A 55,846-nucleotide genomic window follows, 5' to 3' on the forward strand; every position below is an offset into this window, starting at 1 on the left:
CGGAGTCCCGGTTTGACACGGTGGTCAGCACTCTCCCGGGCCTGTCGGAAGAGAGTTACAACTTCACCCTGTACTATGAGACTGACCGCTATGGTATCCGTGGCTCCATCAACGGTCGGGACGACTACATTACCGACCCGACCGGCAGCAACGGCAACGCTCAGCACGCCACCACCGGTCCGACCCGTCTGGACATGTCGGCGTTCTACAACATCACCGATGACCTGAAGGTGACGTTGGAAGGCATCAACATGACCAACGAGACCGAGCGGCTGTACACCACCGGTCCGTTGGGCGACATGAACCTGGTGCGTGAGTACAACACCACCGGCCGAGAGGTTTACCTCGGCCTGCGTTACAGCTACTGACCCTCGACGGCTCGCCCTGGCGAGCCGGGCTGAAGCTGATGGGCGCCACCCACTGGGGTGGCGCTTTTTTTTCGCCTATACTCCCGGTATCGGCACTGCGAACCTGGCCCCTGAATGATTACAAACCGTACTACGACAACTGTGGCAACGCTCGGGCCGCGGGCGCTTCTGTTGTGGCTTGTCCTGCTGTTGGTCAGCACGGCGACCCACGCTCGGGAGCCTGTGATTGAGCTTGAGGGGCTGACTCAACAGTCTCTGGTGGAACAGGTCGAATTTCGGCCTGCTGCACCTGATGTGCCCCTTGAGGAGGTTCGAACCGATAAGGGTTTTCGGCCGTTGCATAGGGCCGACATCAATCAGGGTATATCGGGTCAGGCCTACTGGTTACGCACCCGGTTGGTTAACACTCACAATAAACCGGTTTCCTGGATACTGGTCCATAAAACATCCTATCTCGATCACATCGAGCTTTATACCCGTGATGCTACCGCCTCAAAGTTTGAACGAGCGCACCTGTCCGACCGGGTCCCCTTCCATGAACGCCCGATTGATTACCGCACCCTGGCATTTCCAGGTCAAACAGGAGGCGATAGTTACACGGATATATATCTGAAGGTCTACTACGACAAGCCGGACTCGGTCAGTCTTCAGTTTACCCTGTATTCTCCGGAAGCATTCACTCAGGCGGTACAGTACGAAAACCTGTGGTTTGGTGCCTATTACGGCGCCCTGGCCGTGATGTTGTTTCTTGCGTTGATCATTGGAACTCTGCTGCGTCGCCCCAGCGTTTTCATCTATGCGGCATTGCTACTGGCCACGGGCTGGAAGTGGACGCTGTTGAACGGATTCGGCTATCAATACCTCTGGCCTGACAGTATTTATGGGCACAACGAAGGCTTCCATATCGCGTTCTTATTGTTCGCACTCTGCGCCACACAGTTCTCCAAGTCATTCCTGAATACCCGCGTTCATTTCCCGCTGGGCCATCGTCTGTTGCAGGTGATCCAGTTTGTGGCACTGGCGGGCATTGCTGTGCGCCTGATGGGCGCCTACGAGCCGGCGTTACACATCGCGTTTATCACCCTGGCGGTGATTGCATTCTTGCTGCCAGTCATCGGTGCTCACGCCTGGTATAGCGGCCTGCGGTACGCGCGCTGGTATTTTCTCGCCTGGCTGTTGTATTGCGTCAGCTTGCTCCTGACGCTGGCCAGTGCTTACCTGAGCATTGTTCCCAATGGTATGTACGCACTGATACTGTTGCAGGTCGGAAGCCTGCTTGAGGCGGTATTTCTGACCGTCGCATTAACAGAGCGTCTCCTGAATCTCGAAACTGAACGGCGCAAGGCGTTGGCGCTGGCCAATCAGGACCCACTGACTGGTCTGGGTAACCGACGGCTGTTGCAGAGTGAGTACGAAGGCTTTATCGAGAGCGGTTCCGCCCACCGAAAACCCATGTACCTGATCATGATCGACCTGGATTATTTCAAACAGATCAATGATCAATACGGCCACGATGCTGGAGACCAGGTGCTGAGAGAAGTGGCCCGATTACTTAGGGCGCATTGCCGGGACACCGATGTCTGCATCCGCTACGGTGGTGAGGAGTTCGCCTTGTTGGTGCGAACCGACGGAGTACAGTCGGCACGCGCTATTGCCGAGCGAATCCGCGAAGAGTTTGCCCGAACGCCGACGCTCTACGAAGGACACTCCATCGCACACACACTCAGTTGCGGTGTGACCCCGGTGCAACGTCACGGCCAGGCGCTGAGCGTCAATGAAATGATGAAACACGCCGATCAGGCGCTGTATGAAGGCAAAGCGGCAGGACGCAATTGCACGGTCATCTATCGTGACAGCCTGTCGAATCCCTCATTACAGACTATTCAATGAGACCCTGAGCCATGACTGACTATCTGCGGAAAACCCCTACGGAGGTTCTTAGTGAGTGATACCGATCTGCGCGACCACCTTGCGGTTGAGCGCACCCACCTGGCCAACGAGCGTACCCTGCTGTCCTACATACGCACGGCGCTGTCCGTCATCATCGGTGGCGGTGTGGTGCTGCAGTTTCTACCGGAGCAACCGGTTCTGAAAGTGCTGGCCTGGGTCGCCATTTTTGGTGGATTGGTCATGGCAGGGATTGGCGTTTACCGCTTTCTCAAGGTCCGCCGGGAAATCCCCCGGGTACAATCCTGAGGTTGCCGCTTATCCTCCGTTTGTTGGGATATGCAGGACAGGCGGCTAGTCAATATCGGATTTATCGATAACCAAATTCATGCAGCTCGACCAAATCAGAGTAAGTGCAATAACCCGCTGACAGTGATCAAAAAGCAATAGAGTCGCACATTCAGGTTCTGATCGAGTGTTGGGATTACTGTTTTAATACATCAAAAATGATTAGGTTGGCTGGCCTAATAAATGGCCAGATAGCGAAAAATGACTGGCGCATAGAACCACACTTCATTAAAAAGGTACTGTTAGTAATACTTGGCTCTTTAGCCAAAAATCACCCCAGTTGGCCTTGAATTGTGCCACTCCCTGTGCAAAGATCTTTAGGTAACGCTCAAAAAAAGTCTGTAAAACCTACCACCATCAACCATATAAACAGACGAATTGAGCGCGAGAGAAATCCGATAAAGCAGTTCCAATAAAGCAGTACAGGACAATCCGTACAGACACGTACACTAAAAATATCAATCGGATTCTAAAGCGGCATAAGTCCGTCTGAATCTCAGAAAAAGTTTCAACCTAAATAAATTAATAAAGTAGTAGTCGAGGGAGACAAAATGTTTCATAAACGTATGCTGTCACTGGCGGTTTCGCTGGTGGCTGGTGGTTCCCTGCCCCTTATTGCCCATGCTCAGGACGATCAGGCTGCCGAGCCCATGCTGGAAGAAATTCTTGTCCAGGGTGTTCGAGCTGCAGAGCTGAACGCTCGAGAAATTGAGCGTAACCGGGACATCTTCAGCTCCGTCATCTCTCAGGATGACGCAGGTAATTTTGCTGATCAGAACGTCGCTGAAGCGCTTCAGCGCCTTCCGGGTGTTACTATTCAGAAGAGTGACGGCCAGGGTGAATTTGTGAACGTCCGGGGTCTGGGTCCGAATTTCGTTGGCGTAAGCCTGAACAATTCTGAACTAGCCTCTTCAAGCACCGATAACCGTTCTGTCGCACTTAATTCGATTCCTGCTGACTTGATGGGGTCCATTGAAGTTTTCAAATCATTGACGCCGGATATGGACCTGAACTCGATTGGTGGCCGCGTCAACGTGAACTCAGTGACCGCGTTCTCCCGCGGTGAGGATAGCCTCAGATTAAGCCTTCAAGGGGCTATGCATGAGCAGCGTGGAGAATTTTCGCCGAAAGCGACTATCCAGGCTACTAAACTTCTCGCTGATGAAACGATTGGTATTGCGGTTTCCCTGTCTCACGAAGAGCGCGCTACCGAAGTTAATCAGATATTTCACGATACCAGCAACGACCTTCGATTCTTGCGCGTTTCTCGGCCACAGCTCGGTGATGACAGCAACAATCGTGAAAACAACGCCAGAAGCTCTCTGGAGTACCTGCAGGAAGGTGTAGTCGATCCTTATATCGATGAGCCGAGAATCCTGGCTCCCTGGGAGTTCGAGGTCCGTCAAGATGAGAGCGTACGCACTACTACGGCGGGTACCTTTAACGTGGAGTGGCGGCCAACCGACAATAGCGAGTACTTTGTTCGCTATGACCACTCAACCTTTACCGATGAAGAGCTGACCCTGCGGGAGTACTTCCGTTTTGGGCAGGGTGATGCACGGTACGTGTCCTATGTGAACCCTGAAAATAACAGCTTTGCCGTATCTGATACAGATTTGCAGCAGCACGTTTTCATCCAGGAGGCTGAAGATAAGACAACCACCTTCGCTCTGGGTGGCGAAAACAATATTGATCTGTGGACGGTGGACTACGAGTACCATAATTCAGTGGGCGAGCAAACCAATCCGGATGACAGAAGGGTACAGTTCCGAATTCAGTCGCTCCCAATGTACGCGCGGTCTTTCCAGGACGATATCGAAGCTCAGGTACTTTCGCGCACACAGATTCGCGCCTTGGCTGAACAGTCCGGTGCTGTAATTCCAACCTCCGGTGTTCCCGGAACGGGTGGCTATGCAGGTTTCCCTGGTTACGAGCTTGGAGAGCGTCGACAGGAAGCCTTTGTGTACGACGGGATATATCTGGAGGACGGCTTCCGCGAAGACGACGTGGAGCAGTTCAAACTGAATATCCGTCGTGATTTTGAAGGCGGCTTTGTCAACTACTTCAAGGCTGGTGTTCTCGCCAAAGAGCGTACCCGTAGCCGGGATCGCGCTCGTTGGAGTGTAAACCCGAGTGACTACCCCTTTGCTTGTGAAGGTGACGAAGAATGTCTTACCTGGGCAAACACGGGTATTGGTCGCGGCGATTTCGAAACCTATACACCTAGAAACCCTCGCTTCGATCACGATTTCATAACAACGGCTGATGCCGAAAATCTTCTCGATATTACGCGCCAAATCCCCTTGAACTTGGACCCGAATAGAAGTGGCCAAGCGAGCAAGAGCGATAACTACGCAATCTATGAAGAGAGCAATGAAGCTTATCTGATGGGTGAATTCAACCTGACAGATAACATGTGGTTGATTGCTGGTGCACGGTATGTAGAAACCGAGTTTGGTTCTACAGGTTGGTTCACTTTGCGTCACGATCGCTTCCAGCAGGAAGATGGCGTTGTTCGGGATATCGTAATGCCCCTCGGAGACCCAACAACCGGCGGTTTTGTCGTCAATCAGTACGATGGTGTATATCCCGGTCTGCATTTGCGTTGGGAGCCAAGAGACGACCTGTTGGTGAGAAGTTCCCTTTGGACCAACTACAATCGTCCTGACTACGATGACGCTAGTGCAGACGCCGGATTTGACGGTCGGGTTTTCCTGAGCGCAGCGGACCCGATTGAAGGCCGCGATAATTGCAGTGATAACCTTCAGGACGATTTGGGTGCGCCTAACGATGGTTATGTCGAGTTCATTTCGCAGAACTTCACCCTTTGTGAAGGAAACGCCTTAGAACTGGGCAATACTGATCTGAAAGCCATGGAAGCCACTAACTTCGATGCGTCGGTCAGTTGGTATGGGCCCAACGGCCACTTCGCCGAACTGGCCGTTTTCTATAAGCAAATCGATGACTTTATTGTTGAAGTAAGGGGTATTGATGTTGCGAGAAACGATCTTCCAGGTTCAGTTAAAGTGGCTTTGGATCGTATCGATTCGTCGAATGGCGGTGATCCGTCCATTACCGAGAACGTGTTCCGCATCGACCAGGACCATGTCTTCCAGGATGTAAATACCACGCTCAATGGGGATACGTCGTCAGTGTATGGTGCAGAAATCAGTTACTCCCGTTACTTTGATAACAATTTCTTTATTAACGGTAATATGACATTGCTTAGCAGTACCGCAGACGCAGGGGAGACGGTCCGTGCAGACGATATCAGGCTGCCAAATCAGGCTGACTTGACCGCAAACCTGACCTTGGGTTGGGAAAACGAGATGTTTTCTGCGCGTTTGATTCAAAATTATCGTAGTGAGGTTCTCAAGCAGATTGGTTCCTGCTCTGCCGCAGACATCCAGACTGACCGGGAGTGGGCGGCGCTGAATGATGCCAGTAATCCCGATGCGCTCGAAGGTGCAACGGGTTCAGGCGTTGTTTACCCGGAAAATTGTCGACGCTGGGCAGATGTGTTCCACGATGAAATCTTTGGCCTGGACTTCAAGGCCACTTACAACCTGAACGAAGACATTAAGTTCTACTTCGATGTCCTGAATGTGACAGAGGATGTAGATGTCTTCTATTTCCGTGGTAACGATTACTCCAACGGACCGGTGATGTATGAATCGGAAGGTTTGGGTCGCACCTTTCAGGTGGGGGCTACCATACGCTTCTGGTAAAAGAACTCATGGTTGATTGCTCTGCTATTGCGTAGAGCAATTAACTGGGGTGTAGAGAGATATCATTAGATAAAAACGTAGGAGATCAACCGATATGAAACTTAAATTATTAGCAGCATTAATGCTGGGCAGCACCCTGGTCGCTTGCGGTGGTAGTAGCGGCGGCGGTGGTGGCGGGGGCGGTAATGACGACCCCGATGACATCCCACAAGATGATCCGCCCGAGGAAGGTACTCAGATTGAAATTCAAGCTGAAACCTTGCCTCTGGTAGAGAACTTCGAAGCGACCAGTACGCTTGACTTCTTCAGTGACTCCTACAAAGCACTGAATACTCCAGCATCCAACACTATCGTGGATGAGGATGGCAATGAATCCACGCTGACCGATCCACATCCTTCGTTCTATTACCCGACCTGTTGCTTGTGGGCTGAAGACCCCGACACCGGGGAAGTGTCCATCGGCGAAGTTGATCCTGAGTCTACCAGTTGGATGGCGGGTAACGGCTATCTCGCATTGATTGACAGTGCTCGCATGAGCATCGGTCAGATTCTGTCCGATTTGACGGACGAAAATGCCAACGATAGAAAGAGCGATACCAGCGATGGTGCCGAAGGTGCTACCGCTGAGCTGGGCAGCTGGGGTGAGTTGGATCTGAGCGAACCCTACCGCGTTTCTTTCTGCCTGAACGACAACGGCCCTTGGGGCTCTGGTTTCAGTAATCTGGAGCTTTACGTCGACAACAACAGTGGTGGTCGCCAAGCTGACTCACTCTGGAGCACTGCTTCGTTACTGTTGCGAGAAGAAATCGGTACTTTCCAGGCCGGTAATCGCGTAGTCGTTGATGTTCCTGGTGATGCCTACATGATGGATAACGAAGGCAACCGTGTCGGAGACACCATCGCTGTTATCCCGGCACTGGATGGCGATAGCATGCCTGTGGGTACTTCTACCTCTTACTTGCAGCTGCGGGTGAGCAGCGGCGGTTACGCAGTGATCAGTAACCTGGTGGTAGAACATCAGGCTGGTGATGCCGTGGAATACGCCACCTGTGAAGTCAACGAAGAGTATGTGCAGCCTCCGCAGTTCGAAGGTGTTGCATTCGAAGGTCTGCCGCTGAGCGTTAACCTCGACATGACATTCGAAGAGTTCTTCGGTGAGGAAAACGAAATCTTTCTGGCTTTCCCGGATGATTTGACCAAGCCGTTCTACAACCCGCGCGCTGGTTCTTCCCGCATGTATGTTGCGAATAACGCGATTACCTGGGGCGATGGTCGGTTCTACGTTGGTCATGATGAAGGCACCGGTCTGGAGGCCGTCGGCGGAATCGACTTGAGCCAGCCATATACCGTCAGCTTCACCGTCAACAAGGCTAACGACGCTGGTGGCAATTTCATGATCTACGTGAACAACACTGAATCTGGCACCGGTAGTGCAGAAGATGGTTGGAACTCAGTGCATGAAGACGCTACTACTATTTACTCCGCAACACTGGACACCCTCACAGATGGTCAGGAAGTAGTTATCGAGTCCGATGTGGGCACTGCTACTTCTTTCTTCCAGTTCCGCTGTGATTCAGGCTGTGGTCAGCCTGAGGGTCCGGATTCTGAGCTGGGCATCACGCTGAGCGATATTGTAATCCAGTATCAGGACTCTAATGGTGGAGACGCAGGGCTGATCAATGAAGCTTTTGAGGGCATTACATCAGAAGACTTCTACAGCACTGAATATCGCCATGTGTCCACTGACGCCAGTACCTCCTTCTATTATGAGACCGGTGGTACAACTGCTGTAGTGGATGGTGTTCTGAGCTTTGATTCTTCTCGTATCACAGCAGGTGACCGGACTCGGGCCGCCACTACGTCCGAAACCACTGAACCCCAAGGTGACATGGATCTGAGTCAGCCGTTCCGCATTCAGTTCGATGTCGTTGCGGTAAACACTGTTCCAGTGGAAGAAGACGCAACAGCCAACTTCTTCGTATATCTGGATAATAATACGACCAGTTCTTCGAACTCTCTGCATGATTTCGACTCTCGCATCGTGAATGTAGATTCCCGTACCTATGAAGCTGGGCAAACCTACGTTTACGAGATTACTGAAAATCTCGGTACTACAGAGTCGTTCCTGCAGTTCCGCTGCGAGTCCGGCTGCGCCATCGACATCGATAACTTGATTGTTGAGCCGATGTAATAAGGGCGACCCAAGAAAAAGGATTTTCTTGTTACCCTAAACAAAAGAAGCCCCGCGTATGCGGGGCTTCTTTTGTTCGGACAGCCGTTTAAGGTCAGCCTTTGATCGACCGCAACAAATCCCGCGTCAGAATAATCCCTTCCGCTTCCGAGTGCCTATCGCCCTCGTACTCAACGCCCACCCAGCCGCTGTAACCCACGGCCATGACGATATCCATCATCCGGTGAAAGTCGATGCTGGTTTCATTGCCCTGAGCATCAAAGGCATAGCTCTTCGCGCTCACCGCTTGGGCATAGGGCATCAGCTCGCGCACGCCCTGATACTTGTCGTAGCTCTCGCCGGTCTCGCGATTGATGGTGAAGTTGCCGAAATCCGGTAGGGTGCCCACTCGTGGGTGGTTGGCGGTTTCCATCACCTGGCTCAGCCAACGGGCGTTGGAGGACAGGCCGCCGTGGTTTTCCACCAGCACATTCAGGCCCAGGGGTTCGCAGTACTCCGCCAGCTTGACCAGACCATCGGCCGCGCGCTCGCGCTGTTCGTCGTAACTGCCCTGGCTCTGGGCGTTTACCCGGATGGAATGGCAGCCCAGGGCGTGGGCGGCGTCGGCCCATTTTTTGTGGTTGTCCACAGTCTGTTTCCGATCGGCTTCGGTGGGGGCACCCAGGGCGCCTTCGCCGTCGATCATAATCAGCAGACTGCGCACGCCCTCATTGTCCGCTCGCTGGCGCAGGTCCTGGACCAGGGCGTCGGAGAGGTTGTCCTTGTAGAACTGATTGACGTACTCGACACCGCCGATCTCGAATTCCTGGCGGGTGATGGCCGCGAAGTCCATGGGGCTGGCGTCTCCGCTGAAGAAGCGGCGGTGCAGGGACCACTGCGCCAGGGAAATATCGAAGGTATTGCGCTTGCCGATCAGGCTGCCACATCCGGGCAGAGTAGAGGCCGCCGCCACGGCGGCACCGAGGGTCGCGGCGCCTTTCAGGAAATGGCGTCGTCCTAGCGGTATCCGGTCCATAAGTCCTCACTTTATTGTCGATTTTGAATGGTTGGGTCAGTCTAGCGAGCATTTTTTGACCGTGCAACCGGTTTCATTTGTCGCACAGGTGGGTAATAATGGCTCGCCAGTGGGGGCAGTGTACCCCGAAATTGATCAATAACGATAAGGTGTGGTTATGGCGACAACCAAGGTCAGCGCGACCATTCTGGGAGCGGGCAAGCAATCGCATACCTACGATGCCATCGTCATCGGCTCCGGTATTTCCGGGGGCTGGGCGGCCAAGGAGCTGTGTGAGCAGGGCCTGCAGACGCTGGTATTGGAGCGGGGCGGGCACATCGAGCACATTGAAGATTACCCCACCGCCCACAAAGAGGCCTGGGATCTGCCCCTGTTCGGGGAGATGTCCGCGGAGTTCAGAGCCGCCAACCCGGTGCTGTCGCGCTGCTACGCGGTCAATCAGGCTACCGCCCATCACTTTGTGAAAGACGCCGAGCACCCCTACCAACAGAGCAAACCCTTTGATTGGATTCGCGGTTATCAGGTCGGCGGCAAGTCATTGATGTGGGCGCGCTGGGTGCAGCGCTGGAGCGATTTCGACTTTGAGAGCAACGCCCGCAACGGCGTCGGTGTGGACTGGCCCATCCGCTATCAGGACCTTGCCCCCTGGTACAGCCACGTGGAAAAGTTTGCCGGTATCAGTGGCAACCGCGACGGTCTGCCGCAGATTCCGGATGGGGAATTTCTGCCACCGATGGAAATGAATGCGGTGGAGAAACACTTCAAGCAGTCCATCGAAAGCCAGTTCCCCAACCGTCATCTGGTGATGTCCCGCACCGCCAACCTGTCGCAACATCACAATGGACGCGGGCCCTGCATGTACCGGGCCCGTTGCGCCCGGGGCTGCCCGTTTACCGGTTATTTCAGCAGCAACGGGGTAACCCTGCCGGCCGCCGCGGCCACCGGCAACCTGACCATGCGTCCACACTCGGTGGTGCACTCCATCATCTACGACGAGCAGAAACAGCGCGCCACTGGCGTCAGGGTGATCGACGCCGAAACCAAGGCGGTGACAGAGTATTTCGCACGCATCATTTTCGTCAACGCCAGTACGCTGAACACCACCCTGATTCTGAAGAACTCCACCTCCGAGCGTTTCCCCAATGGCCTGGGCAACGACAGTGGGGTGCTCGGGCACTACCTGATGGATCACAACTACCGCACCCGGGCGAGTGCCGAGGTGGAGAGGCTGGAAGACCGTTACTATTACGGTCGTCGTCCCACCGGCACTTATCTGCCCCGGTTTCGCAATATTTTTGATGATAAGCAGGACCATTACATTGGCGGTTTCTCATACTCCGTGGGCGCCTACCGGGCGCAGGGTAATGTCCAGGAGGGTGACGCTCCCTTCGGCGCCGAGTTCAAACACAAGATGAGTGAAGTGGGCCCCTGGCGGATCAATATGACCGGCATGGGGGAGTTTCTGCCGCGCTTTGACAACAAAGTGACCCTGAGCAAGGACCAGACCGATGCTTGGGGCATGCCACTGCTGAATATGGACTGCGATTATTCGGACAACGAGCACCATATGACCCGGGACATCCGCGACAGCGCCGCCGAAATGCTGGAAAAAGCCGGCTACAAAAACATCCAGACCGTTGACAGCGAGCAGGCCCCGGGGCTCGCCATTCATGAAATGGGCACCGCCCGCATGGGGTTGGATCCGAAAACCTCCATGCTCAATGGCCATAACCAGCTGCATGCGGTGCCCAACGTGTTTGTGACCGACGGCGCCTGCATGACCTCGTCCGCCTGCCAGAATCCGTCCCTGACCTATATGGCATTGACGGCCCGGGCCGCGCATTACGCGGTGGATCAACTCAATAAACGCAATCTGTAAGGGGGCGAGATGAATCGCAGACAGGCATTACACACGATGATGGGTGCGCTGGGTCTGGTATCGGCCACCCAGGTATTCGGTGCGTCCGCCTTTTTAAGCGGCGCATTGCCCACGGCCGTTCAACCCGTGCTGGCCGAACCGGAGGTGGCACTGCTCAGTGACCTTGGTGAGACCATTCTGCCCAGCACCGAGGATTCACCCGGTGCCAAAGCCGCCGGTATCGGCGCTTTTATGCAGGCGATGGTCAGCGGTTATTACACGCCGGAGGAGCAACAGGTCTTTCTGCGGGGTCTGGCCGACCTGCAGCAGCGCAGCCAGGCTCAGTTCAACACCGATGCCGGCTCGCTGACACCGGACCAGCGAGCGCAATTGCTTTTGGCTTTGGAGCAAGACAGTGACGCGGACTACTACCGAATGATCAAGCAACTGACCCTCTGGGGCTACTTCGCCTCGGAAGTGGGTGCCAAGCAAGCCTTGCGCTTCGCCCCCATTCCTGGCCGTCATGAGGGCGATGTGAAAATTGATCCCGGCACCAAGGCCTGGGCGAACTTACTCCCCTGAGGGTTCGTCCGCCCGGGAATGCCCCAACAACCAGCGGTACAGGTCTTCGCTGCGGTACACCCGGGTCCAGGCATCGTGGCCCATGTCCTCGTGGTTGGTAAAGCGCACTGCCGGGTGTCCGAGCTTTTCCAGCTCGTTCAGCCCGGGGTAAAAATGCTCAATGGTGACGACCGGATCGCGCCCGGCGGCGAACGCCCACAGGGGTAGCTGGTGTTCCGCAATGGGCGCCATCAGATCCGGGTGACCCCAGCCCACCACTGGACTGATGGCCGCAAAGCGCTCCGGGTGCTGGCTGGCCATATACCAGGTACCGAAGCCACCGTAGCTCAGGCCACTGAGATAGACCCGTTGTTGATCCACCCGGTAGTTGGCCTCGATCCGGTCGAGCATCATGGTCAGGTCGTCTTCAATTCGGTCCCAACCGTTGGGCAGGGTGGGGGGAATGTCGTCCATGGACGCGGGCGCGGGCACGCCATTCATGGGGTCGGGCGTCGGGAAATACGCCGGGCGGGGAGGAACCCCATCGGCCAATCGTTGGGGTATTTGAGACGGGTCCCGGTTGCGCAGGTAATCCGCGTGCTCATCCATCCCGAACATGGGGAGCTGGGGCACAATCATGATGAACGGCAGGTCCCGTTTCTGGATCCAGGCTTCGTACAGCGGCCCATGGGCCAGTACATAGTCCAGCTCGTCCCGGCCATTGCCCCGCTCACCGTTGCCGTGCAGAAACATCAACACCGGCCAGTCTTTCCCGGCTTGAGTTTCATAGCCTCTGGGCAAATACACGAAAAACTGCCGTTCGCTGCCATCCAGAGCGCTGGTAAAGTCCAGGCGCCCCAACTGCGGTTCGGAGCCTTCGGATTGGCCCTGGGGTTGGAGGCTGCAGGCCGTCAGCAGCCAAAAACAGAAAGACAGAGTTATGAGTCGCATGGTATGACCTCGTTTATGGTTATAACTACCGGCTAACCATAGCAGAATAATCTGATAAATGGCCCAGCCAGTCGCCCAAAGAAGTAGGTTGCTTGCTACAATTGGCGCAATATTCAACAAAAACGGCGCCGCCATGTCTCCCAGTCGCTCCTTGTATTTCTTGCTGGTGGCCATTGCCATTACTTTACTGGCTGTGGCAGCACACCCGCTGATTCCCGAGCGGCAGCACTCATTGGTACCCCACGCGGACAGCATGGTGATTCTCGCACCCTACGGCGACGCCATGCAGGGCGGGCCGAGTCATTCGGAGTGGGTCGGGCCGGAGGAGGATTACCACTGGCGCTGCCGGGTTGAGCCCGAGGGCGATTACGTGTTCTGCGGCATCAATCTCTTGTTGTCCGAAGATAATCTGCACGGGTTGGATCTCACCGACTTTGAGGCCTTTGAGCTGCAGCTGGAAACCCCGGGCCACAATCAGGATGTCCAGTTCTTTATGCGCCATTACGATGAGCGCTACTCCAGCCCGGACGACAATAACAGTGCCCAATTCAACAAGTTTGATATCAAGGCCGGAGAGTTGGGGGGAACCCTGAGAATCGGTTTTGATGAGCTGTCTCTGGCAGATTGGTGGAGCAGTGCTCGAGACCTGCCGCGAGAGCTAAGGCGTCCCGCGTTTCACAATGTGATCGCCATCGGTATCGGCTATGCGCAGGCGCTGGAGCCGGGACACTACGATGTGATCATCAAAGAGGCGAGTTTTGTCGGTGAGTGGATCTCGGCCGCCACCTGGTACCTGAGTACTCTGCTGATCTGGCTGGTGGGGCTGAGTGCCTGGGGCATCCATCGGTTGGTCCTCCTGTCCCGGATTACCCGGCGCCACCGTCGGCAACTGGATATCCTCTCCAATCGCAATGCGCAGTTGAAAGAGGAAACCGACCGTTACAAGCAACTGTCCACCCGCGACCCGCTTACTGGGGCCTACAATCGTTACGGTTTTGAACAGCGTCTGTCCCAGATGATTCACCAGAACGAGTTCCAGCCCATCTCATTGATTCTGCTGGATGTGGACCACTTCAAAACCTTCAACGATACCTACGGTCATGATGCCGGGGACAAGGTCCTGCGCCAGTTAGTGAACCTGCTCGATCAGTACACCCGCAAGCAGGATGTGCTCTGTCGCTGGGGTGGTGAAGAGTTTCTGCTTTTGTGCCCCAATACGGATGCCACCAGTGCAGTGGTTCTGGCGGAAAAAATCCGGCAGCTGGTCTCCGACGCCCGCATCGAAATGGATGAAAAAGTACGCCTGACCGCCAGTTTCGGAGTCTGTCAGATTCGGGCGGGTGAGCCCTATATCGATGCCTTTGTCCGCACCGATCGGGCGCTGTATCAGGCCAAGGACCAGGGGCGTAACCGGGTGATGTTGTGCCCGGAAGCTATGCTGACTGATACTCGCTGAATCCAACACAGATGTAAACGGTTACGCACAAAATACATAGCCTTTTCCGGGTGCCAGAATTCAGTGTCTGATAGTACGGCATGCTCCATGAGAATCGGTTACATCCATTGAAATGGCACCACCCACGCGCTTGACGTCCCCCGCTCCGCGTTTCATATTGATCCTATCAGCCCGTATTTCAACAAACGTAAAGCCACTGTAAACCCGCGTTGTTTTGGTGGTATGCTCAAAAAATAGGCGATTGGTGAGAAGGTCGCCGGATACGTATTTTCAATAATTATTAAACGCAGTAACCGAAGTGAGAGTAATCAACCATGACTATCAACAAGCTTGCCCTTGTTGCGGCCATCAGTGCGCTGCTGTCCGCCTGTGGGGGCTCCGGCTCCGACAATCCCCCTGCTTCCAGCTCATCCTCAAGCTCAAGTAGCAGTTCCAGTTCCAGTTCCAGTTCGTCTTCGTCCGCTAGTGGACCCAATGAGTACGACGGTGAATGGGCCTCTTGCGAACGTTTCAATACTCCCCAGGGCTTTGCAACCCTGGGCGATGGCGTAACCGGTGGTGCCGATGTGGGTGCGGGTAACCATGAAGTTGGCGTGGTCACCGGCGCTCAGTTGCAGAATGTTCTGACTGACGAGCAGTACGCCGATCTGCCGCTGACGATTTATATTGATGATCTGATCACTTGGGACAATTCCAACGGCGGCATTAAAGTACGCCGTGAGGATGTGACCATTGTCGGTCGCACCGAAAGTGCCGGTTTTGAAGGCGTAGGCCTGGAGCTGAGCCACGGGGCCAGCAACATCATCATTCGCAACCTGGAAATGCGCTACGTTCCGCAGGCGAATGGCACCGGTGACCTGATCAATCTGGATGGCCGCGATGGCGCGGTAACCAATGTCTGGATTGATCACAATGAGCTGTATAACAGTCGCCAGGCACCGGAGGACTCAGGCTGTGGTCTGGATGAAGATTGCAATAAGGATTACTACGATGAGCTGGTCAGTGGCCGCGGTGCGGTGCAAAATGTGACCATCTCCTATAACTACATGCACGATAGCTGGAAAACCTCGCTCTGGGGTTCCTCCGACAGTGCGGAAGAAGACGCCGGTCGCACCATCACCTTCCACCACAACTACTGGCACAACGTGAACTCGCGCTTGCCGCTGTTTCGCTATGGTAACGCCCACGTGTTTAACAACTACTATCACGACGTGGACGGTTCGGCGATCAACTCGCGCATGGGCGCGGAAATTCGCGTTGATGGCAACGTCTTTGAGAATGTAAGCCATCCCATTACCTCCCAGTTCAGTGAAGAGCGCGGTTTCTGGGATGTCGATGACAATATTTTCGAAAATATTTCAGCGAGTGGAAGTTGTCCTACGACGGGAAGCGAATGCCGCGGTGCACATGAGGAATCCACCACCTCGTACATTCCCGGTTACCTGTACGACATCATGCCGGCGTCAGACGTCCGTGACTATGTACTTGAGTACGCCGGACTTGGCGTAATCGACGAGTGTCTTGACCTGCCCGAACCCGATGGCGGCAATGACGCCCCAGCGTTCAATACCGACCCCCAAGATCCTCCGGGCGCCTGGAGCGTATTTGATGGTGAGCTGGCCCCGGATGCCGATGGTTCCATCGCGCTGGAAGCGGGCGGCAACGCCAGCTTCGAACTGGGTGGTGATACCGACATGGATTACTTCACCGTCAACGGCGATGGGACCATCGATATCGACACCACCAGTGATGTCAATCTGCGTCATCATGCAACACTGCGCGGCGTTCTGCCGGAAGGGTATCCCAAGTACCTGACCGTCGTCGCCCGAGTGCAGGGTTATAATGAAGAGAGCCGGCTGCTCGAAATCGAAACCGCCTTTGCCGATGAAGGCGAAGCGGGCAGCCGTTTGAAAACCCTGCTTCGAAATCAGGAAGGCGCGGTGGGTATCCAACTTGAAGATGCTGATCCGGTCAACGACAACTCACCGGATTATTACGATCAGTTGGATATGACGGAGTACCACACTTACCAGATTAGCGTGACCATGAACAGTGCAACCCACGGTAACGTCCGTATCTTCGTGGATGGTAACGACGAGCCGGTTATCAGCCTGTTGGATGTTCAGATGCGGGCGGCCAGCAGTGCCGGCGACAACTTTGTGCGCATTGGCGATGGCGGTGGTCATCCCTACAAGAGCAAGATTGATTGGCTGGTTTGGACCACCGAATCTGATTACTTGCCCAGTGACCTGAAAGGCGCTCTGCCTGAAGGGTTGGGAGACATTACCGGCTACGAAGCCGAATAACCTTTACCGAATATGTTTCGGGCAGGCCGTTGCCCGAGACCACAACAGGAACCCCGCTGTACGAGTGTCTGGCACTGCGACAGTGGGGTTTTTTTATGGCAACAATAAAATAAAAGTGAGAGAACCATGAAAACAACCCATCCATTACTTTATCTGCTGTTGGCACTGACGTTATCCGCCTGCGGCGGCTCGGGCAGCGACGAAGGCGGCAGAAATCCATCGAGCAGCTCGGCATCGTCGAGTAGCGAGGACAACAATAGCGGTAGTAGCGAGAGCAGCATGCAAAGCTCCAGCACTCTGAGTTCCTCCAGCTCCTCCAGTGCCCGCTCTGATGATGGCCTGCCCGATGCCGGACGGCTGTCCTGTGAGCAGGCCAATCAGGTCCAGGGTTTTGCGTCGCTGGGTGAAAGCACCACGGGCGGTGCCGGCGGCGATGAAGTGACGGTAAGCACCGGCGTCGAGTTAGCTTCGGCGCTGGACAACAAGGGCAACCAACCGTTGATCATCTATGTGGACGGCACCATCACGCCGGAGAATTCTCCGGACGATAAATTCAGCATCAAGGATATGAACGATGTGTCGATTATTGGCGTGGGCAGCAATGCGCTGTTTGATGGTATTGGTATCAAAATCTGGCGGGCGAACAATATTATTGTGCGCAACCTGACCATGCGTTACGTCAGTATCGGTGACAAAGACCACATCAGCCTGGAAGGGCCGGCCAGTCATGTCTGGATAGACCACAATACCTTTTACAATGACCTGGATACGGACAAGGATTTTTACGACGAGCTGGTCAGTGGTAAAAAGAACGTGGACAACGTGACGATTTCCTACAACGTTCTACGGGACAGCTGGAAAACCTCGCTGTGGGGCAGCAGCGATTCGGACAGTGCGCACCGGCGGGTAACCTTCCATGGTAACCATTGGCTCAATGCCAATTCCCGTTTACCGTTGTTCCGGTTTGGTGAAGGCCATATTTTCAACAATCATTATGAAGGCGTGATCAATACCGGCATCAATTCGCGAATGGGTGCAACCATCAAGATCGATGGCAATCTATTTGAAGATTCGAAGAACCCGATCGGTTCCTGGTTCAGCGATGAGATAGGTTATTGGGATCTGGGTGAAAACCAGTTTGTGAATGTCGAGTGGGTTGCCGCGACGGATGGTGATGTGACGGCCGGGCCGGATCCGGAGTCCACGGTCAGTTACGAGCCGCCTTACGATTACACCCTGGTCCCACTGGAAACGGTGGCGGATCATGTGGCGGTCAACGCCGGTGCCGGAGTCATCGCCGACTGTCTATAATTTCACTGTGCGTTCAAGGCTGAGCGGGCCGAGTCCCGCTCAACTCATCGGCGCCAGAACATCGGGCTGAACAGCACCAGCAGAGTGAAGACTTCCAGGCGCCCCAAGAGCATGGCAAACGTCAGAATCCACTTGGCCGGGTCGCTGATCGCGCCGTAGTTACTGGCCACGTCCCCCATGCCGGGACCCAGGTTGGTGATGCAGGCGCCCACCGCCGAAAAAGCGGTTTCCAAGTCCAGCCCGGTCATCAACAGTGCCAGAAACATGACGATGTAAGTCACCACATACATCGCAAAGAATCCCCACACCGCTTCAATGACCCGATCGGGCACACTGATCTTTCCGACCTTGACCGGAATGACGGCGTTGGGGTGAATCAGTCGGTTGACCTCCCGTACGCCCTGTTTGTACAGCAACAGTACCCGAATCATTTTCATGCCGCCGCCGGTAGAGCTGGCGCAGCCACCGAGGAAGGCGAGCAGAAACAGCATGTAGGGCAGAAAGGATGGCCACAGGTTGAAGTCCGACGCGAATCCTGCGGTGGTCAGCGTCGATGCCAGGTTGTAAATCCCCAGCACCAGGCTGTCGGTGAAGGCGAGGGTCTCTGACGCATACAGGTAGGATACCGTAACGACGCTGCCGAACACGATCCAGCCGAAGTAAAAGCGGAACTCCGCGTCCTGCATGTAGTGCCATAGGCTCTTGTCGCGCCAGGCAATAAAGTGCAGCGCGAAGTTGGCACCGGCCAGCACCATGAACACCGAACAGATCAACAGGATGGCCGGGCTGTCGTAGTAGCGCAGGCTCTCATCGTGACTGGAAAAGCCACCGTTGGCCACGGTGGAAAAACTGTGTCCCAGGGCTTCGAACCAGCTCATACCCGCCAGCTTGTAGGCAATAAAGCAAGTGACCGTAAAGCCCAGATAAATCAGGAACAGCGCCTTGGCCGTTTCAGTGATGCGGGGGGTGAGCTTGTTGTCCTTGACCGGACCGGGCGCCTCGGCCCGGTACAGCTGCATACCCCCAATGCCCAACAGCGGCAGAATCGCCACCGCGATCACAATAATCCCGATGCCGCCCAACCACTGCAGTTGATGCCGATAAAACAGAATGGACGGGGGCAGGGCGTCCAGCCCACTGATGACTGTCGCCCCGGTGGTGGTCAGCCCTGAAAGGGATTCGAAAATCGCATCGGTAAACGACAGATCCAGTCCCATGGAAAAGTACAGGGGAATGGCACCGAAGGCGCCGAGAACAAACCAGAACAAGGCGGTAATCAGAAAGCCATCGCGAGTGCGCAGCTCCTGGCGGCGTCCGCGCACCGGCAACCAAGTGGCAGCACCGGCGCCAAAGGTGATGACAAAGCCGATCAGGAAGGTCAGATAATTCTGATCGTGGAACCAGAGCGAGACGCTGATGGGCACCAACAGCGTCAGGCTGAACAGCATCAGCAGTACGCCCAGAACCCGTGCGATGGTGGCAAATTGCATGGCCGTCCCGACGCTAGAAGAAAGTAAAACCGACCTGGAAGAGCTTTTCCAGGTCGCGAATATGCTGCTTGTGCAGCAGGAACACAATTACATGATCGCCCGGCTCCACCACCAGGTGGTCGTGGGCAATCAGTACTTCACTGGTTTCATCGTCTTTCTCCCGCACGATGGCCCCGATGTTGGCCCCTTCGGGCAGGTCGATGTCTTCCAGTGCCCGACCCACCACTTTGGACGACTGACTGTCGCCGTGAGCGATCAGCTCAATGGCTTCCGCCGCGCCACGGCGCAGGGAGTGCACGTTGACCATGTCGCCCCGGCGCACGTGAGTGAGCAGGCTCCCGATGGTGGTGGTCTGGGGCGAGATGGCGATATCAATTTCCCCGCCCTGGACCAGGTCCACGTAGGCGGGGTTATTGATCAACGCCATGACCTTACGGGCACCGAGGCGTTTGGCCAGCATGGAGGACATGATGTTGGCTTCATCGTCGTTGGTCAGGGCCAGAAACACATCGGTATCTTCAATGTTTTCATCGAGCAGCAGGTCCTGATCCGAGGCGTTGCCCTGGAGCACGATGCTGCGTTCAAGCTGCTCGGAAAGCTGGCGGCAGCGCCGCTCATTGTGCTCCACCACCCGAACGCTATAGCGGCCCTCGAGTTTTTTGGCCAGCCGCAAACCGATGTTGCCGCCGCCGGCGATCATCACGCGCTTATAGGCGGTTTCCAGCCGGCGCAGTTCACTCATCACCGAGCGAATGTCGTTTTTCCCGGCGATGAAAAAGACTTCATCGTCCGCCTCGATGACGGTGGAACCGTGGGGCACAATCGCGCGATTGCGCCGATAGATGGCCGCCACCCGGGTATCCACGTTGGGCATATGCTGACGCAGAAAGCGCAGCTCCTGACCGACCAGGGGCCCGCCGTGATACGCCTTGACCGCCACCAACTGGGCCTTGCCGTTGGCAAAGTCGAGCACTTGCAAGGCGCCGGGCTGTTCGATCAGCCGGAAGATGTAATCCGAGACCAGTTGTTCCGGGCTGATCAGCACATCGATGGGGATGGCGGTGTCGGTAAAGAGTTTGTCGTAAGTCAGGTAGGCGTTGGAGCGCACCCGGGCAATTTTGGTGGGCGTGCGGAACAGACTGTGCGCCACCTGGCAGGCGACCATATTGATTTCATCATTACTGGTGACCGCCACCAGCAGGTCGGCATCTTCGATACCCGCCTGCACCAGCACGTCCGGGTGAGAGCCTTCACCGGTCACCACGCCGATATCGATCCGGTCGCGCAATTCGCGCAAGCGCACGTCGTTGGTGTCGATCACCGTGATGTCGTTGGCTTCGCTGGCGAGGTGTTCTGCCAGGCTGCCGCCGACCTGTCCGGCGCCGAGAATAATGATTTTCATAGGCTAGCTTGAGTCCCCTGGCGTCGCGCGTCGTGATTCGGCGCGATCACGCGTTCAGGCAGTGTGACCGAAAGCCGTATTCTGCCTTAAACGCTGTGGTTTTTCTCCCCGATCTTGCGCAGTCGGGCGTAATAGAAACCGTCGTGGCCATTGTCCTGTGGTAAAAGCTGGCGACCGCAGGGTTGTGTGAGCCCCCAGTCCACCTCGAGCGTATCGCACCGGGCGTCCGGATGTTGCTGTACAAACGCCTCCACGACCCGGGTGTTTTCCTCCGGCAGAATCGAACAGGTGGCATAGACCAGCACGCCGCCGGGCTTCAGGGTGGACCATAGCGCGTTAAGAAGGCGCCCCTGCAAAGCACTCAGTCGGTCGATGTCGGCGGCCGAGCGCAGCACTTTAATATCCGGCTGACGCCGGATGATGCCGGTGGCCGAGCAGGGGGCATCGAGCAGAATGCGGTCGAAGGCGGTGCCGTCCCACCATTGGTCCGGTTGGCCGGCATCGCCGCAGCGCAGGGTGGCCTGCTTGCGGAGGCGGTCGAGATTCTCCTGCACCCGGTTCAACCGGCGCGCGTCGCTGTCCAGGGCGACCACCTCGGCCAGGCCCGGTTCGGTTTCCAGTATGTGTCCGGTTTTCCCGCCGGGGGCGCTGCAGGCGTCCAGCACCCGCTGTCCGGGTGCCAGTTCCAGCAGTTCGGCACTGAGCTGGGCCGCTTCGTCCTGGACGCTGACGCCACCGTCCTCAAAACCGGGTAAGGCCGTTACCTGACAGGGCGTTTGAAGGGTGATCCCGACCGGGCTGAAGGGGGTGAGGCTGGCCTCGATGTCCTGTTCGCGCAACTGCGCCAGGTAATCTTCACGGGCGGCGTAGGCCGGGTTCACCCGAAGGGTCAGGGGAGGGTGACCGTTATCGGCCGCAACCACAGCCTCCGCCTGCTCGGGCCAGTGATGGCGCAGGCGTTTCAGCAGCCAGTTGGGATGGGCGGTGATAAAGCGGTCATCGTTCGCGAGCGCGCCATCCAGTGCTTCTCGCTCGCGCTGAAAACGCCGCAGGACGCCATTGACTAGGCCCTTGGCCCAGGGCTTTTTCAGTTCTCGGGTGCTTTCCACAGTGGCACCGATCGCCGCATGATCGGGGATACGGGTGTACAACTGTTGGTAGAGTCCGAGCAGCAGCAGCGCCTGAACATCCCCGTCTTTGGGTTTGAGTGGCTTGTCCAGCAACTGGCCCAGATAGGCCGTCAGGCGCGGATACCAGCGGCAGGTCCCGTAAGTGAGTTCCTGTAACAGCGGGGCGTCGCGCTCCGGCACCCGGCTCTGGTAATCGGGCAGAAGGCTCGCCAGGGAGCCCTGCTGGCGCAACAGGTCGGCCAGTAACTTGGCGGCCGCCGTGCGCACCTTCATACGCCGGGCTCCGGTCGGGCAAGTACTTCGCCGGGGGTAAACAGATCGGCCCGGCCGCGCAGCAGTTCGGCCACTGGCAGGGCTTTTTTCCCGGGTAATTGCAGGCGGGTCAGCTGCAGTTGGCCTTCCCCGCAGGCCACGCCGATACCGGCTTCGCCTACAGACAACACGGTACCGGGGGCTTCCGGGCCGTCGTGAGCGAGTGCCCTGGCTTCCCAGACCCGAAAGCTGTCGGTCGATTCGGCGCGGCGGGTATGGCAGATCGGGAAGGGATTGAAGGCGCGCACCTGTCGGGCCAGCTCGGTGGCTGGGCGTGCCCAGTCCAGCGCCGCTTCGGCCTTGGTGATTTTGGGGGCGTAGGTGCTTTGGGCGTCATCCTGTGCCTCTGGTTGGGCACAGCCCTGGGCTAACTGTTCCAGAGCTGTCATCAGCGCGGGGCCGCCGAGCTCGGCCAGCCGGTCGTGCAGTGCCCCGGCGGTGTCATCGGGACCGATGGGGCAGTGGGCTTTGACCAGCATGTCGCCGGTGTCCAGGCCCACATCCATCTGCATGATGGTGACGCCGGATTCGGCATCGCCGGCCTCAATAGCGCGCTGAATGGGCGCCGCACCCCGCCAGCGGGGCAACAGCGAGGCGTGCACATTGATACAACCCAGACGCGGCGTGTCGAGCACGGCTTTCGGCAGCAGCAGGCCGTAGGCCACTACCACCATGATGTCCGCGTTCAGGGCGGCCAGCTCGGCCTGGGCCGGCTCGGATTTCAGGGTTTCCGGCTGGAATACCGGTAAGTGGTGCTCCAGGGCCAGGGCTTTGACCGGGCTGGCCTGCAACTTCTTGCCTCGCCCGGCGGGTCGGTCGGGCTGTGTGTAAACACCCACTAACTGGTGTGGCCCCGCCAGCAGGGTGCGCAGGTGATGAGCGGCAAAATCGGGGGTGCCTGCGAAGACAATCCGCAGGCCGCCGGGGGAATCAGAGTCGGACATGAGGCTCGATGAGGTTGGGGCGGACCGCAATCAGGCCCGCAGACGGTGTTGTTTTTCCAGCTTCTTGCGAATGCGCTGACGCTTGACCGGGGAGATGTAGTCCACGAACAGCTTGCCGTTCAGGTGGTCCAGCTCGTGCTGAATGCACACCGCCAGCAGGCCATCAGGCTCCAGCTCAAACGGCTTGCCATCACGATCGAGCGCGTTGACACGCACTTTTTCCGGGCGCTCCACGGTCTCGTAAAAGCCGGGGATGGACAGGCAGCCCTCGTCATAGGGGCGCAGGGTCCCTTCATCCAACACCGTGACTTCCGGGTTGATGAACACCATCGGCTGGCTCTGATCTTCGCTCACATCGATGACCACGACCCGTTCGTGCACATTCACCTGAGAAGCGGCCAGACCCACGCCGGGCGCGGCATACATGGTCTCGAACATGTCGTCCACCAACTGGCGGGTGCGGTCGTCCACCTGGGCGACCGGCTTGGCCACGGTGCGCAGACGAGGATCGGGAAATTCCAGAATCTCGAGTTTCGCCATAATCTTTGTGACAAACCTCTAGTAAAAGAAGAAAAAGCGTTGCTAACATGATGATCGCACAGCGTTTACTTGCTATGCTTCGGGTAGCGCGCGGGTTTGCGCCGCCAATAATGACGACAGCCGCTACGCGTGTTGTCAGCTCTGTGTCAGGATTATAACCGGTATGGGCCTTTTTACCCTAATTCAATAGGTACCAATACGCCTCGAGGGTCCCCAGGGGATCATTGAAGCGGGCTGAAGGGTTCCAATGCACTCCCGGGCCTAACAATACAGGATCGGTTTCTATGAAAAAGTTGATGCTGGGGCTCCTGCTGGTCCCGCTGTTCGCCATGTTGAGTTGGGCGGACGAGGCCGCGTTCCGGAGTGACCATCCGGACGAATACATTGTCCAGAAGGGCGATACGCTCTGGGATATTTCCAACCGATTCCTCCAGACCCCCTGGTTATGGCCGGAAATCTGGCACGTAAACCAGCAAATTCAGAACCCTCACCTGATCTACCCGGGCGATGTCATCTCTCTGGTATACATCGATGGCGAGCCCCGACTGACCGTGGATCGCCCGGTGAAGCTGGCTCCGGGCGAGACCAAGCTCAGTCCGAGTGTCCGGGTGCTGCCCCGCGACGAGGCCATCAGCACCATCCCCCTCGACCGGATCAACAGCTTCCTCTCGCGCAGCCGGATTGTCTCGGAAGAGGAGCTTGAGGCGGCGCCCTACATGGTGGCGGGCCCCGAGAAGCGGATTATTGTGGGCGAGGGTGATTACGCCTACGGGCGTGGCGACTTCGAAACGGACATGACCAATTATGGGGTGTACCGCAAAGAGGAGCACTTCCGCGACCCGATCACTGGCGAATATCTGGGCACTCACGCGCAGAACATCGGTACGGTTCGCGTGGGGAATACCGACGAGGACATTACCCGTGTCCAGGTGCTGACCTCTCGGGAAGAAATCCGTATGGGAGATCGGTTGTTGCCCAGTGAAGAGCGCACAATCGAATCCAATTTCTATCCCAGTGCTCCGGATGATGAGATCAATGCCCTAATTCTTGCCGTTGAAGGCGGCCTTAGCCAGGTTGGCAAACTGGACGTGGTCATGGTGAACAAGGGCGATCGCGAAGGGCTGCTGGTGGGTAACGTGCTGGCGGTGTACAAGCGCGGCGAAGTCACCCGCGACCCCGTGACCGGGGAGCGGATTACCCTGCCGGACGAGCGTGCCGGCCTGGTGATGATTTTCCGCACCTTTGAAAAAATGAGCCTGGCTCTGGTACTGGAAGCCGAGCGTCCGCTGGCCGTAAACGACAAACTGCTCAACCCCTGATTTAACCCCTGGCTCAATCAGATCTGGGATTGTTAGACCGCGCGGCCCACCTCCCGGGCCGCGCCTCATGGATGACACGAGGACCTCATGGAAGAACATCATTTTTCCCATCTTTTATTGCAACGACTACCCGGCGCTGGCGCCGCCAAGCGCGCTCGCCTGCTGGAGCACTTCGGCTCCGCCGGAGCGGTCATTGAAGCCTCCCCCGACGTGCTCAAAGGCTGGCTGGACCCGGAAGCTTGCGCGGCGCTGGGCGATTACCAGCGAAACCCCAGTGGTTGTGCTCTGGCACGAAGTGCGCGAAAGGATCTGGATTGGCTCGCCGAGCATCCCGAAGTCCAGGTGCTCAGCCTGGAGGATGAAGATTACCCACCGCTGCTTCGGGAAATTCGCCGGGCACCCCCGCTGCTGTTTGTCCGCGGTTCCGTGACCGCCCTGAGCATGCCGCAGATCGCCATGGTGGGGAGCCGGAATCCATCCACAGGTGGGCGCGATAATGCCCGCCAGTTCGCCGCCTTTCTGGCGGGGCGGGGCTTTGCCATCACCAGCGGCCTGGCCATGGGGGTTGATGGCTTCGCCCATGCCGGCGCCCTGGATGTGGAGGGCGTTACCATCGGTGTGGTCGGCACGGGAATTGATCGCGTCTACCCGGCCCGGCACCGTCAATTGGCGGAAGATATTGTCGCCAACGGCGGTGCCGTCGTATCGGAATTCCCCCTGCGGGCCAGTCCCCAGCCTTCGAACTTTCCCCAGCGCAACCGGATCATCAGCGGCCTGAGTGGTGGCACTCTGGTGGTGGAGGCCGCCCTCAAAAGCGGCTCCCTGATCACCGCCCGCTACGCCCTGCAACAGAACCGGGAAGTCTTCGCTATCCCCGGCTCCATCCATAACCCCCTGGCCCGGGGCTGTCACCGCCTGATCCGCGAGGGCGCAACCCTGGTGGAAACCGCGCGGGATATTGTCGAGCAGCTTGGCGGTTACCTGGGGTATCAGAGCGATCTTTTCAGCGCCTCGTCGGAAGCATCTCTGGAGCTGACAGACAAAGAACAACGGGTGCTCGAAGCGCTGGGTCACGATCCTAGAGATCTTGATTCACTGGCGGACGACAGTGACTTGGAGGTGGGGGAGCTGTCGGCACTGCTGATTGGTTTGCAACTGAAGGGCGCGATCACCGAAACCGCGGCGGGTTTTGAGCGTACGGCCTTGGCAAATCTGTGCGATTAGGCGCCTTTTCAGTAAACTACGTCCTTTTATGTCCCCGTTGAGAGGATTCGCCCCCGATGAGTACCACTTTTCCCTGGAGCACTAACCCCCGCATTCAGCGTGCCGCCCAGCGCATGCGCGCTGGTGGCGTGGTCGCCTATCCCACCGAGGCGGTCTGGGGCTTGGGTTGTGATCCCAACAATGCCGAGGCGGTGGCGCGGCTATTGGCCCTGAAGAGCCGCCCCTGGGAAAAGGGTCTGATTCTGGTTGCGGCCCGCATCGAACAGTTCGCGCCCCTGGTCGAGCGCCTAGATAGAGGAATGCAACAACAGTTGCAGGAAACCTGGCCGGGGCCCGTGACCTGGCTGGTGCCCACCGCCGGCCTGGTGCCCGAGTGGATCAGCGGACGCTTCGATTCGGTGGCGCTGCGGGTTACCGACCATCCGGTGGCCGCGGGCTTAAGCCTCGCCTTCGGCGGCCCGATCGTCTCCACCTCCGCCAACCCGGCCGGCAAACCCTCCGCCCGTAACGCCCTGGAGGTCCGCCGATACTTCAAAGACCGGCTGGACGATGTGACTCCCGGGCGTGTCGGTAACCGAACTCAACCCTCCCAGATTCGCGACTTGATCACCGGGGACATTCTTCGCTGAAATCTATGCAGGCTATCTAGGGTGGCAGTGCGGGAAGTATCGGCTTTCAAGACACGCCGTGAATACATCCCTGTAGGCTCGAATCGCGAATCCCGCGCTCCACGGTCTTGAAAGCCGATACTTCCCGCACTGCCATGCACGCTGTAGGAAGTGCCATGCATACGTATTCAATCGATTGCAAAAGGTGTATTGTGGTGTTTTCGGCCACTTTCCCCGAACTCGGCCCGCTCCCTCCGGGCGTCGCCGATCGATCGAATAACGTAAACGGAGCGCCCCATGAAACGCCCTTATACCCTCCATCGCACCGCATTGCTGGCCACGGCCCTGGGCAGCCTGCTGCTCACCCAGGCCTGCCAGAAAACTGAACCGGCGCCTGAATTCCAGGCCGCCAGCCCGGCGACGCTGGAGGGCGACATGATTGCCTTTCGCTCCACGCTGGATAACCGGGCTCGCATGCTGACCGTGCGTCAGCCCGATGACATCAAGCTGGCGTACGACGTGGAAACCGGCAACCTGCACCAGGCCTGGCGGGGCACGGTGCACTTTACCGGCGCGGTCTTCGATACCCGACACGGCCCCCAGCCCGTCTCCGAGGGCGACCTCTACCTGACCCAGGATGCCCGGTGGCAGACCGAAGGGGCCAGCGTTCAGTATGGCGGTCATCGTTATTCCGGCGATCAGCTGGCACTGCGTTACGACGTTGAAGCGGATGGCTGGAAGGCGACGGTCTGGGAAAAGCCCAGCGCCCGGCTGGAGGAGCAGAGCCTGATCATCACCCGTGAGTTCGCGGTCAATGGTCTGCCCAAAGGGCTGGGCTTGACCCTGACCGGCCTGGCCGAGGCGGCGGACCAGTCATTGGTCGGCAGCGGTGAATGGCAGGGCAGTCAGACCCTGCGGCTGAAAAACGGCGTGACCCGGGTACAGCGCACCTTTACCGACCCGACCCGGGTTGAGCGACCGGATGAGGCGGGCGAGGGCGATCACCCCGGCCAGACACTGGTCGAAGGCAGTGATTGCGCTGCCTGTCACAATCCGGAAATCAAGACGGTCGGCCCCTCTTACCAGTCCATTGCCGAACGCTATGACAATACCCCGGACAACCGGACCATGCTGGCTAAAAAGATCATTCTCGGGGGCGCCGGCAACTGGGGCGAGGTGCCCATGAGTCCGCACCCGGACCTCAGCCGGGAAGATGCTGAGCAGATGGTCGACTACATCTTCTCCCTGCAGGAAGAAACGGAGGGAGAAACCCGCTGGAATCTCGACCAGCCGGCCACCGACACACTGGAGTTGGTGGCTGAGACCCCGGCCGAGGCCACGGGAGATGGTGCGCTGGTATACCGCCACCTTTTCAGTGGCGATCAACCCAATATTGAAAGCCTGCGTGGCATGGCCCCATCCGAAGTGGCCCGGGTGTCGCGCATTCACTTCCCGGACAAGGCCTCGTTCAAGCCTCTGGATCTGCGCTTCGCCCTGCAGGTAAAAACCCACCTGAAAGTGGACGAGACGCTGGAGACCGAGCTGCGCCTGATCAGTGATGATGGCGCGGTGGTGTACCTGAACGACGAGCTGCTGATCGACAGCTGGGGCTTCCATGGTCCCGAGCCGGAAGATGCCAGCGTTACCCTTGAACCTGGGCTCCACGCACTGGAGGTGATCCACTTCCAGAGTCACGGCGGTGCGACCCTGTCGATGCAGTGGCGCAACCCCGAAACCGGCGAGTTTGAAATTATTCCGGCGGAGATGTTGCAGATCCAGGCCGCTGATCGCCGGGACGTGGTGCCGGTGATTACCGACCCGGAGCGGGTCAAAACCATTCCCGGTGACCAGACCAAAGTCGCTGGTGTACATCCGGCCTTCGATCGCTTCCAGGCCCGTCCGGACGAGTTTGAACCCATGGTCGGGGGCATTGATTTTCTGCCCGATGGCCGGATGGTCATCACCACCTGGGATCCGGAAGGCTCGGTGTATATCGTCAGCGACTACGACCAGGGCCCGGAACAGGCCAGCGTCAAACGTATCGCCCGGGGTCTGGCCGAACCGCTCGGCGTGAAGGTGGTGGACGGCGATATCTACGTACTGCAGAAACAGGAACTGACCCGTCTTGAAGATGTGAATGGCGATGAGATCATCGACGTTTATCACTCGGTATCGGCGGACTGGTCCGTGACCGACAATTTCCACGAGTTTGCCTTTGGCCTGGAATACCAGGACGGCCACTTCTACGGCACTCTGGCCACGGCGATTCTCTCTGGCGGTGCCAGCGCCGACCCCCAGGCGCCGGATCGTGGCAAGGCCATCAAAATCCGTAAAACCGACGGGCAGGTGGAGTTCGTTGCCCAGGGCCTGCGCACGCCGAACGGCATTGGCTTTGGTGTGGACGGCGAGCTGTTTATCGCCGATAACCAGGGCGATTGGTTGCCTTCCAGCAAAATCGTCGAACTGACGCCAGGGGCCTGGTACGGCTCGCGCTCGGTGGACTTCGAGGGCACCGCCGACCTGACCGAAACCAAACCGGTGGTCTGGCTGCCCCAGGACGAAATCGGCAATTCCCCCAGTGAGCCGGCGCCGCTGAACGTCGGCCCCTACCAGAACCAGATGATCCACGGCGAAGTGACCCACGGCGGCATCAAACGGGTGTACGCCGAGCGGGTGAACGGCCGTCTGCAGGGCGCCGTGTTCCGCTTTATCCAGGGGCTGGAAGCCGGCGTCAACCGCCTCGACTGGGCGCCGGATGGTTCACTGATCGTCGGTGGTGTCGGCAACCCGGGCAACTGGGCCGATGGTGAAAAACAGTGGTACGGACTGGAACGTCTGGTCTACAACGGCGAGACCGCCTTTGAGATGCTCAGCGTCAGCGCCCGCTCCGACGGCTTTGTGATCGAGTTTACCGAGCCGGTGAAGGTGGGCCAGAATATCAGCCCCGAAGATTTTGAGATTCTTCAGTGGTATTACGAGCCCACCGCCGAGTATGGCGGTCCGAAAAAGAACGTCACCGAGTTGCCGGTGGAGGGCTTTGCCCTGTCGGAGGACCGCAAGCGGGTGAGCTTCAAGCTCGGCGGACTCAAGCCCGACCATGTGGTGTATTTCCGCATCGCCCGGCCCTTTGTCAGTGAGACCGACAACAGCCTGTGGACCACGGAAGCCTGGTACACCCTCAACGCCATTCCGGAAGACCAACCGGTGGCGCTCGAGGGTCGTCAGCCCGAGCACAATCAACTGACCGAGATCGAGCAGGCCGAAGGCTGGAAGCTGCTCTTTGATGGCAAAACCCTCAACGGCTTGCGCAACTACAACGCCGATACCCTGGGGGAGCGCTGGGTCATAGACGATGGTGCCTTGCATATGCAGGCCAACGATGGTCGCTCCGGTGGGGATCTGGTGATCACCGACGAACCGCTGACCAGCTTCGAGCTGTACTTGGAGTGGAAGCTGGCGCGCAACGGCAACAGCGGCATCATCTACAGCGTGGATGAGTCGCCGGAGCTGGAGGCGCCCTATATGAGTGGCCCGGAGTATCAACTACTGGATAATATCGGCCACCCGGACAGTGAGATCTACACCCATCGGGCCGCCGATCTTTATGACCTGATTGCCGCCACGCCGGTCACCGTGAATCCGGCCGGCGAGTGGAACCGCACCCGTCTGGTGGTGGATAACGGGCGGATCGAGCACTGGCTCAATGGCTTTAAAGTGGTGGAAGCCGAGATGGGCACTCCGGAATGGGAGGCGATGATCGCCGAGAGCAAGTTTGCAGACTGGGAGGCCTTTGCGACGACCCCGGAGGGGCATGTGGTTCTCCAGGATCACGATGACCCGGTGTGGTTCCGTAATATCAAGTTGCGGGAGTTGCCGTAAACATTTGGGTGATGGCGGGTGCGGCCGTTGGCCTTACCCGCCCTACGCGGCCTGTTGTGCCAACGAAACGGACCCGCCGTCACCCAATCCATTCACCTAATCGCTACAACTCAATCCGCTTACCATCCTCCCGGGCGGACTTGAAAATCGCCTGGACAATGCGAATATCCCGCAAGCCCTCCTCGCCGGGCACCATGACCGGCATATCCTGCAAAATGGCCCTGGCATCGTCGTCCATCTGTGCGGCTTGTTGATTGGCGATGGGTTTGTCCAGCTTCCTACCATCGCTGGTCGCTCCCTGCACACCGTTGTAATTGGACATGGGCCGCAGGTAATAGGAACCCTCCGCGCAGGTCACCTCCAGCTTATTACCTGGCTTCACAAAACTGGTCATACACTCGGCCACCGCGCCGCCCGGAAACTCCAGGGTAAAGTGCGTCGTGGAATCCACCTCGGTAAACACCTCCGGGTGGGTAATCTCATGGCGGCCGGATACCGCAATGGGCTCTACCCCCGCCGCGTAACGCGACCCGTTAAGCGGGTAGACGCCCATATCGTACATGGCCCCACCGCCCATATCGGCGCGCATCCGCCAGTTGTCCGGCGAGCGATTTTCGCCACCGGAATAAGCCGCCACAGCTTCAATGCGCTCGATCGCCCCGTAGGGTTTGTCCTTGGCAAACTGCATCACCGTCTGGGTATTCGGCTCATGCTGCATCCGGTAGCCGATGCTCAGCTTCACATTGTTTTCACGGCAGGCATCAATAATCTCCTGACACTCCGCCTCATCCATCGCCATCGGCTTCTCGCACCACACATGCTTCCCCGCATTGGCGCCGATCACCGAAAACTTCCTATGCAGACTCGTGGGCGTCACCACGTAAATCACATCAATATCCGGGTTATCGGCGATGGCGTGCATGTTCTCGTAGTTGTACACATTGGCGTCCTTGATACCGTATTTTTCCTGCCATACCGGAATCTTCTCCGGGCTACCGGTGACAATCCCGCGCAACTCACAGTGCTGGGTCAGTTGCAGTGCCGGCGCGAGCTGGTTGGTGCTGTAGCCACCGAGACCGACCAGGGCGACGCCCAGCTTGCGGGAGGGATTGCCCAGTAGGTGGGGGGACCAGCCGGACGAGAGCAGGGCGGTTGAGGCGCCGAGGCCTTGCAGGAAGCGGCGGCGGTTGAAGTTGGGGTGGGGCATGATTTTACCTCCAAGTTACCGAGTTTTAGTCGCGTTGGGAGGAGCATATGGTTTGGGTAACGGCGGGTGCGCTCCGCTTACCCGCCCTACGCAGACCACGTACAGTACGCAGAATGTGGCACGGAGGGTTTGCGTGGAATTACCGGTTGGAGACTCTCGGAGGCAGGGAGCCGACGAGAAGCCTCCAGGGATGGATTCACGGCGGGTCTCCAACCGGTAATTCCACGCAAACCCGGTGGTGAACGTTTTAGTGCTTAGTTACGAATGGTTCGACCATAACCCAGTTTAGATCACTCTGGCCATGAGTTTCGCCTCCTTGGGCCTGGACGCGTACAATAGCGCTCTTCATTAGCACCACGAGACGCCCCCATGCCCACAGATACCGCCCCCGACAAACAGGCCGTCAAAGACTACCTGCTCGGACTCCAGGACCGCATCTGCGCCGAACTGGAAACCGAAGACGGCGGTGCCCGGTTCATACAGGACCAATGGCAGCGCGAACAGGGCGGCGGTGGCCGCTCCCGGGTGCTGACCGAAGGCAACGCCATCGAAAAAGGCGGCGTCAACTTCTCCCACGTCTTTGGCGACCAGATGCCCGCCTCGGCGACCGCCCACCGGCCCGAACTGGCCGGGCGCTCCTTCGAAGCCATGGGCGTATCCCTGGTCATCCACCCCAACAACCCTTACGCCCCCACCAGCCACGCCAACGTGCGCTTCTTTATCGCCGAAAAACCCGGCGCCGAACCCGTCTGGTGGTTCGGGGGCGGTTACGACCTGACCCCCTACTACGGCAACGACAACGACTGCCGTCACTGGCACCGCACCGCCAAAGAGGCTCTGGACCCCCACGGCGACAACCTCTACCCGTTTTTCAAGAAATGGTGCGATGACTACTTTTTCCTGAAACATCGCGACGAACCCCGGGGTGTTGGCGGCCTGTTCTTCGACGACTTCAATGAACTGGGCTTCGAGCGCAGCTTCGCGGTGATGCGCGCCGTGGGCGACAGCTACCTGCCCGCCTACCGCCCGATCCTCGCCCGGCGCAAGGACACCGAATACGGCGAACGCGAGCGCAACTTCCAGCTTTACCGGCGAGGGCGTTATGTGGAATTCAATTTGGTGTATGATCGCGGCACTCTCTTTGGTCTGCAGACCGGGGGGCGCACGGAGTCGATACTGATGTCTCTGCCGCCCCTGGTGCGCTGGGATTACGACTGGCAGCCGGAGCCGGGCAGCGCCGAAGCGGCGCTCACAGAGCACTATCTGCAGGCCAGAGACTGGATCGAATAACAATAGCTGGAAGGTTGTATGACAGACGCTTACGCCGTATTCGGCGATCCCATCGCCCAGAGTAAGTCCCCCTATATCCACCGTCAGTTTGCCGAGCAGACCGGGGAAGATATCGCCTACACCAAACAACAGGTGGCCGAAAAAGACTTCGAGCAGGCCGCCGATGCGTTTTTCGCCAGTGGCGGCAAAGGCCTGAACATCACCGCCCCGGACAAACTGGCCGCCTATGGTTATGCGGCCCGCCTGACACCGCGTGCCCGCCGCGCCGGTGCGGTGAACACCCTGGTAAAGCGAGCGGACGGTACCCTGCTGGGCGACACCACCGATGGGATCGGCATGGTAAACGACATGCACAACCTCGGCTGGGAGATAGCTGGCAAGCGGGTGCTGATCCTGGGTGCCGGGGGGGCGGTGCGCGGCGTACTTCAACCGCTGATGGAGCAGGAACCCGGCTCACTGACCATCGCCAACCGCACCGTGCACAAGGCCGAGCAACTGGCCAAAGGGTTTGCCGACCTGGGCGTGATTGAACCGTTGGGGTACGAGGCCTTGAGCGGACGTCAGTTTGACCTGGTGATCAATGGCACCTCCGCCGGCTTCGGCGGCGAACTGCCGCCCCTGCCCGAGGAGCTGCTGGCCGAGGGTGCTGCCTGTTACGACATGATGTACGCCGCCGAACCGACACTGTTTCTGCAGTGGGCCGAAGCCCACGGCGCTGCCCGACTGACCGATGGCCTGGGCATGCTGGTGGGACAGGCGGCGGAGTCCTTCTATCTCTGGCGCCAGGTGCGCCCGGAAGTGGTCCCGGTGATTACCGCGCTGCGCCGGAGCCTGTCTGCCAAAAAAGGGGCGTAAGCCCTGTCGGCTTTGCTGTAAGATAAATAGCATTTATGGTCGGTAAGGCGCGTCGGCGCGTATATCCGGCTTTCCAACCACAGCGAGCAAGGTAATGAGCAGACTAGAGGGCGGCCGCAACCTGACCCATCAGGTGACCTACCAACTGGGCGCAGCCATTGTGCGCGGGGAGTACAGTGTCAATGATCCCCTGCCCACCGAGGCGGACTTGTGCGAGCAGTTTGATATCAGTCGCAGCGTAGTGCGTGAAGCGGTGAAAATGCTCACCGCCAAGGGGCTGATTTCCTCCCGGCCCCGCCAGGGCATTCGGGTGCAACCCAACCATCGCTGGAACATGTTTGACGAGGACGTTCTGGAGTGGACCCTGAGCAGCCGCCCCTCCCTGTCGCTGCTGCGCGAGTTCACCGAGCTGCGCATCGGCATCGAGCCCGAAGCGGCCATTCTCGCCGCCCGGAAGCAGAACCGGGAGCGGATTGCCGATATCGAAAAAGCGCTCTTGCGCATGGAAGCCGCCGAACGGGGCAACGATGACCCCCTGGAGGCGGACATTGCCTTCCACTCGGCTATTCTTTTGGCCAGCGAAAACCGCTTCTTCATTCAGCTGCGCAATTTCATTCAGACCGCGCTGCGCGTCAGTATCGCCTCCACCAATCAGATGAAAGGCGTTACCGTGGCCAGCGAAGCCGACCATCGGACGGTGTACGAGGCGATTGCGCGCGGTGATGTGGAGGGCGCGGGCAAGGCTGCTGTTGCCCTGTTGGAGGAAGCGCTCCACCTGATCGACGCCGCGATTGCGGCTCGCCGCACCGAAACCGCCTGATTTTCATGTCTGCAGGAACCCTCCCCCATGTCTGATTCCGACACGCCGGGCAAGCCCCGGCGCAGCACACAGAGCTACGGCAAACTGGATAAGGACGGTTTTATCCATCGCTCCTGGATGAAAAATCAGGGGCTGCCGGATCATGTGTTCGACGGTCGGCCGGTGATCGGCATCTGCAATACCTGGTCGGAGCTCACCCCCTGTAACAGTGGTCTGCGGGAGCTGGCCGAGTACGTCAAACGCGGCGTCTGGGAAGCCGGCGGGTTGCCCCTGGAGTTTCCCGCCATGAGCCTGGGGGAAACCCAGATGCGCCCGACCGCCATGCTGTTTCGCAATCTGCTGGCCATGGAAGTGGAAGAGTCCATTCGCGGCAACCCGATTGATGGGGTGGTGCTGCTTGGGGGCTGTGACAAAACCACCCCGGCCCAGATCATGGGCGCCGCCAGCGTCAATCTCCCGACCATGGTGGTGTCCTCCGGCCCCATGCTCAACGGCAAATTCCGCGGCCAGGACATTGGCTCGGGCACGGATGTCTGGAAGTACTCCGAGGCGGTACGCGCCGGGCTGATGAGCATTGATGATTTCATCGCCGCCGAAAGCGGCATGTCCCGCAGCCGGGGCGTATGCATGACCATGGGCACCGCCTCCACCGTGTCCAGCCTGACCGAGGCCATGGGGCTGAGCCTGCCCTTGAACGGTACGCTCCCCGCTGTGGATGCCCGCCGTCAGGCGCTGGCGCACCTCACCGGGCGGCGCATTGTCGAGCTGGTGAAGCAGGATGTCCGCCTCGCCGACATCCTGACCCGGGAAGCGCTGGAAAACGCGATTGTGGTCAATGCCGCCATTGGCGGGTCCACCAACGCGGTGGTGCACCTGCTGGCCATTGCCGGGCGGCTGGGGATCGAGCTGGCACTGGATGATTTCGACCGGCTCAGCCGGGACATTCCGCTGCTGGTGGACCTGATGCCCTCGGGGCGTTTCCTGATGGAGGATTTCCACTACGCCGGTGGCCTGCCTGCCGTCATGGCGCGTATCAAGGACAGGTTGCACACCGATGCGGTGACCGTCTCGGGTGTTGCCCTTGGGGACCAGATTGCGGACGCGCAATGTTACAATGACGACATCATTCGAACGCTGGACAATCCGGTCAATCCGGATTCTGGCATCTGGGTGCTCAAGGGCAACCTGTGCCCCAAGGGGGCCATCATCAAGCCCAACGCGGCGACTCCCGCGCTGTTGGAACACACCGGGCGGGCTGTGGTGTTCGAGAGCATCGAGGACTACAAGGCGCGCATCGACGATCCGGATCTGGACGTGGACGAACACTCGGTACTGGTACTCAAGGGGTGTGGCCCCAAGGGCTACCCCGGCATGCCGGAAGTGGGCAATATGGCCCTACCGAAAAAACTGCTCGAAAAGGGCGTGCGGGACATGCTGCGTATCTCGGATGCGCGTATGAGCGGAACCGCGTTCGGCTCGGTGATTCTCCACGTTGCGCCCGAATCCAGTGCCGGGGGCCCCTTGGCCGTGGTGCGTGATGGCGATGAGATTGCATTCAGTGGCAAAAACCGTAGTCTATCGCTCAGGATCAGCGACGCCGAGCTGGCGCAACGGCTGGCCGAATGGCAGGATAGTCGGCCGGAGTCAGAATACACTCGCGGCTATGCCAAGTTATATATTGATACCGTGCTCCAGGCCGATCAGGGCGTCGACCTGGACTTTTTGAGGGGCGCCAGCGGCGACCAGGTGGACCGGGAATCGCATTAATGACTGAATACACCCGCTATGCCAGTCTTGCTCACCGCTCGGTATTCATTACCGGCGGGGCGACCGGAATAGGCGCTTGCCTGGTCGAGGCCTTTGCCGCCCAGGGCAGCAATGTCGCCTTCGTCGACCTCAATGAAGAGGCGGGGAATGAGCTGGCCGAGCGGGTGCGTGCCGAACACGACGCCCAGGTGGTATTCCGCCGCTGCGATGTCACCCGAATCGACGAGCTGCGCGCCGCCATTCGCGCCCTCGCGGATCAGTGTGGCGACTTCACCGTACTGGTGAACAACGTCGCCAATGATCAGCGCTACGACCCCCGTTATCTGTCTGAGCAGGCCTGGTACAACAGTCTGGCGGTCAACCTGCACCCGGCGTTTTTCGCCGCCCAGACGATCCAGCCCCTGATGGCCCGGCAGGGCGGCGGGGTGATCATCAATTTCAGTTCCATCAACGCTCTGTTCGGGCCGAGCAAGCTGCCCAGTTACAACACCGCCAAGGCGGCCCTGCTGGGGCTGACCAAGTCCCTGGCCCGGGATTTCGGCTCGGACAAGATCCGGGTGAACGCGATTGTGCCCGGCTGGGTGATCACAGAGCGCCAGCTCAACAAGTGGCTCACGCCGGAGGCGGAAGCCTGGTGGATGGATCAGGTGTGCCTGAAGGAGCGGATTCTGCCGGAAGATGTCGCCAACTTGACCCTGTTTCTCGCCTCGGACGACGCCCGGATGATCACCGGCCAGAAGTTCGTGATCGACGGTGGGCGGTTGTAGTTTGGCAAGCAGCGGATGCGCTTTGCTTATCCGCCCTACGGATGCCGCATCCGCCGCTCACCAACCTAACCATCCGCCGTAAACACACCCAATTCCCACTTTTCCCCCTGAAATCCCTACATCGGCACTCGCAGTCGATGCGGATTATCCGCATAATAGCCGCTCGAAAAATTCCGGCGGAATCCGTGCATTCATCGGCAATACTCTTCGGCGTACCTCCCAATAGAACGCAGGGCGGCGAAGCGGGCGTAGGGGCGTCCACACCGCACCCGCCGGACAATAATCACATAATATGGAGTGCAACATGAGCTTGTCACCACTTGATATAACCACCTTTGCCGTTTACTGCGTGCTGCTGGTCGGCATTGCCTGGTGGGTTTCCCGGGAAAAAGCCGGCCACGAAAAAAACTCCACGGACTACTTTCTGGCGGGTAAATCCTTGCCTTGGTGGGCCATTGGCGCCTCGCTGATTGCGGCGAACATTTCCGCCGAGCAGATCATCGGTATGTCCGGCTCTGGCTTCGCCATCGGCCTGGGCATCGCCTCCTACGAGTGGATGGCAGCCATCACCCTGTTGATCATCGGTAAGTACTTCCTGCCGATCTTCCTGGAGAAAGGCATCAGCACCATGCCCCAGTTTCTGGAGCAGCGCTATGACAGCCGGGTGCGCACGGTCATGGCGATTTTCTGGCTTGCCCTCTATACCTTTGTGAACCTGACTTCCATTCTGTGGCTCGGTGCCCTGGCAATCAATGCCATCACCGGGCTGGATCTGGTCTATGGCCTGAGCTTCCTGGCGGTGTTCTCCATCGGTTACTCCATCTACGGTGGCCTCAAGGCGGTCGCGCTGACCGACATCATCCAGGTGGTGCTGCTGATCATCGGCGGCCTGATGGTGTCCTTCCTGGCGCTGGACCAGATCGCCGAAAATGCCGGTGGTTCCGGTGCTTTCCAGGGCTTCTCCATCATGCTGGCGGAGATTCCCGAGAAGTTCGACATGATTCTGGACCCGAGCAACGAACACTACATCAGCCTGCCGGGCATTTCCGTGCTGGTCGGTGGCCTGTGGATCATGAACCTGTCTTACTGGGGCTTTAACCAGTACATCACCCAGCGCACCCTGGCTGCCAAGAGCCTGGCCGAAGCGCAGAAGGGTATCGCCTTTGCCGCCTACCTGAAAATCCTGATGCCACTGATTGTGGTGCTGCCCGGTATGGCCGCGGCCATGCTCAAGCCGGATCTGGCCCAGCCGGACCAGGCGTACCCGGAAATGATGAAGCTGGTACCGCAAGGCCTGCTCGGCATCACCTTCGCCGCCCTGGTGGCCGCGATTGCCTCGTCCCTGGGTTCCATGGTGAACAGTATCTCCACCATCTTCACGATGGACATCTACAGCAAGATGATCAACCAGAACGCCACCGAGCATAAAAAGGTCATTATTGGCCGCTCCGTCGCCTGCCTGGCGATGTTGATTGCCGTGATCATCGCCCGCCCGCTGCTGGGTAACTTCCCCCAGGCGTTCCAGTTTATTCAGGAATTCACCGGTTTCTTCACTCCGGGTATCGTCACGATCTTCCTGCTGGGCTTTTTCTGGAAGCGCGCAACCGCGACGTCAGCACTGGTCGCGGCCATTGCCTCGGTCGTGCTCTCCGCGCTGTTCTGGAAGTTCATGCCCGGCCTGCCGTTTATTGATCGGGTGGGTATCGTGTTTATTGCCTGTGTGGTGCTGGCCGTCGTGATTACCCTGATCAGCGGTGCCAAAGAGCAAAGCAATGCCATTCACCTGGACAACATCGATTTCAGCACCCGTACCAGCTTCAATGTGTTGAGCATCGGTGTGGTTCTGATCCTGGTCGCGCTGTACAGCGTCTGGTGGTAAATCGTGCGGCAGCCCGAGTGTATTAAAAGCCTGCCAGTCGGGAATGTTCTGGGAGAAGGGGTGCTCTGGCACCCCGACCAGCAATCCCTCTGGTGGACCGATATCCTCGGTTGTCGTCTTTACCGCTATCACCCCGACTCGGACTCCCTGACCGAGTGGTCCACACCCGAACGGCTCACCGCCTTCGGGATTGTGGCGCCTTCGCAAGCTATCTCACAAGCCCCCCAGACCCTGATCGCCAGCTTTGACAAGGGCTTTGCTCTGTACACGCCAGAAACCGGCGACTGTCACTGGTTGGCCCACCCCGAAGCGCACAAACCGGGCAATCGGTTCAACGATGGCAAGGTTGATCGGCAGGGCCGTTTTTGGGCCGGCACCATGGTGGAAGCCGGGGACCCGCTGGCGGATGAGGATGGCGCCGCGCTCTACTGCTGGACGGCTGACGGCGATGTGCAGCCGCATTTACGGGGCCTGGGCATCAGCAATGGTTTGTGCTGGAGCCCGGACAGTCGCACCGCTTATCTGTCTGATTCCGCCCGGGGGGTCTATTACGCCTATGACTTCGACGCCCACAGTGGCAGTTTCAGCAACCGTCGAGTGTTTGCCCTGGCCCCTGAGGGCACTGGTCATGACGGCAGTTGTGTAGATGCCGAGGGCAATGTCTGGAATGCCCTGTTCGGTGGCGGCCAAGTGGTGTGTTACTCCCCCGAGGGCGAAGTGTTGCTGGAGCTAGAGGTTCCGGTCAGTCAGCCCACCTGTGTGGCTTTTGGTGGTCCGGATCTGTCCTGGCTGCTTGTTACCACTGCGCGGGTGAATTTGTCTGAGGCACAATTGGCCCGAGAGCCCGAGGCGGGCAATCTGTTGATTTACCAGACCGATGTGAAGGGGTTGCCGGTGGATTTCTTTCGGGGGTAGGGCACGTTATCCCTTACGCCGATCCAACGTCCGATACCCCAACGCCTCACTGATATGCACCGTTTCCAGAGACTCACTCCCCGACATGTCGGCAAGCGTCCGCGCCACTTTCAAAACGCGATGATACGCCCGGCTCGATAACCCGAGCTTTTCAATCGCATCCTCCAGCAGGTTCTTATTGGCCGGCGTCAGCGCACACACCCGCTCCAGCTCAGGCACACTCAACTGATGGTTGGCTTTGCCCTGCCGGTCCAGCTGCCGCTGCCGGGCGGCGATCACCCGTTCGCGCACAACGGTACTGCGCTCGCCTTCACCTTTACTCTGCAGCTCCCCGCGTTTCAGCAACCGAACCGGTACGTGCATATCAATGCGATCCAATAGCGGACCGGAAATCTTGTCCCGGTAGCGACGAATCTGATCCGGCGTGCAGGTGCAGTCGCCCTCGGCCGCACCGTGGTAACCGCAGGGGCAGGGGTTCATGGCCGCTACCAATTGAAACCGGGCCGGGTACACCGCCTGTGCCCGGGCGCGGGAGATACGCACTTCGCCGCTCTCCAGGGGCTCGCGCAAGACTTCCAGCACATGCCGGTGAAACTCCGGCAACTCGTCCAGAAACAACACCCCACTGTGGGCCAGAGAAATCTCCCCTGGGCGCGGATTGGAGCCGCCGCCCACCAATGCAATGGCCGAGGCGGTGTGGTGGGGTGACCGGAAAGGCCGTACCCGATTGCTGTGACTGCCGGCACCGGGGGCCACTGAATACACCGCCGCCACATCCAACCGCTCACGATTTTCCAGCGGGGGCAGTATGCCGGGCAGGCGACTGGCGAGCATGGTTTTGCCAGTCCCCGGCGGCCCATACATCAACAGGTTATGGCCGCCGCTGGCCGCGACCTCAAGAGCCCGCTTGGCCTGTACCTGGCCTTTGACATCACTGAGGTCAAAATCCAGAGTCGGTTCGTCGGTGGCATCGAACGGTCCTTCGGCCTGGGGCAAGCGCTCCCGCTGATGCAGGTGCGCGCACACCGAGAGCAGGTTTTTTGCGGAGAACACGGCCGTGGAATCACACAGCGCGGCTTCCTCGGCGTTGTCGGCGGCGACCACCAGATGCCGTTTGGCATCGCTGGCAGCCAACGCCGCAGGCAGGGCACCGGTGACCGGACGCAGCTCGCCGGAGAGGGCCAGCTCACCCATAAATTCACAACCGCTCAGGCTGTCTTCCGGTATCTGACCCGAGGCGGCCAGAATGCCCAGGGCGATCGGGAGGTCAAAACGACCCCCTTCTTTGGGAAGGTCCGCAGGCGCGAGATTGACGGTAATCCGTCGGGCGGGAAATTCCAGGTGGCTGTTGAGAATGGCACTGCGCACCCGGTCCTTGCTTTCTTTCACGGCGGTTTCCGGCAGGCCCACCATATTCAGGGCGGGCAGGCCGTTGGAGAGATGAACTTCGACGGTGACCAGCGGGGCCTGGACCCCGAGCTTTGCACGCGAATAAACAACGGCGAGCGACATGAGCAATCCTTGCGTGTGTGAGTTTCGTTCTGGGGGAAATATACCTTAACGGGGTAGTCTGAAAAAGGAACCGGGTTCCGTTTTTCGGGACAGGACTGCTGTCGGATTACGCGCGGTGCGCTAATCCGACCTACCGGAGCGCTTTTCCAGATCGGCGAGTTGTTTCTCCAGTTGTTCCAGACGCTCGCGGGTGCGTTGGAGTACAGCGCTCTGGGCGTCAAACTCTTCGCGGGTGACCAGATCCATCTTTCCGAGCGCGGACTGCACGGCGGCTTTGATTTCCTGCTTGGGAAGCATGTCCTGCAAGCCCGGCAATTTGCGGTCAATTTCCTGAAAGAATTTCTGGGCAAAGTCGTTAATCATAGGGGCGCTCGATCATGCTGGGGAAAACCCCAGTGTAGCGTGTCGGCTAGCGGCTGTCAGTGCTTGCGATGGTACAGGCGCATGGCCAAGGGGCCAAAAGTGAGGGTCAGTAGCGCGGGCGTGAGCAGGGCTATGCCCAGTGAAAACGCCACCAGCTCGCCAACCATGGCGCCGCGCATCGCGGAGACCAGATGGGATACCGGGTTCAGTGCCACCAGGGTCTGGAGAAGTTCGGGCATGGTGGCCGGGTCCACATAGATATTGGACACAAAGGTCAGAGGCATCAGCACCAGCCAGCTCAGGGTCATGACCGCGCCGGGGGTGCGCAGCAGCAGGCCCAGGACGGTGAAAATCCAGCCCAGTCCAAAACCAAAAATGTTCAGTAGCACAAGCGACAGGAGCACGCCGACAATACCCTGTTCCGGGCGATAGCCAAGCAGCAGTCCAATCAAAACCACAATCAGCGAGGCGCCGGTGTAGCGCAGGATATCGCCGAGCATCGCACCGACCAGAGGCGCGGGTGCCCAGATGGGCAGGGACTTGAATCGGTCGTACACGCCCTTGGACAGATCCCCGTTGAGGGTGACGCCGGTGTAAATGGACGTAAACACCACGGTCTGAGCCAGAATGCCGGGCAACAGGTACTGGAGGTAGTCACCAGTGGAACCGGCCAGGGCACCGCCAAAGAGGTAGGTAAACATGACCGTGAACATGATGGGCGTGACCAGCACATCAAACATCTGCTCCGGGACATACTTGATCTTGAGCAGCGCGCGCCAGCCGAACGCAATGGTACAGGCGATGGGTCCGGCGGGGGCCGGGCGATCGAGTACACGGATACCCCGGATGAGCGCGCGGGCGGAGGAAGATCCACTCATTGGGAGGCTTCCTCCGGATCGTTCTGTGGGCTTACGGTGTGCCCGGTCAGGGAGAGAAAAACTTCATCAAGGCTGGGCTGGCCCATGGAAAAGCTATTCAACCCGATGCCCGCCTGGGGCAGTTCGGCCAGCGCCCGGGTGGCCTCGGAGCTGTCCGAAAGTTGCACCGTCAGGCTGGCCGGATCGGCTTCCAGATGCACCAGGCTGTCGAGATGACCAGCGAGGATCAGCTGTGCCTGTTCCCGCTGGGCCGGGTCGGTCAGTTGCAGATGCAGTACGTTGCTACCGACCGAGGCTTTGAGCTCCCGACTGGTGCCTTCGGCAATGACGGCCCCCTGGTCGATGACGGCGATGCGCTCGGCGAGTTGGTCGGCTTCCTCCAGATACTGAGTCGTGAGCAGCACGGTAGTGCCATCGTCCACCAACCCGCGCACAATGTCCCACACCTGATTGCGGGAGCGCGGATCCAGGCCGGTGGTGGGTTCATCCAGAAACAGCAGGTCTGGCGTGATGATCAGAGAGGCGGCGATATCCAGACGGCGACGCATGCCCCCGGAATAGGTTTTAACCTGGCGCCGTGCGGCATCCTGAAGGTCGAACGCCTTGAGTAATGTGTCTGCGCGAACGCGGCCGCCGAGCCAACTGAAACCCTGCAGCCGGGCGAGCAGGGTCAGGTTTTCCCGGCCGGAGAGATCTTCGTCCACCGAGGCGAACTGTCCGGTCAGACTGATGCGGGCGCGGACCTGCTCTGCCTGATGGACCAGATCGTGCCCCAGTACCCGGGCTTCGCCACCGCTGGGTGGCAGTAAGGTCGAGAGCATGCGCACGGTGGTGGTTTTGCCGGCGCCGTTGGGGCCGAGTAGGCCATAGACACTGCCGCGCTTTACCTGGAGGTCGATCCCACGTACGGCGAGGGTGCTACCAAAGGCCTTGCGCAGCCCTCGGGTTTCGATGGCAAAGTCGGGTGTCGAATCCATGAAGTCGGGTCCTTCGATGACGCTGTTGCTCAAAGGGGCAAAGCTAGCATGATCGTCGGCAGCAAACTGTGAGAAATTGTTACGCGATACTGTGCCATTGCTTGACCGTGTGGCACACCTTGTCCACCGGTTGGGGGGCGCAGAACAGATAGCCCTGCATCTGATCGCAGCCGGCGGCCTGCAGCCAGTCTCTCTGTTCCTGGGTTTCCACGCTTTCGGCGATCACCACTTTGCCCAGATTATGTGCGAGGTTGATCATGGCGGTGACCAGGCGTTGGTCGTCAACGCTGTGGTTCAGGGCGGCCAAAAAGCGGGAATCAATTTTTACCGCCCGGATGGGCAGGCGTTGCAGGTGCAGGAAGGAGCAGCTACCACTGCCAAACTGGTCCAGGGAGAATTCCAGGCCCAGGTGCGATAGTGGCCGCATGCATAGGCTGACCAAATCGAGATTGTCCATCAGGCTGGCTTCGGTGAGCTCAAACTCCAGATTTCGGCCGGGCACATTGAGCTGGTTCAGGGTCCCCGCCAGCCGATGCACCAGTTGTTCATCCCGGAACTGGCGCACCGAGAGGTTGACCGCCATGCGCAAGTCCAGCTGACACTCGCGCTGCAGCAGGCACAGGTCCTTGCAGGCGCGCTCCACAATCCAGTAGCCAATGTCGTTGATCAGGCCGGTATCTTCGGCAACGCTGATGAATTCTTTGGCATCGAGCAGGCCGCGCTCGGGATGCTGCCAGCGCAGCAGTGCCTCCATGGCGACAATGTCCCCGGTATTGAGGTCGATGCGGGGCTGGTACTCCAGGCTGAGCTGATTCAGTCGCAGGGCGGCCCGCAGGTCGGACTCCATTCGCAGTTGCAGGCGCACGGCTTTGTTCATGGCTTCGGTAAAAAAGCGGTAACTGCTGTCGTCCTGTTGTTTGGCCTGATACATCGCCATATCGGCGTTCTTGAGCAGACTTTCGGCATCGCGGCCGCCGTCCGGATAGACCGCGATGCCAATGCTGCAGCCGATGCGCATTTCGTAGCCGCCGATATGATAGGGCGCACCGATACGTTCGATGATTTTCTCGGCAATATGGGCAATGTTGGCGCCATTATCGGTGTTTTCCAGCAGCAGAGTAAATTCATCGCCCCCCATGCGGGCAACCGAGTCGCTGCGGCGCATGCATTCCTTGAGGCGGTCCGCGCACACCCGGATCATGGTGTCGCCGGTGTCGTGGCCGAAGCTGTCATTCACCTGTTTGAAGCCGTTCAGGTCTATGAACATCAGTGCGAACTGGCCCTGATCCCGGTCCGCCAGGCGGATGGCGTGTTCGAGACGGTCTCGAAAAAGAATGCGGTTGGGGATGTCGGTGAGGGTATCGTAGTGCGCCAGGCGACTCAGGTGTTGCTCGGTGCGCTTGCGCTCGATGGCGTAGCGCAGGGTACGCTCGAGCAGCTGGGTATCGATATGGCCCTTGATCAGGTAGTCGGCGGCGCCGGCGCGAATGGCTTCCCGGTCCACCTCGGTTTCCATTTCGCTGGTCATGACCACGATCGGGGTGGTGCAGGCCTGGGTTTTGGCGGCGGTCAGCAGGTCCTGAGCGGTGTGGCCATTACCCCAGTAATAGTCCAGCAGCACCAGGTCGTAGTCGTCACCAAAAATGGCGGGCAAAGCGCCATCCAGCCGGTCGTGCCAGACCAGCTGATAGTCGGTGTGGTGAATCTTTGACAACAGGTCGGCCAGTAGCAGGTACTCGCCTTCCTCGCCGTCAATAAAGAGGATCTTTACGATTCTGTCCATTGCCCGATTCCATGGTTCCTTTGGTATCGTTGGGGGCATCGCAGGGCTTCAGTGCGCTCAACCTTGACGCCGCCGACCCGGCCGCGCGAGGCGATCCGGTTCTCGTTGTTTATGACCCAATACTCATCTACCTTGACGGACCACACAGCATGAAGAAATCCGCGCCAGTTGAGGACTTTACACCACCTATACCCCATAATAAACCACTTTCGCGGGGTGCCAATGGCCGCTGGTCGGGCAGTGACACGTGCGTCTCTGCGGGTGCTTGCGTGCCCTTGGCGCCCTGCTACAATGCCGGCCCCCTGTGTCAGCCACGCCTGATGACGCCACGCACTGAATTGGTGAGGTACTGTGCCCAAGCTCAATCCCCGTCAGCGAGAAGCCGTACACTATATTGATGGCCCCTGCCTGGTGCTGGCCGGGGCGGGCAGTGGCAAAACCAGTGTGATCACCCGCAAGATTGCCTATCTGATCGAGCAGTGCGACCTGCCGGCTCGCCATATCGCCGCCCTGACCTTTACCAACAAGGCCGCCCGGGAGATGAAGGAGCGGGTCAGTTCGCTGGTCAAAGGCAGCGCCGCCAAGGGGCTGACGGTCTCGACCTTTCACAATCTGGGCCTGAATATCATACGTCGGGAGTATAAAGCCCTGGGCTTCAAACCCGGATTTTCGATATTTGACGCCGAAGATGCCCGGGCCCTGCTCAAGGAGCTGTTGCTCAAAGACGGCGAGCTGGACAGCGACCACCTCAACCGGGTTCAGCATCAGATTTCCAACTGGAAGAACGACCTGACCGATCCGGCCGAGGTATTGGCCATGGCCCAGAGCCCGGGCGAGCAGACCATCGCCCGGGTGTACGAGCGCTACAACCAGGCGCTCAAGGCCTACAACGCCGTGGATTTCGACGACCTGATCCTGATTCCGGTACGCCTGTTCCAGGACCATCCGGACATCCTGGCCCGCTGGCAGCGCAAAATTCGCTACCTGCTGGTGGACGAGTACCAGGACACCAACTCCAGCCAGTACCTGCTGGTCAAGCTGATCGTGGGCGTGCGCGGCTCGCTCACCGTGGTGGGGGATGACGACCAGTCGATCTACGCCTGGCGCGGCGCCCGGCCGGAGAACATGAGCCTGCTCAAGCAGGACTTCCCGGCCCTGAATGTGATCAAGCTGGAGCAGAACTACCGCTCCACCAGCCGCATTCTGAAAGTGGCCAACCACCTGATTGCCCACAACCCCCACGAATTCGACAAGGCATTGTGGAGTGAAATGGGCCTGGGCGACCCGATCCGGGTGATCCGCTGCGCCAATGAAGAGGCTGAGGCCGAGCGGGTGGCCACGGAAATTCTCACCAGCCGGCTGCGCTACCAGCGCAAGTTCCGCGACTACGCGGTACTGTACCGGGGCAACCACCAGGCCCGGCTGCTGGAAATCAAACTGCAGCAACACCAAATCCCCTACAAAATCAGCGGCGGCTCGTCCTTCTTCTCCAAAACCGAAATCAAGGATGTGATGGCGTATTTACGCCTGCTGGTAAACCCGGACGACGACAACGCCTTTTTGCGGGTGATCAACACCCCGCGCCGGCAGATCGGCACCAGTACCTTGGAAGCCCTCGGGCGTTACGCCACTGAGCGGCATATCGGGCTGTTCAGCGCGGTGAATGAACTTGGGTTGGAGAGCCAGCTCAACGACAAGGCGCTCGAACGCCTGCGCCGGTTTGTGCACTGGATGGAGGGCGTGCATCAGCGCTCCCACGGCGACAACCCGATCGGCGCGATTCGGGAAATGCTCGAAGACATGGATTACGAGGCCTGGCTGCACCAGAACGCCAGTACCCCCAAGGCTGCCGAGCGGCGCTGGGAAAACGTTCAGTACCTGGTGGACTCTCTCGGCAAGACTCTGGCGCCGGGGGATGACGACGATGAGACCACCATCAAGGAAGCCATTGCCAAGCTGGTCCTGCGGGACTTGCTCGAGCGTCAGGAAGAGGAGGACGAGCTGGACCAGGTGCAGCTGCTTACCCTCCACGCGTCCAAGGGGCTGGAGTTTCCGCACGTGTTCATGGTGGGCCTGGAAGAAGACCTGCTGCCCCACCGGAACAGTATCGAAGATGGCAATATCGAGGAAGAGCGGCGCCTGACCTACGTGGGCATCACCCGCGCCCAGAAAACCCTGACCATGACGTTGGCCCACAAGCGCAAGCAGTTCGGGGAAATCTTTGAAACCACGCCCAGTCGGTTTCTGGAGGAATTACCGCCGGAGGATGTGGAGAGTGAAGGATTCGGTGAGCTCAGTCCGGAGAAAAATGTCGCCAAGGGCGAAGAGACGCTGAGCAGTTTGCTGGGGATGTTTGATTAGGTCGCCCTAGTGGCGCGTAGGGCGGATAAGGCCGCAGGCCGCATCCGCCGTAACCTTCCGCTAAACGATTAACTGCTCTCTTCAACCATATAATCGACGGTCGCCTGAATCTCTTCATCAGAGCAGTCGCTGCACAAGCCCATGGCCGGCATGGCATTGAAACCGTTGATAGCGTGGTCGTACAGTGTCTCGGAGCCCTTCTCAATGCGGCTTGCCCAGTCGTCCACGGAACCGAGCATCGGCGCACCGGACACGCCAGCATCGTGGCAGGTGGCGCAGGCCGAGCCGTAAATTTCTTCACCGGAGCGCGGTTCACCGCTGCTGGCACTGGCCACGGGCGCTGCCGCGCAATCGTCACCGGCCATGCACACCTTGCCTACCGGGGCCAGGCGGTTTTCGATTTCTTTGGACACGTTACTGGACTGAGCCACCGCCAGAGCGGAGAGCAGACCCAGACTGGCAGCCAACAACAGGCCGATGCGTTTCTTGACTAGACTCACGGTGCTTCATCCTCGTTGTGAGAGGCAGTGCCTCTTTGGACTATTTGGGGCGATCACCGGGCGTAGCCCGCCAACCGCGAGGGCGCATTATAGCCACAAACCGTTGCTCAGGTGAACCAAAGCCCGTCACTCGGCGGGCTCGGGCACGGCCCCGGCAATCAGCAGGTAAACGGACAGGTTGCGGGTCCAGCGGTCCATCAAGCGGCTAAAGTGGCGGTAGTTGGTGACCCGGTTGGTCCACTCCATCGCCTGTCCGGTCAGGTTTTGGGTTTCCCGGTGGTCGATGAACTGCGCCAGTACCTTGCCGTTAGGGTCTTCCAGTACCAGGTCAAAGGTGGCGTTTCCGGCCTCCCGCGTGTAGTAGCGGGTGATTCCCGGCCGGCTCAGGTCCGGTGCGTAGATGTTCAGGTTGCGCAGGGTAGGGCGGAAAATCATGTCCGCCTCTTCGCGGCTCTCGGTGAGAGTAACGCCGGTTTGCTCACTCAGCCCCTCACGGAGCGCTTCGTCGAGGAAGCGACCGTAATCCTCGTAGATGCGATCCAGGTCCCGTTGGGTGTAATCAGCCCTTCGGTCGCGCAGCCAGTAATCGCTCAGGGCGACCTGGGTCGGCTCGATATAGAGGGTGGTTATCCGGGGCAGACGTTCGCCCGGGGGCAGAAAGACATGGTCGAAGTTGCCGGGCTGAGCCGGGCGCAGTGAATCGTCTGCCAGCGGCAGGGGCGACTGCTGGGCGCAGGCAGCCAGCCATAAGGTCGCTATGGCCAGTAGCGCGGCCCTCGGCCAGAAACGGAGTGAGATAACGCGCTGATGTGTCATATAGACCTCCCCAATCGCCTAACAGTGAATACGCCATGCTACGTCGGTTAGACGTCGCCCGGGTGGTATGGTTGCGTAAAAAACCGTTATGAATTTGTAGAAGCCGGTTCATGGTCGCCCTTGCGGTGCCGGGCGAAGTAATCCCGGGCGGCCCAGTTCACCCGGGGGGCGAGCAACAGGGCGGATACCATGGTGGGAATGGCCATGGTGGCATAGAGCCCGTCCACCAAACCCACCACCGCGCGCAGGCTCACCACGCTACCGAGCACCACCAGAGTGGCGTAAATCCAGATGTAGTGATGTTGATGTTGAGCCCCGATCAGAAAGCCCAGGCATTTGCTGCCGTAATACCAGAAGGTGAACACGGTACTCAGCGAGAGCAGGGCCACCACCAGCACCAACAGATAGGCGCCGACGTTGGGGAAGGCGGTTTCGAAGGCCCGGGCGGTGAGGGTCACTCCGTCGATACTTCCGTCCACCTGCCAAGCGTCGGTCACCAGTATGGCCAGTGCCGTGCAGGTACAGACCAGAAGGGTATCGATCACCGGGCCCATCATGGCCACCAGGCCCTCGCGAATGGGCTCCTTGGTTTTGGCGGCGCCGTGGGCCATTGATTCGGTGCCGATCCCTGCTTCATTGGAGAAAGCGCCCCGGCGCACGCCCATCAGTATGACGGTACCGATGGCGCCACCGGCGGCGGCCTGGCCGCTGAAGGCGTCGGTGACGATCAGGTGCAGTGCGGCCGGAATTTCGCCCAGGTACTGGATCAACAACAGCAGGGTCATCCCCAAATAGAGCAGGACCATGACCGGCACCATTCTCAAAGTCACTTTACCAACCCGCTGGACGTGTCCGGTAATGACCAGCAGCACCAGGGCGGCGATGATCAGCCCGAGCGTGAGGTCAAAGGCGAAGTGGTTGCTTTCGCTGGCGAGCCCGGCGGGGATGGCCACCACATCACGCACAATCTGTACGAGTTGGTTGACCTGAAAGGCGGGCATGGTGCCCATCAAACCGGCGACGGCGAACAATGCGGCGAGCGGCCACCAGCGTTTTCCCAGGCCTTCGCGAACGACGTACATGGGGCCGCCCTGCAGCCGACCGAGGCTGTCTTTGCCCCGGAACATGACGGCGAGGGAGCAGGTATAGAATTTGGTGGCGACGCCGATGACGGCGGTGACCCACATCCAGAAGATGGCGCCGGGGCCGCCCATGGTGAGCGCCAGGGCGACGCCGGCGATGTTGCCGAGGCCCAGGGTGCCGGAGAGGGCGGTGCTCAGTGCCTGGGCGTGGGGGATGTCGCCTTCGTCGTCGTGGTGGTCGTAGCGGCCACTGAGGATCTGCAGGGCGTGTTTGAAGTGTCGGTAGGGGAGGCCACGGGAGTAGGCGACGAAGAAGACGCCACCTCCCACCAGCAGTATCACCAGGGGCATGCCCCACATAAAATTCGCAAACGCTGTAAATGCCGCTTCCATAGATCCTCTAGTGTTTGTCTGAGTCCGGCCGGGATAGGGGTTCACCCTTTCAAGACACGCCGTAAACCCATCCCTGGGGGCTCGCATCGCGGGTCCCCCGCTCCACGGTCTTGAAAGGGTGAACCCCTATCCCGCCCTCATAGTCTGATTCACGTCCGCAGCTCGCGTAGGGCGGATAAGCGCAAAGCGCGCATCCGCCGTAACCAAAGTTAAAGGCCGAATCGCTACTAAAACTAAAACGCTACTCCGCCGCAAACTCCCCCGCCTCATACCGCGCCAAAACCCGCTTGGCGTCTTCAAACTGCGCTTCGTGCACCCACAATGACACCGTGCTTCCCGCCGGCAACTCCCCCGCGGCTCCGGGCAAATATTCACCACGGATTTCGCAATCAATCCCCTCGGATTCGAGCAACCCTTGTACCAGGTGCGCCTCAATGTTGTTTTCCGGCAAATAGACTTCTTGCATGGCGGAGTGCCTCGTGGGTGTTGGTGGTTGGGCGATCAGCTCTGTTGTTCTTGGAGATACTGGTCTTTCAGCGCCACGTAGTTGCTGGCGGAGTATTTGAAGAATTCCCGCTCGCTGTCTTTGAGCGGGCGGGCCTGTTTGCAGGGTGAGCCCATATAGAGGTAGCCGCTTTCCAGGCGTTTGCCCGGCGGTACCAGGGTGCCGGCGCCGATTACCACTTCGTCTTCCACCACGGCGCCGTCCAGTATGGTGGAGCCGATGCCCACCAGGATGCGGTTGCCCAGGGTGCAGCCGTGCAGGGTGACCGAGTGGCCTACGGTGACGTCGTCGCCGATGGTCAGCGGGTAGCCTTCCGGGTTGAAGGGGCCGGCGTGGGTGATGTGCAGGCAGCTGTTGTCTTGAATACTGGTCCTTTCGCCTATACGTATACGGTGCATGTCGCCGCGAATGACCGCACAGGGCCAGACGGACGTATCACTGCCCAGGGTCACGTCGCCGATTACCACGGCGGCCGGGTCAACGTAGACGCGCTCGCCCAACGTCGGGGCGACGCCCTGGTAGCGGCGCAGAGCGGGCGAAGAGGGAGCAGATGCGGTCATGGGTTACCTCATACAGGGCATCGGACACGGAGCGTCGGCTGGAGCGGGCATCTACCCGCCGCCGCGTAACGATGTATCATGGTAGCGTCCCGGGCCGCCGAGCGCGAATGTTCAGCGCGATCACCCCGTTTTTTGAGTCACAGACACAGAGTTTTGGAGCGATAACCTTATGGCCAACCCCCTGCTGGAAACCCACGAGCTGCCCCCGTTTTCAGCCATCAAGCCGGAGCACGTAGAGCCTGCCATTCGCCAGCTGATCGACGAAAATCGCGCCTATCGCGAGCGGCTGCTGGACGGGCTGGATCAACCGACCTGGGACAATTTCGTCGCTCCGCTGGAAGCCGAAGAGGACCGCCTGGAGCAGGCCTGGTCCCCGGTCAGCCACCTGAACGCGGTGGTCAACAGCGAGGCCCTGCGCGAGGCGTACAACGCCAGCGTGGCGTTGCTGACCGAGTACAACACCGAAGTGAGCCAGGACAGGCGCTTGTATGAAGCCTTCCAGGCCATTGCCGACAGCCCGGAGTACGACCAGCTGAGCCAGGCCCAACGCCAGTCCATCGACTACGCCCTGCGGGATTTCCGGCTTGGGGGTGTGGCCCTGGAGGGCGAGGCCAAAAAACGCTATGGCCAGATCAAAAAACGCCTCAGTGAGCTCTCTACCCAGTTTGCCAACAACGTGCTCGACGCTACCCAGGCCTGGTACAAACACTTTACCGACCCGCAGGATCTGGCCGGCCTGCCCGACTCCGCTCTGGAGCAAGCTGCTCAGGCTGCCAAGCAGAAAGACCTGGAAGGCTATGTCACCACCCTGGACATCCCCTCCTTCCTGGCGGTCATGACCTACGCCGAAGATCGGGCCCTGCGCCGGGAGACCTACACCGCATTTGTGACTCGTGCGTCCGCGGAAGGTCAGAAGGCCGATGGAAGCAGTGCCGCCGAGTGGGACAATACCGCGATCATCGACGAGACCCTCGCGTTGCGCCATGAGCTTGCGCAATTGCTGGGTTTCAATAACTACGCCGAACGCTCCCTCGCCACCAAGATGGCGAACAGCACAGAACAGGTCATAAACTTCCTGACCGAGCTGGCCGAGAAGTCCAAACCTCTGGCGGAGCAGGACGTTCAGCAACTGAAAGCCTTTGCAGAAAAAGAAGGCTGCACCGACCTGCAAGCCTGGGACCTGGCCTACTTCAGCGAAAAACTCCGGCAGGCGGACTATGCCCTGTCCCAGGAAGAGCTACGCCCCTACTTCCCGGCCGAGCGGGTGATCAGCGGCCTGTTCGAGGTGGTCAAACGCCTCTACGACATCGACATTGTGCCGGTGGCGAGCTTTGATAGTTGGCACCCCGACGTGCGTTTCTATCAGATCTACAAAGACGGTGAACACATCGCAGGCTTCTACTTCGACATCTTCGCGCGGGAAAACAAACGCGGCGGTGCCTGGATGGCGGACTGTCGTGTGCGCCGCCAGACCGCCAGTGGCGTACAGCGGCCGGTCGCGTTTCTGACCTGCAACTTCACCCCACCGGTGGGCGAGACGCCGTCACTGCTCACCCACGATGAAGTGACCACCCTGTTCCATGAATTCGGGCACGGCCTGCATCACATGCTTACCCAGATCGACGTCGCCGCCGTCAGTGGCATCAACGGCGTGGCCTGGGATGCGGTGGAGCTGCCCAGTCAGTTCCTGGAGAACTGGTGTTGGGAGCCGGACGTAGTGCCGTTGATCTCCGGCCACTACAAAACCGGTGAACCGCTGCCCAAAGACCTGCTCGACAAACTGCTGGCGGCGAAAAACTTCCAGTCCGGCATGCAGATGGTGCGGCAGCTGGAGTTCTCCCTGTTCGACTTCCGCCTGCACGCGGAGTACGACCCCAATAACCCGAAAGCGCCCCAGCAACTGCTGGATGAAGTGCGCGACCAGGTGGCCGTGATCACGCCACCGGCGTTCAACAAATTCCAGAACAGCTTCAGCCACATATTCGCCGGCGGCTACGCGGCGGGTTACTACAGCTACAAGTGGGCCGAAGTGCTCTCCGCCGATGCCTTCTCCCGATTTGAGGAAGAGGGCATCTTCAATCGGGACACCGGTGAAAGCTTCCTGAGAGAAATTCTCCAGCAGGGCGGCAGCCGCCCGCCCATGGAGTTGTTCGTCAACTTCCGCGGCCGCGAGCCCAGCATCGCCCCATTGCTCCGCCACAGCGGCATCGACGAGGAGGCTGCCTGATATGGCCTTCAGCAAAACGCCCCGGTTTATCGCCGGGGCCGTCTGCCCCCGCTGCTCCGCCATGGACCGCCTTCGCGTGTACAACGAAGACGGCACAGACTACCGCGAGTGCGTCGACTGCGGCTTCAAACAGGAACAGCACATCCAACCCCAGGTGCGGGAAATCGAAACCCGCGTCAACACCAGCCAGGAAGAGCGCAAAGCCCAGGAGCAAGTGGTCAAAATACTCCCTCTAGACGACGATAACTAAACCGCCCCTATAGTAGTACCCGTAGGGCGGATCGGTCCGACGTTTCGGAGCGCAAAGCGCGCATCCGCCGTAATAGTCCTTGCAACCAAAAACTTGCAATCCCCACCCCGCCTGCTACCTTACCCAAACAACCAAACACGCCCCGTTGCCACATGCTCTCTGAAATACTTTCTACCAAGAGAATATGTCGCACTACGGGCGGTAGCGTGCCTAAACGTCGGTCTGGCACATTAATCCGCAAGTGCATCCAAGGGGCTGCGCGTTCCCGCATAATGCTGCCCCAACACATGGGTATAAATCTGCGTCGTCTTCACATCGTTGTGGCCCAATAGCTCCTGCACACTGCGTATGTCATAGCCACTTTGCAGCAAGTGCGTGGCGAATGAATGGCGAAAGGTGTGGCAGTTCACTTTCTTCCCGGTGACCCCCGCCGCCTTTACGGCACGCACGGTAAGCGACAGCCGGTCGAAGCAGACATCCTGAACGCGCAGACGCAAGCACTCCGTAATTCGTAACCCACTGCCGTATAGCAGGGAAATGATAAGTCGGTCTCTCTCTGGCAGTTGGCGCAAAATCTGGCTTACTTCACGCTTTGTCAGTGTGGTGGGCAGGTGACGCTGCTTGGTTGCCAGTTTGAAATCGAGTTCGCCCAGCTCTACTTTGAGAACCTTATGGTAGAGAAACACCAACGCATTCAATGCAACTTTCTGCGTATTGACGGCGACTTCTTTTTTAACGGCAAGCCAGGTAAGAAACTCTTTGACTTCATTGGCGCCCATCTTTGTGGGATGCTCTTTACCATGGAATATGATGTAGCGGTAAATCCAGAACAGATAGGTCTTCTCGGTTCTAAGACTGTATCCGCGCAGGCGGATCTCGCCGCGAACCATTTCCAAAAAGGGGCTTTTTCGCGCCATATGGATGTCCTCCTTGAATAGAGCATAATATCTGTATATATGTACAGTATATTTTTCCGGTGCGCAAATATAATGCTCATATTGTCTTTCTTCTATGCTCGTTTTTCGCGGAGAGAAGTTAAAAAATCTAATTAAAACAGTTGGTTACGTTTTCGGCTTGGAAGATTATCGCGCATGCGCCAGAATGATATTGCGCTTGCGCGAATTTCTCCTAAATGAGAAGTTCTGATTTATTAAAAACCATTTGAGAATCAATAATCTATCCTTTGTTTTTAATGTACTATCTTGGGATAAATAGCGCGCATGCGCGATATACAAATAATGAGATGGACGCCCCTCTCTAGTCGGCTAGTCTTAAGTGACTAAGCCACAGTGGAGGGTAAGAAAATGAAAG

43 protein-coding genes (1 of these 43 cut by a window edge) are annotated in these 55,846 nt (G+C 58.8%); 24 read left to right on the forward strand and 19 right to left on the reverse strand.

The genetic code is table 11. From position 1 onward, the window contains the following. From EDC38_RS12405 to EDC38_RS12425, 5 genes are all read left to right on the forward strand, one after another. Nucleotides 1-368, forward strand: partial view of a TonB-dependent receptor gene (locus tag EDC38_RS12405; protein WP_123638773.1) — the 3' portion only. It extends 2,404 nt beyond the left edge of the window; 368 of the gene's 2,772 nt are visible here — the last part of the coding sequence; its start codon lies beyond the left edge, outside the window; the stop codon is at nucleotides 366-368. A 171-nt stretch (nucleotides 369-539) separates the two neighbouring features. After that, on the forward strand, nucleotides 540-2,258 hold the full coding sequence (locus EDC38_RS12410) for a sensor domain-containing diguanylate cyclase (protein WP_170162919.1): 1,719 nt from the start codon (nucleotides 540-542) through the stop codon (nucleotides 2,256-2,258). 51 nt (nucleotides 2,259-2,309) lie between these two features. Then, nucleotides 2,310-2,564 carry a YidH family protein gene (locus EDC38_RS12415; RefSeq protein ID WP_170162920.1) on the forward strand — a complete coding sequence of 85 codons (255 nt, stop codon included), beginning with the start codon at nucleotides 2,310-2,312 and terminating at the stop codon, nucleotides 2,562-2,564. Nucleotides 2,565-3,154: 590 nt separating this feature from the next. Continuing rightward, nucleotides 3,155-6,331 (forward strand): TonB-dependent receptor, encoded by a 3,177-nt coding sequence (locus tag EDC38_RS12420; protein WP_123638776.1) that lies wholly within the window; start codon nucleotides 3,155-3,157, stop codon nucleotides 6,329-6,331. Nucleotides 6,332-6,425: 94 nt separating this feature from the next. Continuing rightward, nucleotides 6,426-8,522, forward strand: a complete 2,097-nt coding sequence (locus EDC38_RS12425) for a hypothetical protein (protein ID WP_123638777.1) — start codon at nucleotides 6,426-6,428, stop codon at nucleotides 8,520-8,522. Between the two features lie 94 nt (nucleotides 8,523-8,616). Here EDC38_RS12425 and EDC38_RS12430 read toward each other — a convergent pair whose 3' ends face one another. Further along, on the reverse strand, nucleotides 8,617-9,537 hold the full coding sequence (locus tag EDC38_RS12430; protein WP_123638778.1) for a sugar phosphate isomerase/epimerase family protein: 921 nt from the start codon (nucleotides 9,535-9,537) through the stop codon (nucleotides 8,617-8,619). Between the two features lie 157 nt (nucleotides 9,538-9,694). On the opposite strand from EDC38_RS12430, the gene EDC38_RS12435 reads away from it, so the two are divergent. Both EDC38_RS12435 and EDC38_RS12440 read left to right on the forward strand, forming a co-directional pair. Continuing rightward, a complete protein-coding gene (locus tag EDC38_RS12435) occupies nucleotides 9,695-11,416 on the forward strand; it encodes a GMC oxidoreductase (protein WP_123638779.1) in 1,722 nt (573 codons plus the stop codon). Between the two features lie 9 nt (nucleotides 11,417-11,425). Next, nucleotides 11,426-11,977, forward strand: coding sequence for a gluconate 2-dehydrogenase subunit 3 family protein (locus EDC38_RS12440; protein ID WP_123638780.1), 552 nt, complete (start codon nucleotides 11,426-11,428; stop codon nucleotides 11,975-11,977). Here EDC38_RS12440 and EDC38_RS12445 read toward each other — a convergent pair. Further along, a complete protein-coding gene (locus EDC38_RS12445) occupies nucleotides 11,966-12,907 on the reverse strand; it encodes a carboxylesterase family protein (RefSeq protein ID WP_123638781.1) in 942 nt (313 codons plus the stop codon). The genes EDC38_RS12440 and EDC38_RS12445 overlap by 12 nt on opposite strands. Before the next feature lie 133 nt (nucleotides 12,908-13,040). Between EDC38_RS12445 and EDC38_RS12450 the strand changes: the two genes are divergently transcribed. The 3 genes from EDC38_RS12450 to EDC38_RS12460 all read left to right on the forward strand — a co-directional run bounded on the left by EDC38_RS12450 (nucleotide 13,041) and on the right by EDC38_RS12460 (nucleotide 17,980). After that, on the forward strand, nucleotides 13,041-14,363 hold the full coding sequence (locus tag EDC38_RS12450) for a GGDEF domain-containing protein (protein ID WP_170162921.1): 1,323 nt from the start codon (nucleotides 13,041-13,043) through the stop codon (nucleotides 14,361-14,363). A gap of 314 nt (nucleotides 14,364-14,677) precedes the next feature. After that, nucleotides 14,678-16,669 (forward strand): pectate lyase family protein, encoded by a 1,992-nt coding sequence (locus tag EDC38_RS12455; protein ID WP_123638783.1) that lies wholly within the window; start codon nucleotides 14,678-14,680, stop codon nucleotides 16,667-16,669. Nucleotides 16,670-16,795: 126 nt separating this feature from the next. Then, nucleotides 16,796-17,980, forward strand: a complete 1,185-nt coding sequence (locus EDC38_RS12460; RefSeq protein WP_123638784.1) for a pectate lyase family protein — start codon at nucleotides 16,796-16,798, stop codon at nucleotides 17,978-17,980. A 44-nt stretch (nucleotides 17,981-18,024) separates the two neighbouring features. On the opposite strand, the gene EDC38_RS12465 is transcribed toward EDC38_RS12460, so the two are convergent. From EDC38_RS12465 to def, 5 genes are all read right to left on the reverse strand, one after another. Beyond that, on the reverse strand, nucleotides 18,025-19,470 hold the full coding sequence (locus EDC38_RS12465) for a TrkH family potassium uptake protein (protein ID WP_123638785.1): 1,446 nt from the start codon (nucleotides 19,468-19,470) through the stop codon (nucleotides 18,025-18,027). A gap of 13 nt (nucleotides 19,471-19,483) precedes the next feature. Next, complete coding sequence (trkA, locus tag EDC38_RS12470) at nucleotides 19,484-20,872, reverse strand: Trk system potassium transporter TrkA (RefSeq protein ID WP_123638786.1); 1,389 nt, start codon at nucleotides 20,870-20,872, stop codon at nucleotides 19,484-19,486. Between the two features lie 86 nt (nucleotides 20,873-20,958). Beyond that, a complete protein-coding gene (rsmB, locus tag EDC38_RS12475; RefSeq protein WP_123638787.1) occupies nucleotides 20,959-22,275 on the reverse strand; it encodes a 16S rRNA (cytosine(967)-C(5))-methyltransferase RsmB in 1,317 nt (438 codons plus the stop codon). Then, nucleotides 22,272-23,258 (reverse strand): methionyl-tRNA formyltransferase, encoded by a 987-nt coding sequence (fmt, locus tag EDC38_RS12480; protein WP_123638788.1) that lies wholly within the window; start codon nucleotides 23,256-23,258, stop codon nucleotides 22,272-22,274. Before fmt ends, rsmB begins: the two co-directional genes overlap by 4 nt. A gap of 30 nt (nucleotides 23,259-23,288) precedes the next feature. Continuing rightward, nucleotides 23,289-23,798, reverse strand: a complete 510-nt coding sequence (gene def, locus EDC38_RS12485; RefSeq protein WP_123638789.1) for a peptide deformylase — start codon at nucleotides 23,796-23,798, stop codon at nucleotides 23,289-23,291. Between the two features lie 284 nt (nucleotides 23,799-24,082). Here def and EDC38_RS12490 point away from each other — a divergent pair, with 284 nt between their 5' ends. From EDC38_RS12490 to EDC38_RS12505, 4 genes are all read left to right on the forward strand, one after another. Next, a complete protein-coding gene (locus EDC38_RS12490; protein WP_123638790.1) occupies nucleotides 24,083-25,117 on the forward strand; it encodes a LysM peptidoglycan-binding domain-containing protein in 1,035 nt (344 codons plus the stop codon). 87 nt (nucleotides 25,118-25,204) lie between these two features. After that, nucleotides 25,205-26,341: a DNA-processing protein DprA gene (gene dprA, locus EDC38_RS12495; protein WP_123638791.1), complete on the forward strand. Its 1,137-nt coding sequence runs from the start codon at nucleotides 25,205-25,207 to the stop codon at nucleotides 26,339-26,341. A gap of 56 nt (nucleotides 26,342-26,397) precedes the next feature. After that, the gene (tsaC, locus tag EDC38_RS12500; protein WP_123638792.1) at nucleotides 26,398-26,970 is read left to right on the forward strand and encodes an L-threonylcarbamoyladenylate synthase type 1 TsaC; all 573 of its coding nucleotides are present in this window, start codon (nucleotides 26,398-26,400) and stop codon (nucleotides 26,968-26,970) included. A 276-nt stretch (nucleotides 26,971-27,246) separates the two neighbouring features. Then, nucleotides 27,247-30,828 carry a 3-keto-alpha-glucoside-1,2-lyase-like domain-containing protein gene (locus tag EDC38_RS12505; protein ID WP_123638793.1) on the forward strand — a complete coding sequence of 1,194 codons (3,582 nt, stop codon included), beginning with the start codon at nucleotides 27,247-27,249 and terminating at the stop codon, nucleotides 30,826-30,828. Nucleotides 30,829-30,931: 103 nt separating this feature from the next. On the opposite strand, the gene EDC38_RS12510 is transcribed toward EDC38_RS12505, so the two are convergent. Then, nucleotides 30,932-32,035: a Gfo/Idh/MocA family protein gene (locus EDC38_RS12510; protein WP_123638794.1), complete on the reverse strand. Its 1,104-nt coding sequence runs from the start codon at nucleotides 32,033-32,035 to the stop codon at nucleotides 30,932-30,934. Between the two features lie 369 nt (nucleotides 32,036-32,404). Here EDC38_RS12510 and hemF point away from each other — a divergent pair, with 369 nt between their 5' ends. The 7 genes from hemF to EDC38_RS12545 all read left to right on the forward strand — a co-directional run bounded on the left by hemF (nucleotide 32,405) and on the right by EDC38_RS12545 (nucleotide 40,328). Beyond that, complete coding sequence (gene hemF, locus EDC38_RS12515) at nucleotides 32,405-33,325, forward strand: oxygen-dependent coproporphyrinogen oxidase (RefSeq protein WP_123638795.1); 921 nt, start codon at nucleotides 32,405-32,407, stop codon at nucleotides 33,323-33,325. A gap of 18 nt (nucleotides 33,326-33,343) precedes the next feature. Next, on the forward strand, nucleotides 33,344-34,180 hold the full coding sequence (gene aroE, locus EDC38_RS12520; RefSeq protein WP_024461815.1) for a shikimate dehydrogenase: 837 nt from the start codon (nucleotides 33,344-33,346) through the stop codon (nucleotides 34,178-34,180). A 94-nt stretch (nucleotides 34,181-34,274) separates the two neighbouring features. Next, entirely contained in the window at nucleotides 34,275-35,000 is a 726-nt protein-coding gene (locus tag EDC38_RS12525; RefSeq protein WP_024461816.1) for a FadR/GntR family transcriptional regulator, read from the forward strand. Between the two features lie 27 nt (nucleotides 35,001-35,027). After that, nucleotides 35,028-36,767, forward strand: coding sequence for an IlvD/Edd family dehydratase (locus tag EDC38_RS12530; protein ID WP_123638796.1), 1,740 nt, complete (start codon nucleotides 35,028-35,030; stop codon nucleotides 36,765-36,767). Continuing rightward, nucleotides 36,767-37,534 (forward strand): SDR family NAD(P)-dependent oxidoreductase, encoded by a 768-nt coding sequence (locus EDC38_RS12535; protein WP_024461818.1) that lies wholly within the window; start codon nucleotides 36,767-36,769, stop codon nucleotides 37,532-37,534. The genes EDC38_RS12530 and EDC38_RS12535 overlap by 1 nt, the downstream gene beginning before the upstream one ends. Before the next feature lie 304 nt (nucleotides 37,535-37,838). Beyond that, nucleotides 37,839-39,413, forward strand: coding sequence for a sodium/sugar symporter (locus EDC38_RS12540; RefSeq protein ID WP_123638797.1), 1,575 nt, complete (start codon nucleotides 37,839-37,841; stop codon nucleotides 39,411-39,413). Nucleotides 39,414-39,416: 3 nt separating this feature from the next. Continuing rightward, nucleotides 39,417-40,328, forward strand: coding sequence for an SMP-30/gluconolactonase/LRE family protein (locus EDC38_RS12545; RefSeq protein WP_211331089.1), 912 nt, complete (start codon nucleotides 39,417-39,419; stop codon nucleotides 40,326-40,328). A gap of 6 nt (nucleotides 40,329-40,334) precedes the next feature. Here EDC38_RS12545 and EDC38_RS12550 read toward each other — a convergent pair whose 3' ends face one another. From EDC38_RS12550 to EDC38_RS12570, 5 genes are all read right to left on the reverse strand, one after another. After that, nucleotides 40,335-41,840 carry a YifB family Mg chelatase-like AAA ATPase gene (locus EDC38_RS12550; protein ID WP_123638799.1) on the reverse strand — a complete coding sequence of 502 codons (1,506 nt, stop codon included), beginning with the start codon at nucleotides 41,838-41,840 and terminating at the stop codon, nucleotides 40,335-40,337. Between the two features lie 120 nt (nucleotides 41,841-41,960). Beyond that, a complete protein-coding gene (locus EDC38_RS12555; protein ID WP_123638800.1) occupies nucleotides 41,961-42,203 on the reverse strand; it encodes an accessory factor UbiK family protein in 243 nt (80 codons plus the stop codon). Between the two features lie 56 nt (nucleotides 42,204-42,259). Next, nucleotides 42,260-43,081 carry an ABC transporter permease gene (locus EDC38_RS12560; RefSeq protein WP_123638801.1) on the reverse strand — a complete coding sequence of 274 codons (822 nt, stop codon included), beginning with the start codon at nucleotides 43,079-43,081 and terminating at the stop codon, nucleotides 42,260-42,262. Then, nucleotides 43,078-44,058: an ATP-binding cassette domain-containing protein gene (locus EDC38_RS12565; RefSeq protein WP_123638802.1), complete on the reverse strand. Its 981-nt coding sequence runs from the start codon at nucleotides 44,056-44,058 to the stop codon at nucleotides 43,078-43,080. Before EDC38_RS12565 ends, EDC38_RS12560 begins: the two co-directional genes overlap by 4 nt. A gap of 79 nt (nucleotides 44,059-44,137) precedes the next feature. Continuing rightward, the gene (locus EDC38_RS12570; RefSeq protein WP_123638803.1) at nucleotides 44,138-45,841 is read right to left on the reverse strand and encodes an EAL domain-containing protein; all 1,704 of its coding nucleotides are present in this window, start codon (nucleotides 45,839-45,841) and stop codon (nucleotides 44,138-44,140) included. A gap of 351 nt (nucleotides 45,842-46,192) precedes the next feature. On the opposite strand from EDC38_RS12570, the gene rep reads away from it, so the two are divergent. Continuing rightward, nucleotides 46,193-48,202: a DNA helicase Rep gene (gene rep / locus EDC38_RS12575; RefSeq protein ID WP_024461828.1), complete on the forward strand. Its 2,010-nt coding sequence runs from the start codon at nucleotides 46,193-46,195 to the stop codon at nucleotides 48,200-48,202. Nucleotides 48,203-48,270: 68 nt separating this feature from the next. Here rep and EDC38_RS12580 read toward each other — a convergent pair whose 3' ends face one another. The 5 genes from EDC38_RS12580 to EDC38_RS12600 form a co-directional block, all read right to left on the reverse strand. Further along, on the reverse strand, nucleotides 48,271-48,702 hold the full coding sequence (locus EDC38_RS12580; protein WP_246004409.1) for a c-type cytochrome: 432 nt from the start codon (nucleotides 48,700-48,702) through the stop codon (nucleotides 48,271-48,273). A gap of 126 nt (nucleotides 48,703-48,828) precedes the next feature. After that, the gene (locus tag EDC38_RS12585; RefSeq protein ID WP_123638804.1) at nucleotides 48,829-49,518 is read right to left on the reverse strand and encodes a DUF3313 family protein; all 690 of its coding nucleotides are present in this window, start codon (nucleotides 49,516-49,518) and stop codon (nucleotides 48,829-48,831) included. Between the two features lie 86 nt (nucleotides 49,519-49,604). Next, entirely contained in the window at nucleotides 49,605-50,993 is a 1,389-nt protein-coding gene (locus EDC38_RS12590) for an alanine/glycine:cation symporter family protein (RefSeq protein WP_123638805.1), read from the reverse strand. A 241-nt stretch (nucleotides 50,994-51,234) separates the two neighbouring features. Further along, nucleotides 51,235-51,459 carry a putative signal transducing protein gene (locus EDC38_RS12595; protein ID WP_024461832.1) on the reverse strand — a complete coding sequence of 75 codons (225 nt, stop codon included), beginning with the start codon at nucleotides 51,457-51,459 and terminating at the stop codon, nucleotides 51,235-51,237. Between the two features lie 35 nt (nucleotides 51,460-51,494). Next, on the reverse strand, nucleotides 51,495-52,058 hold the full coding sequence (locus EDC38_RS12600) for a gamma carbonic anhydrase family protein (protein ID WP_123638806.1): 564 nt from the start codon (nucleotides 52,056-52,058) through the stop codon (nucleotides 51,495-51,497). A 169-nt stretch (nucleotides 52,059-52,227) separates the two neighbouring features. Here EDC38_RS12600 and prlC point away from each other — a divergent pair, with 169 nt between their 5' ends. Continuing rightward, nucleotides 52,228-54,285, forward strand: coding sequence for an oligopeptidase A (gene prlC, locus EDC38_RS12605; protein WP_123638807.1), 2,058 nt, complete (start codon nucleotides 52,228-52,230; stop codon nucleotides 54,283-54,285). 1 nt (nucleotide 54,286) lies between these two features. Next, entirely contained in the window at nucleotides 54,287-54,535 is a 249-nt protein-coding gene (locus tag EDC38_RS12610) for a YheV family putative zinc ribbon protein (RefSeq protein WP_024461835.1), read from the forward strand. A gap of 230 nt (nucleotides 54,536-54,765) precedes the next feature. Here the strand turns inward: EDC38_RS12610 and EDC38_RS12615 are convergent, their stop codons facing one another. Continuing rightward, on the reverse strand, nucleotides 54,766-55,452 hold the full coding sequence (locus EDC38_RS12615) for a tyrosine-type recombinase/integrase (RefSeq protein ID WP_123638808.1): 687 nt from the start codon (nucleotides 55,450-55,452) through the stop codon (nucleotides 54,766-54,768). Nucleotides 55,453-55,846 lie beyond the last annotated feature (394 nt).

The organism is Marinimicrobium koreense, assembly GCF_003762925.1.
Lineage (GTDB): Bacteria > Pseudomonadota > Gammaproteobacteria > Pseudomonadales > Cellvibrionaceae > Marinimicrobium > Marinimicrobium koreense.

What these genes read in the sequence shown, in the direction of transcription:
- EDC38_RS12555 (WP_123638800.1), bottom strand. Translation starts at nt 42,203, where the DNA reads ATGATTAACGACTTTGCCCAGAAATTCTTTCAGGAAATTGACCGCAAA.
- EDC38_RS12460 (WP_123638784.1), top strand. Translation starts at nt 16,796, where the DNA reads ATGAAAACAACCCATCCATTACTTTATCTGCTGTTGGCACTGACGTTA.
- EDC38_RS12600 (WP_123638806.1), bottom strand. Translation starts at nt 52,058, where the DNA reads ATGACCGCATCTGCTCCCTCTTCGCCCGCTCTGCGCCGCTACCAGGGC.
- aroE (WP_024461815.1), top strand. Translation starts at nt 33,344, where the DNA reads ATGACAGACGCTTACGCCGTATTCGGCGATCCCATCGCCCAGAGTAAG.
- EDC38_RS12540 (WP_123638797.1), top strand. Translation starts at nt 37,839, where the DNA reads ATGAGCTTGTCACCACTTGATATAACCACCTTTGCCGTTTACTGCGTG.
- def (WP_123638789.1), bottom strand. Translation starts at nt 23,798, where the DNA reads ATGGCGAAACTCGAGATTCTGGAATTTCCCGATCCTCGTCTGCGCACC.
- EDC38_RS12615 (WP_123638808.1), bottom strand. Translation starts at nt 55,452, where the DNA reads ATGGCGCGAAAAAGCCCCTTTTTGGAAATGGTTCGCGGCGAGATCCGC.
- EDC38_RS12535 (WP_024461818.1), top strand. Translation starts at nt 36,767, where the DNA reads ATGACTGAATACACCCGCTATGCCAGTCTTGCTCACCGCTCGGTATTC.
- EDC38_RS12440 (WP_123638780.1), top strand. Translation starts at nt 11,426, where the DNA reads ATGAATCGCAGACAGGCATTACACACGATGATGGGTGCGCTGGGTCTG.
- EDC38_RS12420 (WP_123638776.1), top strand. Translation starts at nt 3,155, where the DNA reads ATGTTTCATAAACGTATGCTGTCACTGGCGGTTTCGCTGGTGGCTGGT.
- EDC38_RS12530 (WP_123638796.1), top strand. Translation starts at nt 35,028, where the DNA reads ATGTCTGATTCCGACACGCCGGGCAAGCCCCGGCGCAGCACACAGAGC.
- EDC38_RS12570 (WP_123638803.1), bottom strand. Translation starts at nt 45,841, where the DNA reads ATGGACAGAATCGTAAAGATCCTCTTTATTGACGGCGAGGAAGGCGAG.
- EDC38_RS12455 (WP_123638783.1), top strand. Translation starts at nt 14,678, where the DNA reads ATGACTATCAACAAGCTTGCCCTTGTTGCGGCCATCAGTGCGCTGCTG.
- EDC38_RS12585 (WP_123638804.1), bottom strand. Translation starts at nt 49,518, where the DNA reads ATGACACATCAGCGCGTTATCTCACTCCGTTTCTGGCCGAGGGCCGCG.
- EDC38_RS12505 (WP_123638793.1), top strand. Translation starts at nt 27,247, where the DNA reads ATGAAACGCCCTTATACCCTCCATCGCACCGCATTGCTGGCCACGGCC.
- EDC38_RS12565 (WP_123638802.1), bottom strand. Translation starts at nt 44,058, where the DNA reads ATGGATTCGACACCCGACTTTGCCATCGAAACCCGAGGGCTGCGCAAG.
- EDC38_RS12445 (WP_123638781.1), bottom strand. Translation starts at nt 12,907, where the DNA reads ATGCGACTCATAACTCTGTCTTTCTGTTTTTGGCTGCTGACGGCCTGC.
- rsmB (WP_123638787.1), bottom strand. Translation starts at nt 22,275, where the DNA reads ATGAAGGTGCGCACGGCGGCCGCCAAGTTACTGGCCGACCTGTTGCGC.
- EDC38_RS12510 (WP_123638794.1), bottom strand. Translation starts at nt 32,035, where the DNA reads ATGCCCCACCCCAACTTCAACCGCCGCCGCTTCCTGCAAGGCCTCGGC.
- EDC38_RS12560 (WP_123638801.1), bottom strand. Translation starts at nt 43,081, where the DNA reads ATGAGTGGATCTTCCTCCGCCCGCGCGCTCATCCGGGGTATCCGTGTA.
- tsaC (WP_123638792.1), top strand. Translation starts at nt 26,398, where the DNA reads ATGAGTACCACTTTTCCCTGGAGCACTAACCCCCGCATTCAGCGTGCC.
- EDC38_RS12465 (WP_123638785.1), bottom strand. Translation starts at nt 19,470, where the DNA reads ATGCAATTTGCCACCATCGCACGGGTTCTGGGCGTACTGCTGATGCTG.
- EDC38_RS12430 (WP_123638778.1), bottom strand. Translation starts at nt 9,537, where the DNA reads ATGGACCGGATACCGCTAGGACGACGCCATTTCCTGAAAGGCGCCGCG.
- trkA (WP_123638786.1), bottom strand. Translation starts at nt 20,872, where the DNA reads ATGAAAATCATTATTCTCGGCGCCGGACAGGTCGGCGGCAGCCTGGCA.
- hemF (WP_123638795.1), top strand. Translation starts at nt 32,405, where the DNA reads ATGCCCACAGATACCGCCCCCGACAAACAGGCCGTCAAAGACTACCTG.
- prlC (WP_123638807.1), top strand. Translation starts at nt 52,228, where the DNA reads ATGGCCAACCCCCTGCTGGAAACCCACGAGCTGCCCCCGTTTTCAGCC.
- EDC38_RS12490 (WP_123638790.1), top strand. Translation starts at nt 24,083, where the DNA reads ATGAAAAAGTTGATGCTGGGGCTCCTGCTGGTCCCGCTGTTCGCCATG.
- EDC38_RS12450 (WP_170162921.1), top strand. Translation starts at nt 13,041, where the DNA reads ATGTCTCCCAGTCGCTCCTTGTATTTCTTGCTGGTGGCCATTGCCATT.
- EDC38_RS12425 (WP_123638777.1), top strand. Translation starts at nt 6,426, where the DNA reads ATGAAACTTAAATTATTAGCAGCATTAATGCTGGGCAGCACCCTGGTC.
- EDC38_RS12595 (WP_024461832.1), bottom strand. Translation starts at nt 51,459, where the DNA reads ATGCAAGAAGTCTATTTGCCGGAAAACAACATTGAGGCGCACCTGGTA.
- EDC38_RS12590 (WP_123638805.1), bottom strand. Translation starts at nt 50,993, where the DNA reads ATGGAAGCGGCATTTACAGCGTTTGCGAATTTTATGTGGGGCATGCCC.
- dprA (WP_123638791.1), top strand. Translation starts at nt 25,205, where the DNA reads ATGGAAGAACATCATTTTTCCCATCTTTTATTGCAACGACTACCCGGC.
- EDC38_RS12550 (WP_123638799.1), bottom strand. Translation starts at nt 41,840, where the DNA reads ATGTCGCTCGCCGTTGTTTATTCGCGTGCAAAGCTCGGGGTCCAGGCC.
- EDC38_RS12435 (WP_123638779.1), top strand. Translation starts at nt 9,695, where the DNA reads ATGGCGACAACCAAGGTCAGCGCGACCATTCTGGGAGCGGGCAAGCAA.
- fmt (WP_123638788.1), bottom strand. Translation starts at nt 23,258, where the DNA reads ATGTCCGACTCTGATTCCCCCGGCGGCCTGCGGATTGTCTTCGCAGGC.
- EDC38_RS12525 (WP_024461816.1), top strand. Translation starts at nt 34,275, where the DNA reads ATGAGCAGACTAGAGGGCGGCCGCAACCTGACCCATCAGGTGACCTAC.
- EDC38_RS12610 (WP_024461835.1), top strand. Translation starts at nt 54,287, where the DNA reads ATGGCCTTCAGCAAAACGCCCCGGTTTATCGCCGGGGCCGTCTGCCCC.